The sequence below is a fragment of the Duganella callida genome, assembly GCF_004614165.1.
GTDB lineage: Bacteria > Pseudomonadota > Gammaproteobacteria > Burkholderiales > Burkholderiaceae_D > Rugamonas > Rugamonas callida.
In genome coordinates, this window is sequence record NZ_SPVG01000129.1 from 1 (window position 1) to 56,280 (window position 56,280).

The 56,280-nt window shown below is 63.8% G+C and carries 54 protein-coding genes (1 of these 54 only partly in view); 39 read left to right on the top strand and 15 right to left on the bottom strand.

Annotated features, from left to right (window positions below):
• Window positions 1-70: 70 nt before the first annotated feature.
• Window positions 71-508, bottom strand: coding sequence for a YchJ family protein (locus E4L98_RS12580; RefSeq protein WP_135201898.1), 438 nt, complete (start codon window positions 506-508; stop codon window positions 71-73).
• Between the two features lie 168 nt (window positions 509-676).
• On the opposite strand from E4L98_RS12580, the gene E4L98_RS12585 reads away from it, so the two are divergent.
• The 7 genes from E4L98_RS12585 (at window position 677) to E4L98_RS12615 (ending at window position 7,798) form a co-directional block, all read left to right on the top strand.
• Window positions 677-1,417 (top strand): GntR family transcriptional regulator, encoded by a 741-nt coding sequence (locus tag E4L98_RS12585; RefSeq protein WP_135201899.1) that lies wholly within the window; start codon window positions 677-679, stop codon window positions 1,415-1,417.
• A 7-nt stretch (window positions 1,418-1,424) separates the two neighbouring features.
• Window positions 1,425-2,315: an N-acetylmuramic acid 6-phosphate etherase gene (locus tag E4L98_RS12590; protein WP_135201900.1), complete on the top strand. Its 891-nt coding sequence runs from the start codon at window positions 1,425-1,427 to the stop codon at window positions 2,313-2,315.
• 100 nt (window positions 2,316-2,415) lie between these two features.
• Window positions 2,416-3,675, top strand: coding sequence for an MFS transporter (locus tag E4L98_RS12595; protein WP_135201901.1), 1,260 nt, complete (start codon window positions 2,416-2,418; stop codon window positions 3,673-3,675).
• A 48-nt stretch (window positions 3,676-3,723) separates the two neighbouring features.
• Window positions 3,724-5,382: a glycoside hydrolase family 10-like protein gene (locus E4L98_RS12600; protein ID WP_229257379.1), complete on the top strand. Its 1,659-nt coding sequence runs from the start codon at window positions 3,724-3,726 to the stop codon at window positions 5,380-5,382.
• 2 nt (window positions 5,383-5,384) lie between these two features.
• The gene (locus E4L98_RS12605; RefSeq protein WP_135201902.1) at window positions 5,385-6,278 is read left to right on the top strand and encodes an N-acetylglucosamine kinase; all 894 of its coding nucleotides are present in this window, start codon (window positions 5,385-5,387) and stop codon (window positions 6,276-6,278) included.
• Window positions 6,279-6,296: 18 nt separating this feature from the next.
• Window positions 6,297-7,175: an N-acetylmuramoyl-L-alanine amidase gene (locus E4L98_RS12610; RefSeq protein WP_135201903.1), complete on the top strand. Its 879-nt coding sequence runs from the start codon at window positions 6,297-6,299 to the stop codon at window positions 7,173-7,175.
• 8 nt (window positions 7,176-7,183) lie between these two features.
• Window positions 7,184-7,798: a M15 family metallopeptidase gene (locus E4L98_RS12615; RefSeq protein ID WP_135201904.1), complete on the top strand. Its 615-nt coding sequence runs from the start codon at window positions 7,184-7,186 to the stop codon at window positions 7,796-7,798.
• Here E4L98_RS12615 and ampC read toward each other — a convergent pair.
• From ampC to E4L98_RS12640, 5 genes are all read right to left on the bottom strand, one after another.
• Window positions 7,780-8,937, bottom strand: a complete 1,158-nt coding sequence (gene ampC, locus E4L98_RS12620) for a class C beta-lactamase (RefSeq protein WP_135201905.1) — start codon at window positions 8,935-8,937, stop codon at window positions 7,780-7,782. The genes E4L98_RS12615 and ampC overlap by 19 nt on opposite strands.
• Before the next feature lie 18 nt (window positions 8,938-8,955).
• Entirely contained in the window at window positions 8,956-10,707 is a 1,752-nt protein-coding gene (gene blaOXA, locus E4L98_RS12625; RefSeq protein ID WP_135201906.1) for a class D beta-lactamase, read from the bottom strand.
• 147 nt (window positions 10,708-10,854) lie between these two features.
• Window positions 10,855-11,832 (bottom strand): aldo/keto reductase, encoded by a 978-nt coding sequence (locus tag E4L98_RS12630; RefSeq protein WP_135201907.1) that lies wholly within the window; start codon window positions 11,830-11,832, stop codon window positions 10,855-10,857.
• A 12-nt stretch (window positions 11,833-11,844) separates the two neighbouring features.
• Window positions 11,845-13,326: a D-alanyl-D-alanine carboxypeptidase/D-alanyl-D-alanine endopeptidase gene (gene dacB / locus E4L98_RS12635; protein ID WP_307722119.1), complete on the bottom strand. Its 1,482-nt coding sequence runs from the start codon at window positions 13,324-13,326 to the stop codon at window positions 11,845-11,847.
• Window positions 13,310-14,548, bottom strand: a complete 1,239-nt coding sequence (locus tag E4L98_RS12640) for a spore maturation protein (protein WP_135201908.1) — start codon at window positions 14,546-14,548, stop codon at window positions 13,310-13,312. The genes dacB and E4L98_RS12640 overlap by 17 nt, the downstream gene beginning before the upstream one ends.
• Before the next feature lie 116 nt (window positions 14,549-14,664).
• Here E4L98_RS12640 and E4L98_RS12645 point away from each other — a divergent pair, with 116 nt between their 5' ends.
• The 5 genes from E4L98_RS12645 (at window position 14,665) to E4L98_RS12665 (ending at window position 18,290) form a co-directional block, all read left to right on the top strand.
• Window positions 14,665-15,579 carry a YihY/virulence factor BrkB family protein gene (locus tag E4L98_RS12645; protein ID WP_135201909.1) on the top strand — a complete coding sequence of 305 codons (915 nt, stop codon included), beginning with the start codon at window positions 14,665-14,667 and terminating at the stop codon, window positions 15,577-15,579.
• Between the two features lie 68 nt (window positions 15,580-15,647).
• Complete coding sequence (locus tag E4L98_RS12650) at window positions 15,648-15,968, top strand: ArsR/SmtB family transcription factor (protein WP_135201910.1); 321 nt, start codon at window positions 15,648-15,650, stop codon at window positions 15,966-15,968.
• Window positions 15,965-16,432, top strand: coding sequence for an arsenate reductase ArsC (locus E4L98_RS12655; protein WP_135201911.1), 468 nt, complete (start codon window positions 15,965-15,967; stop codon window positions 16,430-16,432). Before E4L98_RS12650 ends, E4L98_RS12655 begins: the two co-directional genes overlap by 4 nt.
• Window positions 16,426-17,712: an arsenic transporter gene (locus E4L98_RS12660; RefSeq protein ID WP_135201912.1), complete on the top strand. Its 1,287-nt coding sequence runs from the start codon at window positions 16,426-16,428 to the stop codon at window positions 17,710-17,712. Before E4L98_RS12655 ends, E4L98_RS12660 begins: the two co-directional genes overlap by 7 nt.
• A 2-nt stretch (window positions 17,713-17,714) precedes the next feature.
• Window positions 17,715-18,290: a flavin reductase family protein gene (locus E4L98_RS12665; RefSeq protein ID WP_135201913.1), complete on the top strand. Its 576-nt coding sequence runs from the start codon at window positions 17,715-17,717 to the stop codon at window positions 18,288-18,290.
• On the opposite strand, the gene E4L98_RS12670 is transcribed toward E4L98_RS12665, so the two are convergent.
• From E4L98_RS12670 to E4L98_RS12695, 6 genes are all read right to left on the bottom strand, one after another.
• Complete coding sequence (locus E4L98_RS12670) at window positions 18,287-19,414, bottom strand: acyl-CoA dehydrogenase family protein (RefSeq protein ID WP_135201914.1); 1,128 nt, start codon at window positions 19,412-19,414, stop codon at window positions 18,287-18,289. The two genes, E4L98_RS12665 and E4L98_RS12670, sit on opposite strands and share 4 nt — an antisense overlap.
• 20 nt (window positions 19,415-19,434) lie before the next feature.
• Window positions 19,435-20,103: an SDR family oxidoreductase gene (locus E4L98_RS12675; protein ID WP_135201915.1), complete on the bottom strand. Its 669-nt coding sequence runs from the start codon at window positions 20,101-20,103 to the stop codon at window positions 19,435-19,437.
• Entirely contained in the window at window positions 20,103-21,302 is a 1,200-nt protein-coding gene (locus tag E4L98_RS12680) for an acetyl-CoA C-acyltransferase (RefSeq protein ID WP_135201916.1), read from the bottom strand. Before E4L98_RS12680 ends, E4L98_RS12675 begins: the two co-directional genes overlap by 1 nt.
• Window positions 21,295-23,112 (bottom strand): bifunctional isocitrate dehydrogenase kinase/phosphatase, encoded by a 1,818-nt coding sequence (aceK, locus tag E4L98_RS12685; RefSeq protein ID WP_135201917.1) that lies wholly within the window; start codon window positions 23,110-23,112, stop codon window positions 21,295-21,297. The genes E4L98_RS12680 and aceK overlap by 8 nt, the downstream gene beginning before the upstream one ends.
• 15 nt (window positions 23,113-23,127) lie before the next feature.
• The gene (locus E4L98_RS12690) at window positions 23,128-24,312 is read right to left on the bottom strand and encodes an isovaleryl-CoA dehydrogenase (protein ID WP_135201918.1); all 1,185 of its coding nucleotides are present in this window, start codon (window positions 24,310-24,312) and stop codon (window positions 23,128-23,130) included.
• Between the two features lie 103 nt (window positions 24,313-24,415).
• Window positions 24,416-24,826 (bottom strand): MerR family transcriptional regulator, encoded by a 411-nt coding sequence (locus tag E4L98_RS12695; RefSeq protein ID WP_135201919.1) that lies wholly within the window; start codon window positions 24,824-24,826, stop codon window positions 24,416-24,418.
• 326 nt (window positions 24,827-25,152) lie between these two features.
• Here E4L98_RS12695 and E4L98_RS12700 point away from each other — a divergent pair, with 326 nt between their 5' ends.
• Window positions 25,153-25,560 (top strand): hypothetical protein, encoded by a 408-nt coding sequence (locus E4L98_RS12700; RefSeq protein WP_135201920.1) that lies wholly within the window; start codon window positions 25,153-25,155, stop codon window positions 25,558-25,560.
• A 218-nt stretch (window positions 25,561-25,778) separates the two neighbouring features.
• Complete coding sequence (locus tag E4L98_RS12705) at window positions 25,779-25,961, top strand: hypothetical protein (RefSeq protein WP_135201921.1); 183 nt, start codon at window positions 25,779-25,781, stop codon at window positions 25,959-25,961.
• On the opposite strand, the gene E4L98_RS12710 is transcribed toward E4L98_RS12705, so the two are convergent.
• The 3 genes from E4L98_RS12710 to E4L98_RS12720 form a co-directional block, all read right to left on the bottom strand.
• Complete coding sequence (locus tag E4L98_RS12710) at window positions 25,958-26,548, bottom strand: UbiX family flavin prenyltransferase (RefSeq protein WP_135201922.1); 591 nt, start codon at window positions 26,546-26,548, stop codon at window positions 25,958-25,960. The genes E4L98_RS12705 and E4L98_RS12710 overlap by 4 nt on opposite strands.
• Window positions 26,541-26,855, bottom strand: coding sequence for a Grx4 family monothiol glutaredoxin (gene grxD / locus E4L98_RS12715; RefSeq protein ID WP_135201923.1), 315 nt, complete (start codon window positions 26,853-26,855; stop codon window positions 26,541-26,543). Before grxD ends, E4L98_RS12710 begins: the two co-directional genes overlap by 8 nt.
• 65 nt (window positions 26,856-26,920) lie before the next feature.
• Entirely contained in the window at window positions 26,921-29,281 is a 2,361-nt protein-coding gene (locus tag E4L98_RS12720; protein WP_135201924.1) for a Tex family protein, read from the bottom strand.
• A 207-nt stretch (window positions 29,282-29,488) separates the two neighbouring features.
• Here E4L98_RS12720 and E4L98_RS12725 point away from each other — a divergent pair, with 207 nt between their 5' ends.
• The 25 genes from E4L98_RS12725 to hisI form a co-directional block, all read left to right on the top strand.
• Window positions 29,489-32,620, top strand: coding sequence for a DEAD/DEAH box helicase (locus E4L98_RS12725; RefSeq protein WP_135201925.1), 3,132 nt, complete (start codon window positions 29,489-29,491; stop codon window positions 32,618-32,620).
• 6 nt (window positions 32,621-32,626) lie between these two features.
• The gene (locus E4L98_RS12730; RefSeq protein ID WP_135201926.1) at window positions 32,627-33,763 is read left to right on the top strand and encodes a PAS domain-containing sensor histidine kinase; all 1,137 of its coding nucleotides are present in this window, start codon (window positions 32,627-32,629) and stop codon (window positions 33,761-33,763) included.
• 50 nt (window positions 33,764-33,813) lie between these two features.
• Complete coding sequence (locus E4L98_RS12735) at window positions 33,814-34,494, top strand: response regulator transcription factor (protein ID WP_135201927.1); 681 nt, start codon at window positions 33,814-33,816, stop codon at window positions 34,492-34,494.
• 105 nt (window positions 34,495-34,599) lie between these two features.
• The gene (locus E4L98_RS12740) at window positions 34,600-35,292 is read left to right on the top strand and encodes an REP-associated tyrosine transposase (RefSeq protein WP_135201928.1); all 693 of its coding nucleotides are present in this window, start codon (window positions 34,600-34,602) and stop codon (window positions 35,290-35,292) included.
• A gap of 223 nt (window positions 35,293-35,515) precedes the next feature.
• On the top strand, window positions 35,516-40,240 hold the full coding sequence (locus E4L98_RS12745; protein WP_135201929.1) for a glutamate synthase-related protein: 4,725 nt from the start codon (window positions 35,516-35,518) through the stop codon (window positions 40,238-40,240).
• A 30-nt stretch (window positions 40,241-40,270) separates the two neighbouring features.
• Window positions 40,271-41,734, top strand: coding sequence for a glutamate synthase subunit beta (locus E4L98_RS12750; RefSeq protein WP_135201930.1), 1,464 nt, complete (start codon window positions 40,271-40,273; stop codon window positions 41,732-41,734).
• 252 nt (window positions 41,735-41,986) lie between these two features.
• Window positions 41,987-42,790, top strand: a complete 804-nt coding sequence (locus E4L98_RS12755; protein ID WP_135201931.1) for an ABC transporter ATP-binding protein — start codon at window positions 41,987-41,989, stop codon at window positions 42,788-42,790.
• Complete coding sequence (mlaE, locus tag E4L98_RS12760; RefSeq protein WP_135201932.1) at window positions 42,787-43,572, top strand: lipid asymmetry maintenance ABC transporter permease subunit MlaE; 786 nt, start codon at window positions 42,787-42,789, stop codon at window positions 43,570-43,572. The genes E4L98_RS12755 and mlaE overlap by 4 nt, the downstream gene beginning before the upstream one ends.
• Before the next feature lie 26 nt (window positions 43,573-43,598).
• Entirely contained in the window at window positions 43,599-44,069 is a 471-nt protein-coding gene (gene mlaD / locus E4L98_RS12765; RefSeq protein WP_135201933.1) for an outer membrane lipid asymmetry maintenance protein MlaD, read from the top strand.
• A complete protein-coding gene (locus E4L98_RS12770) occupies window positions 44,066-44,872 on the top strand; it encodes an MlaA family lipoprotein (RefSeq protein ID WP_135201934.1) in 807 nt (268 codons plus the stop codon). Before mlaD ends, E4L98_RS12770 begins: the two co-directional genes overlap by 4 nt.
• 33 nt (window positions 44,873-44,905) lie before the next feature.
• On the top strand, window positions 44,906-45,544 hold the full coding sequence (locus tag E4L98_RS12775) for an MlaC/ttg2D family ABC transporter substrate-binding protein (protein WP_135201935.1): 639 nt from the start codon (window positions 44,906-44,908) through the stop codon (window positions 45,542-45,544).
• A gap of 9 nt (window positions 45,545-45,553) precedes the next feature.
• Complete coding sequence (locus E4L98_RS12780) at window positions 45,554-45,979, top strand: STAS domain-containing protein (protein WP_135201936.1); 426 nt, start codon at window positions 45,554-45,556, stop codon at window positions 45,977-45,979.
• Between the two features lie 154 nt (window positions 45,980-46,133).
• A complete protein-coding gene (locus E4L98_RS12785) occupies window positions 46,134-47,048 on the top strand; it encodes an ABC transporter ATP-binding protein (protein ID WP_135201937.1) in 915 nt (304 codons plus the stop codon).
• Entirely contained in the window at window positions 47,045-47,812 is a 768-nt protein-coding gene (locus E4L98_RS12790; RefSeq protein ID WP_135201938.1) for an ABC transporter permease, read from the top strand. The genes E4L98_RS12785 and E4L98_RS12790 overlap by 4 nt, the downstream gene beginning before the upstream one ends.
• A gap of 32 nt (window positions 47,813-47,844) precedes the next feature.
• On the top strand, window positions 47,845-48,081 hold the full coding sequence (locus tag E4L98_RS12795; protein ID WP_135201939.1) for a BolA family protein: 237 nt from the start codon (window positions 47,845-47,847) through the stop codon (window positions 48,079-48,081).
• Window positions 48,082-48,083: 2 nt separating this feature from the next.
• Entirely contained in the window at window positions 48,084-49,334 is a 1,251-nt protein-coding gene (gene murA, locus E4L98_RS12800) for a UDP-N-acetylglucosamine 1-carboxyvinyltransferase (RefSeq protein WP_135201940.1), read from the top strand.
• A gap of 5 nt (window positions 49,335-49,339) precedes the next feature.
• Entirely contained in the window at window positions 49,340-50,005 is a 666-nt protein-coding gene (gene hisG, locus E4L98_RS12805; RefSeq protein ID WP_135201941.1) for an ATP phosphoribosyltransferase, read from the top strand.
• A 5-nt stretch (window positions 50,006-50,010) separates the two neighbouring features.
• On the top strand, window positions 50,011-51,327 hold the full coding sequence (hisD, locus tag E4L98_RS12810; protein WP_371857214.1) for a histidinol dehydrogenase: 1,317 nt from the start codon (window positions 50,011-50,013) through the stop codon (window positions 51,325-51,327).
• Complete coding sequence (locus tag E4L98_RS12815; RefSeq protein WP_135201943.1) at window positions 51,324-52,139, top strand: DNA-methyltransferase; 816 nt, start codon at window positions 51,324-51,326, stop codon at window positions 52,137-52,139. Before hisD ends, E4L98_RS12815 begins: the two co-directional genes overlap by 4 nt.
• 12 nt (window positions 52,140-52,151) lie before the next feature.
• A complete protein-coding gene (gene hisC, locus E4L98_RS12820; protein ID WP_135201944.1) occupies window positions 52,152-53,246 on the top strand; it encodes a histidinol-phosphate transaminase in 1,095 nt (364 codons plus the stop codon).
• Between the two features lie 18 nt (window positions 53,247-53,264).
• Entirely contained in the window at window positions 53,265-53,855 is a 591-nt protein-coding gene (gene hisB / locus E4L98_RS12825) for an imidazoleglycerol-phosphate dehydratase HisB (protein ID WP_090324507.1), read from the top strand.
• Window positions 53,856-53,865: 10 nt separating this feature from the next.
• Window positions 53,866-54,504 carry an imidazole glycerol phosphate synthase subunit HisH gene (gene hisH, locus E4L98_RS12830; protein WP_135201945.1) on the top strand — a complete coding sequence of 213 codons (639 nt, stop codon included), beginning with the start codon at window positions 53,866-53,868 and terminating at the stop codon, window positions 54,502-54,504.
• Window positions 54,505-54,535: 31 nt separating this feature from the next.
• Complete coding sequence (hisA, locus tag E4L98_RS12835; RefSeq protein WP_135201946.1) at window positions 54,536-55,336, top strand: 1-(5-phosphoribosyl)-5-[(5-phosphoribosylamino)methylideneamino]imidazole-4-carboxamide isomerase; 801 nt, start codon at window positions 54,536-54,538, stop codon at window positions 55,334-55,336.
• On the top strand, window positions 55,336-56,097 hold the full coding sequence (gene hisF / locus E4L98_RS12840; RefSeq protein ID WP_135201947.1) for an imidazole glycerol phosphate synthase subunit HisF: 762 nt from the start codon (window positions 55,336-55,338) through the stop codon (window positions 56,095-56,097). Before hisA ends, hisF begins: the two co-directional genes overlap by 1 nt.
• A gap of 12 nt (window positions 56,098-56,109) precedes the next feature.
• Window positions 56,110-56,280 carry the start of a phosphoribosyl-AMP cyclohydrolase gene (gene hisI / locus E4L98_RS12845; protein WP_135201959.1) on the top strand. It continues 255 nt past the right edge of the window, so only the first 171 of its 426 coding nucleotides appear in the window; the start codon lies at window positions 56,110-56,112; its stop codon lies off the right edge, out of view.

Below are 56,280 nucleotides of genomic sequence, written 5' to 3' on the forward strand. Positions count from 1 at the left end.
GACACATTCGGACATTGCATCGCGCGCGATGCAATGTCCGAATGTCGGCTCTGACCCCGAATTGTCATGATTATTCTGGAAAACTACCGTCAACGTAAAACCAGCGCGGGTCTCCTCCTGCCGCCGGTTCGCGTACAAAATTGCTGACTTCGTGCAGACGCTGCGCCCGGCCATTGATCTTGAAGCGGGCGACAAATTCCACCACGTCCCGGTCGGGATCGGCGTCATCTGCTTTACGTTGACGTAAACGTAAAGCGGATTTTACCTCAAGTCCCAGCCATTGCAGCTTTTCGTCGTCACTCATGATGGGCTCGGTGGGACGGGTGCTGGCGTGCCAGGTGGCCAGCAGGTAGGGCTCGTTATGCTGGACGTAGGCGGTATAGCGCGAGCGCATCAGCGCTTCCGCGCTCGGCGGGATGGCCGTGCCGTCGATATACGGTCCGCAGCAGGTGGCCAGCGAGGGGCCGCCGCAGGGGCAGCCAGCGGGCGCGGTGGACTTCTTGGACATGGTGGAAACAGTCTGGGCTGGTGATGCAAACCCCGCATTATCCGCCAAATATGCGCGCTCCGCCGGGTCTCGCGTTATGCTACATGTATAAATCTTGTAATTTCACATCCCGTGCGGCGCACACGTTTACCCCATCGCTATTACACTACGGGATGTGAGGAGAAATGAATGAGCCAGACCAGTTTTGAATTCAAGGCGGATGCCAACGACAGTTCGCCGTTGTACATGCAAATTGCACGCAAGTTGAGCGACGATGTGCTCAATGGCCGCTATCAGGTGGACCAGGCGCTGCCGTCGGAACGGACCTTGTCGGAACTGTTAAACGTTTCGCGCGTGACCGCGCGCAAGGCTATCGACCAGCTGGTGGACCAGGGACTGGTGGTGCGCCGTCGCGGTTCCGGCAACTATATCGCGCCGCGCATCGAGCAGCCGCTGTCCAACCTCACCAGTTTTTCCGAGCAATTGCAGCAGCGTGGCCACATCCCCGGTTCGCGCTGGCTCAAGCGGGCGATCGTGACGCCGACGCCGGAGGAGCAACTGAGCCTGGGCCTGTCGCCGTATTCCAAGGTGGCGCGGCTGGAACGTCTGCGTCTGGCCGACGACGTGGTGATGGCGTATGAAGTGTCGGTGCTGCCGCAGACGGTGCTGAACGACCCGAACGCCGTCGGCAATTCGCTGTACCAGTATTTGGAAAGCATCAACAAGGCGCCGGCGCGCGCCTTGCAGCACATCCGCGCGATGAACGCGTCGGCCGAGCTGGCCAAGCAGCTGGGCGTGCCGGAAGGTCAGGCCGTGCTGTACATCACCCGCGTGGCGTACCTGGAATCGGGCGAAGCCATGGAGCTGACCCATTCATATTGCCACAGCGATCACTACGACTTCGTGGCGGAGATGCGCCGCGCAACATAACCCGTCTATGCTCAAGACCGAGACGCCGAGTACGCAGCACGCACAGCTGGACCTCTACCCGGTGGAGGCCTTGGTCGATGCATTGGTAGAGGACCAGGCGCAGGCAGTGGCCGCCGTGAAGGCGGCTTCGGCCAGCATCTGCGCCGCGGTGGAGGCGATGGCGCCGCGCATCGCCGCCGGCGGGCGCTTGATCTACGCCGGCGCCGGCACCTCGGGACGGCTGGGCGTGCTGGACAGCGTGGAACTGTACCCGACCTTCTCCTGGCCGCGCGAGCGCGCCAAAGCCCTGCTGGCCGGCGGCCTGGGCGCGATGTTCGAGGCGGTCGAAGGCGCCGAAGACGACCTCAACAAAGGCGCCGCCGACCTGCGCCTGCTGTATCCCACCTACAACGACGTGCTGCTGCTGGTGGCGGCCTCCGGCACCACGCCCTATGTGCTGGGCGCGATGCAGGCGGCGCGCACGGTGGGCGCCTTCACGGTAGGCATCGCCAACAATGCGCGGACACCGTTGCTGACTGGCGCCGATGTCGGCATCCTGCTCGACACCGGGGCGGAAGTGATTTCCGGCAGCACGCGGCTAAAGGCCGGCACGGCGCAGAAAATCGTGCTGAATACCCTGTCGAGTGCACTGATGGTCAGGCTGCACAAGGTCTACGGCAATCTGATGGTCGACCTCCAGGCCACCAACGCCAAGCTGGTCGAGCGCGCCGTGCGGCTGACCGTGCACGCCACCGGCGCCGACGCCGCCGCCGCGCGCGCGGCGCTGGAACAATGCCAGTACCAGGTCAAGCTGGCCATGCTCATGCTGCTGAAAAAACAGACAGCCGCAGAGGCGCAAGCCCAGCTCGATGCAACCCACGGCAATGTGCGCGCGGCGCTGACGAAGAAGGAATCGTAAATCCGGGGTCAGTTCTGCCAATCGCACACGAGCTGCGCCGTAAGACACTGTTACAGTTCAGCTTGTGTGCGATTGGCAGAACTGACCCCGGAGTGTTTTTATGCAACGACGTAGTGCCTGGGCCTGGGTGCCCAGTGTTTCTTTCAGCCAGGGTGTGCCGTATGTCGCGGCGATGATGTTGTCGACCGTGATGTACAAGAATCTCGGGATTTCGAATGCCGATCTGGCGTTTTATACGGCGTGGCTGTACCTGCCCTGGGTGGTGAAGCCGTTGTGGTCGCCTGTGCTGGAGTTGTTCGGCACCAAGCGGCGCTGGACGGTGCTGATGCAGCTGGCCGGCGCCGCCGGTCTGGCATCCGTGGCGCTGACGTTGCACCTGCCCGATTTCTTCCGCTGGACCTTGGTCATCTTCTGGCTGTTGGCGTTTGCTTCGGCCACCCACGATATCGCTTCCGATGGTTTTTATATGCTCGGCCTGCCCACCCAGCGTCAGCAGGCGGCGTTTGTCGGCGTGCGCAGCGCGTTTTACAAGCTGGCGATGATAGGCGGGCAGGGTGGTATCGTTTATGTCGCCGGGGCGTTGATCCTGTCTACCGGCGATCCGGCGCATGCCTGGTCCATCGTCTTCGGCCTGCTGGCGCTGCTGTTTCTGGGCTTGTGCGGCTGGCATCAGTGGATGCTGCCGCGGCCCGATGCGGATCATCGGCATACGGCCGGCGGCGCGCTGTGGCGCGATTTCGTGCAGACCTTCCGCAGCTTTTTCCAGAAGCCGGGCATCGTCGCCACGCTGGGATTTCTGCTGCTGTACCGCCTCGGCGAGGCGCAGCTGTTGAAGATGGCCGCGCCGTTTCTGCTCGATCCGCGCGACCGGGGCGGCCTCGGGCTCACTACCTCGGAGTTTGGCCTGGTGTACGGCACCATCGGCGTCTGCGCGCTGGTGCTGGGCGGACTGGCCGGCGGGGTGGTGGTGTCGCGTTTCGGCCTCAAGCGGGCGATCTGGCCGATGGTGTTCATCATGCACGTGCCGGACCTGGTGTTCGTGTATCTGGCCACGGCGCTGCCCAGCCATCTGACCGTGATCGCGGCCTGCCTGGCGATCGAGCAGTTCGGCTATGGCTTCGGCTTTGCCGCGTTCCTGCTGTACATGGTGCTGGTCGCCGACGGCGAGCACAAGACCGCCCACTATGCGATGTGCACCGGCTTCATGGCCCTCGGCATGATGTTGCCGGGGATGGTCAGCGGCTGGATACAGCAGCAGCTCGGTTATCAGAATTTCTTCATCTGGGCCTGCATTTCCACCCTGCCCGCGTTTGCCATGACGGCATTGGTGCGCATTCCGCTTGAATTCGGCAGGAAATAGCCGGATCGGCGCATTACAATACGGTCTCTACTGATTCGGAGAGCGGTTGTGGTTTTCAATGCGAAGAAGCGGCTGACCTTGTCGGCCGGCGTGGCGGCTGGCCTGGCGGCGCTGCTTGAGGGGTGTTCCAGTACGCCCGTGCCGCCGATGTCGCCATCGGCGCCCGCCTTGCCGCCGGCGCCGGGCGCGCCGGTGGCCTCGGTCCCGCCCGCTCCGCCCGCCGATCCGCGCGTGCCGCCACCGGCGCCGCGCGAGTTCCGCGCCGCCTGGGTATCGACCGTGGCCAATATCGACTGGCCCAGCCGCGGCAATCTGCCGGTGGCAAAACAGCAAGCGGAGGCGCTGGCGATACTGGATCGCGCCAGGCTGCTGAATCTGAATGCGATCGTGCTGCAGGTGCGCCCCAGCGCCGATGCGATTTATCCGTCCGAGCTGGAGCCGTGGTCGGAATTCCTCACCGGCCAGCAGGGCCGGCCGCCGGCGCCAGCGTGGGACCCGCTGCAGTTCTGGATCGAGCAGGCGCACGCGCGCGGGCTGGAGCTGCACGCCTGGTTCAATCCCTACCGCGCGCGTCACGCCACCGCCAGGACGCCGCTGGCCGCCAATCACATCGCGCGCCGCCGCCCGGACGTGGTGAAGCCCTACGGCCGTTATCTGTGGATGGACCCGGGCGAAGCCGCCGCGTCGCAGCACACGCTGGACGTGGTGCTGGATGTGGTGCACCGCTACGATATCGACGGCGTACACATCGACGATTACTTCTACCCCTACCCCATCGATACGGCGAATGCGGCCGGGCCGGAAGGCGTGGCGCTGGACGCCGGCGTCGGCGCGCGGCAGGAGCTGGAATTCCCGGACCAGCCGTCGTGGCAGCGCTATCTGCTCGGCGGCGGTACGCTGGACCGCGCGCACTGGCGCCGCCAGAACGTCAATGCGCTGATCGAAGCGATGTACACGGGCATCCGCAAGGAGAAGGCCTGGGTGCGTTTCGGTATCAGCCCGTTCGGCATCGGCCGCCCGGACAAGCGGCCGCCCGGCATCGTCGGTTTCAGCCAGTACGACAAGCTGTATGCGGACGCGGAGCTGTGGCTGGCCAACGGCTGGCTCGATTATCTGGCGCCGCAGCTGTATTGGCCGGTGGCGCAGGCGCCGCAGGCGTTCGATGTGCTGCTCGATTACTGGCTGGCGCAGAACACGCGCGCGCGCCACGTCTGGCCCGGCCTGTACACCAGCCGCATCGACAATAGCGCCAAGGCTTTCGCGCCGGAGGAAATCGTCAAGCAGATCGGCGTCACGCGCAGCCGCAACGGTGTGCGCGGCCATCTGCATTTCTCGATCGCGGCGCTGATGGAAAACCGCAAGGGCATCGCCGATCAGCTGCGCACGCAGGCCTATCAGACCGCCGCGCTGACGCCGCCGACGCCATGGTTGGGCGCCGAGCCGCCAGGGGCGCCGCAGGCGGCGGCGCGCCGCGAGAGCAATGGCGTGGCCCTCAAGCTGTCGCCGGGCGGCGGCAAGCCCGCCACGCATTATGCGATCTGGTCGCGCTACGGGAACGAATGGCGCTTTGCGGTGGCGCCGGCGTCGCGGCCGGTGCTGCTGCTGGCCGACGATGCCGCCGGCGGCGCGGCGCAGATGGTGGTGGTCAGCGCGGTCGACCGCCTGGGCAATGAGAGCGAACGTATCAACGTCTACGCGCGGAGTTGAGGATGCACGGTCTCGGTATCGATGCGGGCGGCACGCGGACCCGCTGGGCGCTGGTCGATGCGGCCGGCAGCATTGTCGCGGAGGGCAGCGTGGGCGGCATGTCGGCCATGCAGCTTGGCAGCGATGCCGGGCGCGATGCGGTGCGCGGCGTGTTCGCCATGCTGGCGGCGCAGGTGCTGGCGGCCGGACGGCCGGTGCGCGTTTGCGCCGGTCTGACGGGTTTCGACGGCGTCGGCACGCAGGCCGCGCAGATGCTGGCCGCGGCGCTGGCCCTCGCGCCGGCGGCCATCAGTGTGCGCAGCGATGTGGAGATCGCATATCTGGACAGCTTTGCGCCCGGCGAAGGCTATCTGGTCTACGCCGGCACCGGTTCGATCGCCGCCTGGATCGATGCGGAAGGCCAGTTCCACCGGGCCGGGGGACGCGGCGTGACGCTCGATGACGGCGGCGGCGGCTACTGGATCGCGCGCGAGGCCATGCGTCACGTCTGGCGCAACGAGGATGAGCAGCCGGGCATCTGGCAGCAGTCGGCCATGGCGCGCGCGGTGTTTGCGCAGGTCGGCGGCAGCGACTGGACCTTGTCGCGGCGCTTCTTTCACGGCCAGGAACGCGGCGCCGTCGGGCAGCTGGCGCTGGCCGTCGCCGCGGCGGCCGATGCCGATCCGGTGGCGCGCGGCATCCTCGAACAGGCCGGCCGGGAGCTGGCGCGCATCGCACTGGCGCTGGTGCGCCGCCATGGCGCACGTCCGATCGTGCTGGGCGGCCGCGCCGCGCAACTGCATCCGCTGATCGCTCAGAGCATGCGCGCCGCGCTGCCGGCGGATCTGCCGCTGACGCAGCGGAGTACGCTGGCGCACCACGCGGCGGCGCGGATTGCTCTACACTCCCATGATTGAATCGTTGCCGAGACGTTTATGAAGATAGTCCCCCTGCTCGCCCTGACCGCCCTGGTGGCCGGTTGCGCCACCGTGCCGCCGCCCGATGCGCCGCGCTTCGACCATTCGCTGACAGCACGCGCGCAGAGTGAGCGCATCAAGTATGTGATCCTGCATTACACGGTGAGCGATCTGCCACGGTCGATCAACACGCTGGCCAACGGCACGCAGGTGAGCGCGCATTATCTGCTGACCGATACCAGTCCGCCGTTCTTCTATACGCTGGTGGACGAGTCGCGCCAGGCCAATCATGCGGGTTACAGCAACTGGAAGATCTACAACCAGCTGAATGCCGCGTCGATCGGCATCGAGATCGTCAACCCGGGGTTCAGGGAGACGCCGCAGGGCCGCGTGTATGCGCCATTCCAGCAGGCGCAGATCGATCAACTGATTCCGCTGCTGAAGGATATCGTCAAGCGCCACAACATCCCGTTCGGGAACATCCTCGGACATAACGACATCGCGCCGCAGCGCAAGCAGGATCCGGGGCCGATGTTCCCGTGGAAGCAGCTGGCCGATGCGGGATTGATTCCCTGGCCGGAGCCGAGCCGCGTGACGGCGCGCATGGCGGGCTTCCAGGAACAGCTGCCGGAGGTGAGCTGGTTCCAGCGCAAGCTGGCCGAGATAGGCTATGCGGTGCCGCAGAACGGTGAGCTGGATCAGGCCACACGCAACGTGATCGCGGTATTCCAGACCAAGTACCGGCCGTCGCTGTACGACGGCACGCCGGACGCCGAGACGGCGGCCATGATGGATGTGCTGACCAGCCCCGTGCCGCAGCTGCCTCCACCGGCTGCGACGTTGCCGGTCACTCCGGCGTCTCCGGCCCAGCCGGACGTGCCGTCCGAGTCGAATTAAGTGTGCTCATGAGCGCGACGACGCTGCCTTGCGAAGCGATCCCCGGCCATGCGGATTTCCGCCGGCTCGACAGCATTGCCGGCATCGCGGTCGATCTGCGCTATGCCACGGCCGACAACTTCGTCGGCCGCGATCTGTATTCGCCGCTCGATTGCGCCTGGCTGCACAAGGACGCCGCCGCGGCGCTGGAGCGGGCCGTCGCCTGGCTGGCCGCCCGCCAGCCGGCCTGCCAGCTGCTGGTATTGGACGCCTTGCGTCCGCAGCGCGTGCAGGAGCAGTTGTGGGCCGCCCTGCAAGGCACGGAACTGTTGGGTTACATCGCCGAGCCGACACGCGGCTCCATCCATTCCTTCGGCATGGCGCTGGACCTCACGCTGCTGGACGCGCATGGCCGCGAACTGGACATGGGCACCGGCTTCGATGACCTCAGCGAACGCTCGCATCCGGCGCTGGAAGACGAATTGCTGGCGCGCGGCGAGCTGACCGCGCAACAGCTGGAGCACCGCCGCTGGCTGCGCGACGCCATGCAGCACAACGGCTGGCAGGGCATCCGCAGCGAGTGGTGGCACTTCGACTGCGGCGACCGCACCGAGGTACGCAAGCGCTACTTGCGCGTGCTCTGATCGGCCAGCTGCGACAGGATCCGATACGCCGCCTGGATACGCGCCGGGATGGGGTAGTTCCGGTTCGCCAGGATCACGATGCCGATCTTCTTCTCCGGTACAAACGCCACATAGGAACTGAAGCCGTTCGTCGCACCGGTTTTGTTGAACCAGGTGGCGGCCGGTGCCTGTACTGGCGGCGTCAGACGCGTGGCCGGGTTGAGCTGCCGGCTCATGGTGTTGGAATTGCCGTCCTGTAGCTGTTCCAGCGCGACCGGATAAGCGTATTGTTCCCAGCCCAGTCCCTGCACCATGCCGCGGATGCGGAAGTAGCCGACGTGCGTGCCTTCGATCGCCCGGCGCAGCGTAGCATCCAGTTGGCCCGGATCGATTTGCGCCTGCACGTAGCGGATCATGTCCGCACTGCTGGAGCGCACGCCGTAGGCTTCCACCGAAAACAGGTCGTCGCGCATGCGTGTCGGCTTGTTGCCGTCGTTGTAGCCCCAGGCATAATCCGGCAGCGCGCTTTGCGGCATGCGGATGTAGGTGTGCTGCATGCCCAGCCTGGGCAGGATCTGTTTTTCGATCACGTCGGCCGGGGCTTCCTTCAATGCCAGACCGGCCAGATGGCCGAACATGCCCAGGCTGGGATTGGAATACTGGCGCATCTGGCCTGGCGTCGCCTTCGGTTTGAAGTTGCGGAAGTAGGACAGCATGTGCTGCTCGTCATTGCTCACCGCCTCCGGGAATTGCAACGGCAGGCCGCCGGCGGTGTAGGTGCCGAAATTGAGCACCGTCGCCTGATCGAGCGCGCTGCCTTTCAGCTGCGGCATGTAGCGGCCCGGATGATCGTCCAGCGACAGCTTGCCCTGCACCAGCGCATATGCGGCCATGGTGGCGGTGAAGGTCTTGCTGACGGAGCCCAGCTCGAACAGCGTGTTCTCGCTGACTGGCGTGCCGTCCTGCCTGGAGGCGACGCCGTAGCTGAAGTAGGAAGGCTTGCCATCGACCGTGATGGCGACGGCGATGCCGGGAACATCGTATTTCTTCAGCAGCGGCTGGATGGCCTGGTCGACGACGGTGCGCAGGTCGGCGGCAAATGCAACGGATGTGCAGCAGCATGCTGCGATGGCGATTGCCAGGCGGCTCGGTAGGGACATGTTTTCCTCTGGTGGTGGTTAAAGCTTGTCGAGCTGTGAGGCGACGTCGCGCAGGAAGGCTTGTTTGACGCGCAGGCCGGCGTAGGTTTCCTGTCGGTGGTCGAGCATCATGCGGGCGAATACGATGGTGCGCCCGCCCTTGGTGGCCCAGCCGACGTACCAGCCGTATTGGCGGGTGCCGTCGTCACGGCCGTCGGCCAGTACCGGCGAGGCGGTGCCGGTCTTGCCGTAGATGGTCCAGCCGTTGGACAGCGTCTGCGGGTGCAGGATGCGGGCGGTCATCTCGTACGCCTTGCCGGAAACTGGCAGCTGGCGGTTGACGATACGACGCATGAATTCGACCTGCTCGGCGGCGGAAATCTGCAACGACGATTCCACCCACGATTGCGTCAGGCCATTGTGTTTGCCCGCATCGCCGGAGACGTCGCGGTTGCCGTAGCCGAAACCTTCGACGTAGCGCTGGAAGCGTTCCTCGCCCATGCGCGTCGCCACCTGTTGCGCGTACCACAGCGTGGAGTTGATGATCCAGGTCGATGGATCGGTGTCGGTGCGCCATTCCTCGTGGTTCCAGGTGGTGTAGCTGGATTTGTAGGGAATCACCGGCGCATGCTCGTCGTGCAGGATACCGCTGTCGTAGCCCATCAGCGCGACCGCGATGTTGAAGGTCGATGCCGGCGTGGCGCGTTCGTCGCACTGGCCGTCGTAACGCAGGCGCCGGCCACTGGCGGCGTCCACCAGCGCGGTGCATGACAGTTCGCTGGCCGAGGGCGTGGCCAGCGTCGGCTGGAAGGCGAAGCTGGCTGCCAGCACGGCGGACAGCCCGGCCGCCGCCGCGATGCGCGTCCAGCGGCTGCGCGGTGCGGCGGCGGGATCGCGGATCAGGGCGATCCGGCCGGCGACGGCGCCGGCGTTGTTGGCGGCGCTGAATGCCAGCGCGGTGGGCAGTGCCTGCTGCTGCAGCCTCAGTTGCGCCACCAGCGCGGCCGCATAGGCCCGGCGCTGGGCGGGCGGACGGCCTTGCAGCACGTCGCTGTCGCAGCCCAGCTCCTGCGCCCAGGACAAGCGCTTGCGCAGCAGGCGCATGAAGGGGTTGAACCAGAAGACGGTCTGCAGCAGCAGCCCGGCGCCGGCCCAGTGCAGGTCGCGGCGGCGCAGGTGGGTCAGCTCGTGTTCGAGGATCAGCTGGCGCTGGGAGGCGTCGAAGTCGCGCAGATGGCGTGGCAGCAGCAACCGCGGTTTCAGCAGGCCAAACAGCATGGGCGAGATGGGCGCGGCGACCTCGATCAGTTGCACCCCGTCGCCATGGCGCGCATCGCCGGCCGCCGCCAGACCGCGCAGCGCGCGCCCGGCTTGCAGCAGCTGTATGGCGGTATAACCCAGGCCGAGCGCGTACACCAGCAGCCAGGCTTGGGCGCCCCATGCTGGCCAGGAGCGTCCGACCGGCGGCTCCGACACGACATTCGCCGCATTGTCAGGCGCTGGCGCGGCGACGCTGGCGCCTGCGGGCGCGCCGGTGGCGCTCAAGCTTTCGACATCGATCGGCGGCAGCAGGCGCAGACGTTCGTTCTGCGGCAGCAGCACCAGCACGAAAGCGGCGGCAATGGTGCACTGGCCCGCCAGCCACACCGACCGCTGGGCGGCGACGCCGGGCAGCCAACGGCGGCACAGCGTCATCACCGCCCACACGGCCGCTCCAGCGGCGACGCAAACGCCGCTGGCCAGCACAAAGCGCAAGGCCAGCAGGTCGATCAAGGTGGGTGAAATAGCCATGGAATACTCCGCGTGCGACTGTTGCCACCATTATGCGACAGTTGTCGCAAGCAGGTCAAGCGCCCTGTCGCTGCCGTTTAAGCGTGCTTCCATTTGCTGCCCGACCGATGCCCGGCAGGGCTACCCGCTTGCGCGGGAACGACAGGCTTAGCGGTCCACGGTCACCATCCGCTCCGCGCTGTAGCGTGGGCCGGCGACCTGTTTCAGCGCGTCTTCCAGCGCGGCGATCTCGCCGTCGCTGAGCGCGATTTCGGCAGCGGCGGCGTTCTGTTCCAGATTGCCGCGGCGGCGCGTGCCCGGGATCGGCACGATGTCCTCGCCCTGGTGCAGCACCCAGGCCAGCGCCATCTGGCCCGGCGCCACGCCGCGCGCGGCGGCCAGATCGCGCACCGCCTGGGCGGCGGCCATATTGGCGTCGAAGTTAGCGCCCTGCATGCGCGGGTCCTGGTGGCGAAAATCGGTGGGCGGATACTCTTCCGCGCGTTTCGCCGTTCCGGCCAGGAAGCCGCGTCCCAGAGGGCTGAACGGCACCAGGCCGATGCCCAGCTCGCGCAGCACCGGGATGATGTCGTCTTCCAGATTGCGTTCCCACAGCGAGTATTCGCTTTGCAGGGCGCTGATCGGATGCACGGCGTGGGCGCGGCGGATGTTGCTCACGCCCGCTTCCGACAGGCCGAGGTAACGCACCTTCCCTTCCTGTACCAGTGCGCTCATCACGCCGACCACGTCCTCGATCGGCACCTTGGGATCGATGCGGTGCTGGTACAGCAGATCGATATGGTCGGTGCCGAGGCGGCGCAGCGAGGCTTCCACCTTGAGGCGGATCCGCGCCGGATCGCTGGTGACGCCCACGCTGGCGCCGTCGCGGATATCGAAGCCGAACTTGGTGGCCAGGATGACTTCACCGCGGCGGCCCTTGAAGGCGCGACCCAGCAGTTCCTCATTGGTGTACGGCCCATACACCTCGGCCGTATCGAAGAAGTTGATACCGAGGTCGATGGCGCGGTGCAGTGTGGCGATGGACTCCGCCTCGTCGGCGTCGCCATAGGCATGGCTCATGCCCATGCAGCCCAGCCCCTCGGCCGAAACGATCAATCCCTGCTTGCCTAATGCGCGTTGTTTCATGTTGGCTCCCGATTAGTTGCGCGCCACCCAGTCGATCAGCGCGTCCAGCACGGCGCGTCCGGCGCCGTTGGCCACGTGTTCGTCGTTGAGGATGCCGACCACGATCACCGGCTGATTACGGGCATCCTGCACATAGCCGGCGATGGCGATGACGCCGTTCAGGCTACCAGTTTTTATGCGCGCGCGCAGCGCGGCTGGACTGTCCTTGAGGCGGCGGCGCATGGTGCCGTCGGTGGCGGCGATGGGAAGGCTGGACAGGAATTCCGGCATCCACAAGCTGTGCAGACCGGCCTGCAGCACGCCGGCCAATTGCGCCGGCGTGGCCCGTTCGACGCGCGACAGGCCGGAGCCGTTGTCCAGCACCAGACCATTGCCGTCGATGTTGTGCTGCGCCAGCCAGGCGTGGATGGCGCTTTCGGCGCGCATGGCAGTGCTGGCGGCGTTGCCGTCCGGGGCCAGCGCGCGACTGCCCAGCGCCGCATCGGCTTCCAGGCTGCCCAGGCTGAGGAACAACATGCGGGCCAGGGTGTTGTCGGATTGCTTGTTGGTGTCGCGCAGGATTTCCGGCAGCGCGCGCGAGACGTGGTCGGCCAGCAGGCGGGTGTCGGCGGCGGGCGGCGCCTCGGGCGACGGCGGCGCGGCTTCGCGTACTTCGCCGCCGATCGAGCCGCCCAGCTTGCGCCAGCCGGCCAACAGCAGGCGCGCCAGGTAGTCATGGCTATCGAGGACGTTGACGCTGGTCGTCTTGACGCAGTCCCTGGGGAAGGTGCCATGCAAAACGACCTCGATGCGGTCGCCGGTGCGGGAGGCCTCCGGCGGGCGCCAGCCGTTTTCCCAGCTGCTGCACGGTGCGTTGATCAATTTCAGTTCCGAGCGGATGGCAACCTTGTCCAGTTCCGGTGTCATCGCCAGCGACAGCTTGTCGCCGCTGGCGCGCATTTCCACTTTCAGCAGGTTGGTGTTGGCCAGCAGCGCGTTGGGGATGACGTTGTAATAGGCCCAGGGATATTCGTCGAACGGCGGCTGGCCGACGTCCGGTCTCGCGGGTGTGAACAGCAGGCGGTCCAGCACGATGTCGCCCTTGATGCGGCGTATGCCCTGGTTGCGCAGCGCTTGCAGCATGTGGGTGATGGCGTCTTCGTTCAGGTCCGCATCGGCGCCGCCTTTCACCAGCAGATCGCCCTGCAGCACGCCGTTCACCACCTCGGCGCCGCTGCGCAACTCGGTGCGGCCGCGGAATGCGGGGCCGAGCTGCTCCAGCGCCGTCATGGTGGTGAACAGCTTCATGGTGGATGCCGGCTGCATGCTCTGGGTGGCGTTGTGCGACACCAGCAGCGTATCGCCGCGGATGACGACGATGCCGGCCGCCTGCTGCGGAATGCCGGAAGACTGCATCAGTTGCGCCACCGGTTCCGGCAGCTGCGCACGGGCCGCGCCGGTAGCCAGCAGGGCGGCAAAAATAAGACGACGTATCATGTTAGTGGAAGAAGACATAGGCCACCGCGATCGCGGCAATCACGCCGGCGAAATCGGCGATCAGGCCGCAGGAGATCGCGTAGCGCGTCTTGCGGATGCCGACCGAGCCGAAATACAGCGCGACGATGTAGAAGGTGGTGTCGGCCGAGCCCTGGAACACGCAGGCCAGCCGGCCGACGAAGGAATCGACGCCATAGGTGCGCATGGTGTCGATCATCATCGCCTTGGCGGCGCTGCCGCTCAAAGGCTTCATCAGCGCGGTCGGCAGCGCCGGCACGAAATCGGTGTTGACACCCAGATGGCCGAACAGCCAGCTGAAACCGTCGACCACGAAGCCGAATACGCCGGCGTTGCGGATCACGCTGATCGCCACCAGCATGCCGACCAGGTACGGGATCACGGTGATCGAGGTCTGGATGCCACCTTTGGCGCCTTCGATGAACGCCTCATAGACATTCACCTTCTTGCGCAGCGCACCGATGATGAAACCGGCGATCACCACGATCAGCACCAGGTTGCTGAACACCTTGGAGACGGTTTCGATTTCGGTCTTGGTCAGATGCTGGGTGAAGTACCAGATCACGCCCGCGATGCAGGCGGTGATGCCGCCCAGCCAGCCCATGACCACGCGGTCGAACAGGTTGATGCGCTGGCGGATGGCCACCGCGATGATGCCGGTGACGGTGGCGACGTAGGTGGCGATCAGGCAGGGAATGAAGATGTCCGAGGGATCGGCCGCGCCCAGGATGGAACGCTGCGCCATGATCGCCAGCGGGATCAGCGTCAGGCCGGAGGTGTGCAGCACTAGGAACATGATCTGGGCGTCGGTCGGCTCATCCTTGCTGGGGTTAAGGGTCTGCAGGCTTTCCATCGCCTTCAGGCCGAACGGGGTGGCGGCGTTGTCGAGCCCCAGCAGGTTGGCCGAAAAGTTCATCACCATGTGGCCGGTGGCCGGATGCTGCTTCGGCACGCCGGGGAAGATGCGCGAGAAGAAGGGGGAAATCACGCGCGCCAGCAGGTCGATGGCGCCGGCCTTTTCGCCGATGTTCATGATGCCCAGCCAGAGCGTCATCACGCCGGCCAGCGGCAGCGCGATGTCCATCACGCCGGATTTGGCCGAGTCGAAGGTGCCGTCGATGATGCGCTTGAAAATTTCCGTGTCGCCCAGGAAAAGGAACTGTGCCAGCGCGGCCAGGAAGCCGACCAGGAAAAAACCGGACCAGATGTAGTTGAGCGACATTGCGGATTTTTTTTCAGTGGTGACTTGCAGAGTATAGCGGATGCGCCCTCGCGCAACTGGCCCGATCTGGACGTTGACGCACACTGACCGCCGGCTTCCCGGCGTACAATGGAGGGATGAGACTATTCAATCGCAGGGCGCTCGCCTATGTGGCGATGCACCCGATGGACTTCACACTGCAATGCCTCAAGGGTTTCCGCGCCAACCAGGGTTTGCTGCTGGCGGGGGCGGTGGCGTATTACTCGCTGCTTTCCATCGTGCCCCTGCTGATGCTGGTGGTGGTGGCGCTGTCGCATGTGATCGACCAGGACGAACTGCTGCGCACCGTGGCGCGTTACCTGAACTGGCTGGTGCCGGGGCAGTCCACGCCCATCGTCGGTGAGGTCGCGCATTTCATCGAGCACCGCGATCTGGTGAGCGGAGTGCTGCTGGTGTCGATGGTGTTTTTCAGCTCACTGGCGTTCACGGTGCTGGAAAATGCGATGTGCGTGATCTTCAAGCACCGGGTGGCGATACGGCGCCGGCATTTCCTGATTTCCGCGCTGATGCCCTACTGTTACATCCTGTCGCTGGGCGCGGGCATGCTGATCGTCACGCTGGTGGCCGGCAGTCTGCAGGTGCTGGGCGAGGAGAGCGTGCAGCTGTTCGGCTACCGCTGGTCGCTGCACGGCGTGTCGGGGGCGCTGCTGTACCTGCTGGGTCTCGCCGGCGAGGTGCTGGTGCTGTCGTCGATCTACCTGGTGATGCCGGTCGGGCGGCTGTCGGTGTCGCATGCGCTGATCGGCGGCGTGACGGCGGCGTTGCTGTGGGAAGTGGCGCGCCGCATCCTGGTCTGGTATTTCACCACCTTGTCGCAGGTGAGCGTGGTGTACGGCTCCATGACCACCGCCATCATCATCATGTTCAGCCTGGAGATCGGTGCCACGCTGCTGCTGTTCGGTGCCCAGGTGATTTCCGAATTCGAGCGCGTGGGCCGTGAACGTCCGACCCGCGCGCCCCAGCCGATGACCACCGAAACCGTGCCGAAATAATCTCTTTCAGGTAGTTTACATTTCAATGTTATTTGAAATATTGAATTGTTTACGTTAGCATGAGGCCCATGGATACTCAACAGACTATCGCCGCGCTGGCGGCGTTGGCCCAGGAAAGCCGGCTGGCGGTGTTCCGCCTGCTGGTCCAGATCGGGCCGGAGGGGCTGGCGGCCAGCAAGATCGGCGAGCAGCTGGCTATTTCACCGTCTTCGCTATCCTTTCACCTGAAGGAGCTGGTGCATGCGGGTCTGATTACATCGCGCCAGGATGGCCGCTTTGTCATCTATTCGGCGGATACCGATGCGATGTATGGCCTGATCAGCTTTTTGACTGAAAACTGCTGCGGCGGCAAGCCGTGCGCACCGACCAAGATTAAACGCAAACCATGAACGTCCTTTTTCTGTGCACCGGCAATTCCTGCCGTTCCTTGTTGAGTGAAGCAGTGTTTAACCATCTGGCGCCGCCCGGATGGAAGGCATACAGCGCCGGCAGCCAGCCCATGGGCCAGCTGAATCCGCGCGCGGTGGCGCTGCTGCAGCGCAAAGGCATTTCGACCGAAGGCTATTACAGCAAGTCGTGGAATGCTCTGCCGCTGATACCGGACCTGGTGATCACGGTCTGCGGCAGCGCGGCCGGCGAGACCTGCCCGGCCTATCTGGGGCCGGTGCTGCGCGCGCACTGGGGCGTGGACGATCCGAGCCACGTGGAGGGCAGCGAGGAAGAAATCGAGGCGGCGTTCGAGCAGGCCTACCGTATTCTGCGCGCGCGCATCGAGGCTTTCTTCGCCTTGCCGCGCAACGTCGATCTCCGGCCGGAACTCGACCGCATCGGCACGCTGGGTGTCAAATGCTGAGTGCTTTTCTGATCTTTATCGCCACGCTGGTGCTGGTGATCTGGCAGCCGCGTGGCCTGGGCATAGGCTGGAGCGCCATGCTGGGCGCGGGCGCCGCGCTGCTGGCGGGCGTGATCCATGCCGGCGATATTCCGGTGGTGTGGCACATCATCTGGAACGCCACGGCGACGCTGGTGGCGATCATCGTCACCAGCCTGCTGCTGGACAAGGCCGGCTTCTTCGAATGGGCCGCGCTGCATGTGGCGCGCTGGGGCGGCGGCAGCGGCAGGCGCCTGTTCATGCTGCTGGTGCTGCTGGGGGCCGTGGTTTCCGGCCTGTTCGCGAACGACAGCGCGGCGCTGATCCTGACGCCGATCGTGATCGCCATGCTGCAAGCCTTGCGCTTTCCGGCGCGGGCGACGCTGGCCTTCGTGATGGCGGCCGGCTTCGTGGCCGATACCGCCAGCCTGCCGCTGGTGGTGTCCAACCTGGTGAATATCGTCACCGCCGACTACTTCGGCGTCAGCTTCGCGCGTTACGCGTCGGTGATGGCGCCGGTGAATATCGTCGCGGTCGTGGCGACGCTGGCAATGCTGATGTGGTTCTTCCGCCGCGATATCCCGGCCGATTACGACATTGCGCAGATCAAGGAGCCGGCATTGGCGATCCACGACCGCCCTACCTTCATCGCCGGCTGGTGGGTGCTCGGCCTGCTGCTGGTCGGCTTCTTCGTGATCGAGCCGCTGGGGGTGCCGATCTGCGTGGTGGCTGCGGCCGGATCGCTGGTGCTGCTGATCGTCGCGGCGCGCGGACACCGCATCTCCACGCGTGAAGTGCTGATCAACGCGCCATGGCAGATCGTGATCTTCTCGCTGGGGATGTATCTGGTGGTGTATGGCCTGCGCAACGCCGGGCTGACGGCGTATCTGACCTCGGCGCTGGACTGGTGCGCGCACTATGGCGTTTGGGGCGCGGCGATGGGCACCGGTTTCCTCACCGCGATCCTGTCCTCCATCATGAACAACCTGCCGACGGTGCTGATCGGCGCCCTGTCGGTGGATGCGACCACCGCACAAGGCGCGGCACGCGAGGCGATGATCTACGCGAACGTGATCGGCAGCGACCTCGGTCCCAAGATCACGCCCATCGGCAGTCTGGCCACGCTGCTCTGGCTGCACGTGCTGGCCAACAAGGGCACCCGCATCTCCTGGGGCTATTATTTCCGCGTCGGCATCTGCCTCACTTTGCCGGTATTATTCGTGACGTTGGCGGCACTGGCCGTGCGTCTCAGCGGAGGATAAGGATGAACCCGAATATCAAGGCCGTCGAGCTGGAAAAAGCGTATCGCTTGCTGAACCATGGGCCGACGGTGCTGGTGTCGGCCAGCCACGGCGGTGTGGCGAACGTGATGTCTGCGGCTTGGGCCTGTGCGCTGGATTTCGCGCCGCCCAAGGTGACGGTGGTGCTGGACAAGGCCACCGCCACGCGCAGGCTGGTCGAGGACAGCGGCTGGTTCGTGCTGCAGGTGCCGAATGTCGGCCAGCTGGATCTGACCTATCAGCTCGGCCACACCACGCTGACCGAGCTGCCGGACAAGCTGGCCAGGGCCGGCGCCAATCTGTTTCGCATGGATGGATTCGAGGCGCCGCTGGTGGAAGGTTCGTCGGCCTGGCTGATGTGCCGCTTGATACCGGAACCGCACAACCAGCAGACCTACGATCTGTTCATCGGCGAAGTGGTGGCCGCGTGGGCCGACGAACGCGTCTTCCGCGACGGCCACTGGCAGTTCGAACATGCCGACCCGCGCTGGCGCAGTTTGCATTACGTCGCCGGCGGCCACTTCTACGCCATCGGCGAGCCGGCCATCGTCAAGACTTAAAGCGCGCGGGCGATCAGCAGTTTCTGGATGTCGCTGGTGCCCTCGTAGATCTGGCATACGCGCGCGTCGCGGTAGATGCGCTCCACCGGGAAGTCGCTGACGTAGCCGTAGCCGCCGTGGATCTGGATGGCGTCGGAGCAAACCTTCTCCGCCATTTCGGAGGCGAACAGTTTGGCCATCGCCGCTTCCTTCAGGCAGGGCAGGCCGGCGTCCTTCATTGACGCCGCGTGCAGGATCAGCTGGCGCGCGGCCTCGATCTGCATCGCCATCTCGGCCAGCTTGAACTGCACCGACTGATGCTCGAAGATCGGCTTGCCGAAGCTTTCACGTTCCCTCGCATAGGACAGCGCCGCCTCGTAGGCGGAGCGCGCCATGCCCACTGACTGCGAGGCGATGCCGATGCGGCCTCCCTCCAGCCCGGACAAGGCGATCTTGTAGCCCTGGCCCTCTTCGCCGATCAGGTTCTCGGCCGGGATGCGGCAGTTTTCGAACACGATCTGCGCGGTGTCGGACGAATGCTGGCCCATCTTGTGCTCGATGCCGGCCACGATGTAGCCCGGCGTCGATGTGGGCACCCAGAAGGCGCTGATGCCCTTCTTGCCGGCGGCTTTGTCGGTCACCGCCATCACGATCGCCACATCCGCATGCTTGCCGCTGGTGATGAACTGCTTGACGCCATTCAGCACATAGCTGTCGCCGTCGCGCGTGGCGGTGGTGCGCAGCGCGGCGGCATCGCTGCCGGTGTGCGGCTCGGTGAGGCAGAAAGCGCCCAGGATCTCGCCCTGTGCCAGTGGACGCAGCCATTGTTCCTTCTGCCGCGCATTCGCATACATCATGCCGATGCTGCATACCGGGCAGTTGTTGACCGAGATGACGGTCGAGGTGCCGCCGTCGCCGGCGGCGATTTCCTCCAGGACCAGGGCCAGGGACACGTAATCCATGCCGGCGCCGCCCAGCTGCTCCGGTACGGCGACGCCGAAGGCGCCCAGCGCGGCCAGTTCCTTCAGTTCCTCTTTGGGGAAGTGATGCTCCTTGTCCCAGCGGGCCGCGTTCGGGGCCAGACGTTCCTGCGCAAAGGCGCGCAGGGCGTCGCGTATCATTTCGTGTTCCTGGCTCAGTATCATGTGTCGTCTCTTATCATTTTTTACCAACCGATGGTGGTGCCATCGTAGTTGCGGTATTGCGCCCGTTCGGAAGCGGGTAGCGTCGCCAGGGTGTGGCGGATGCCGGCCGCGCTTTGTTGCGGCGTCAGGTCGGCGGCGGCGCCGCCCATGTCGGTCTGCACCCAGCCCGGATGGAAGGCGATGCACGTGGCGCCCTGCTTGCCGTACACCAGCGCCGTATCGATCAGCACCGAATTCAGCGCCGCCTTGCTGGCGCGGTACAGCGAGCCGCTGGACGAGCTACGCTCGCTCAACGATCCCATGCGCGAGGACAGCACCGCCAGCTTGCCCTGCGCCGCGCACACCATGGGCGCGACGATGGGCAGCAGGCGCATCGCCGCCAGCACGTTGGTGTGCATGACGGCGTCGAAGTCGGGCTGGGTCGGGAAACCGTCCTGGCGCGGGCCGTAGATGCCGGCGTTGAGGATGGCGACATCCAGTTCTTCGCCATCCAGCTTCCAGCCGATGCCGGCGCAGGCCTCGACGTTGGTGACGTCAAGCCGGTGCGCCTCTGCGCCGAGGGAGGTCAGCATCTCGCAGTCCTCCTTTTTTCGCGCGGTGGCCAGTACGCGCCAGCCGTCGTTCAGGTACTGGCGCACCAGCTCCAGGCCGATGCCGCGCGAAGCGCCGATGACCAGTGCTGTCGCCATTACATCAGCTCCACTGCCACCGCGGTCGCTTCACCGCCGCCGATGCACAGCGCCGCCACGCCCTTCTTGCCGCCGGTGCGTTTCAATGCGCCCAGCAGGGTGACGATGATGCGCGCGCCGGAGGCGCCGATCGGATGGCCCAGCGCGCAGGCGCCGCCATGGATGTTGACCTTCTCGTGCGGGATGTCGAGATCGCGCATGGCGGCCATCGGCACGGCGGCGAAGGCTTCGTTGATCTCGAACAGGTCGACGTCGCTGGTGCTCCAGCCGACTTTCCTGTACAGCCTTTCGATGGCGCCGATCGGCGCGGTGGTGAACCAGTCCGGCTCCTGCGCGAAGGTGGCGTGGCCCAGCAGTTTGGCGATGGGCTGCAGGCCCAGTTCCCTGGCTTTCGATTCGCGCATCAGTACCAGCGCGGCGGCGCCGTCGTTGATCGACGACGACGAGGCGGCGGTGATGGTGCCGTCCTTCTTGAACGCGGCGCGCAGGGTCGGAATTTTTTCGACCTTGGCCTTCAGCGGACCCTCGTCCTTGTCGATCACGGTGTCGCCGGCACGGCTGGTGACGGTGACCGGCGCGATCTCCCACTTGAAGTAGCCTTCGCTGGTGGCGACCTGCGCGCGCTTGACCGATTCGATGGCGAAGGCATCCTGCGCTTCGCGGGTGAACTGGTACTTGGCCGAGCACTCTTCGGCGAAGGTGCCCATGGAGCGGCCTTCGCCGGTCTTTTCGTTGCGCGAGTAGGCGTCTTCCAGGCCGTCGTACATCATGTGATCGAACATCATGCCGTGGCCGATGCGGTAACCGCCGCGCGCTTTCGGAATCAGGTAAGGGGCATTGGTCATGGATTCCATGCCGCCGGCGACCACGATGTCGGCGCTGCCGGCCACCAGCTGGTCGTGCGCGAAGATGGTGGCCTGCATGGCCGAGCCGCACATCTTGGACAGCGTCACCGCGCCGGTGGACGTCGGCAGGCCGGCTTTCAACAGCGCCTGGCGCGCCGGCGCCTGGCCCTGGCCGGCCATCAGGCAGTTGCCGAAGTAGACGTGCTCCACCAGCTTGCCGTCGACGCCGGCGCGTTCGACTGCCGCCTGGATCGCCACGGCGCCCAGGTCGTGCGCGGATTTGCCGGAAAAGTCGCCCTGGAAGGCGCCCATGGGGGTGCGGGCCGCGCCGACGATAACGATAGGATCATTCATTTTCTAAGGTCTCCATAAAGGGTGGCGGCGTGACCGCCGGAATGTCGGATGGATGTTGCTGATAAAAGCGGATCTGCTGTGGATAAGGGAAGACGTCTTCCACCACGCCGTCCTGTATGCGCTGCTTGCGGGACTGCCAGTATTCGGGCGTCAGCAGGTCCGCGTGGTGTTTCATGAAATGCTTGCGTATCTTCGGATCGCCGAGCAGGAAGCTGCCGAATTGTTCGGGAAAGACATCGTGCCTGCCGATCGGGTACCACGGTTCGGACGCCATTTCCTCCTCCTCGTTGCGCGGCGCGGGGATGGCGCGGAAATGGCAGTCGGTGATGTATTCGATCTCGTCGTAGTCGTAGAACACCACGCGCTGGTGTCGGGTGACGCCGAAATTCTTGTACAGCATATCGCCGGGGAAGATGTTGGCGGCCACCAGTTCCTTGATGGCGTTGCCGTATTCGAGCACGCCGTGTTCCAGTTCCTGCTCGCTGCCGGCGCTGGACAGCCACATGTTCAGCGGCACCATGCGGCGCTCGATGTACAGGTGCCTGATCACGATCTGGTCGCCGTCGTATTCGATCTGCGACGGCGCGTGCTGCCGCAGTTCGGCCAGCAGCGCTTCGCTGAAGCGGCTGCGCGGGAAGGCGACATTCGAGTATTCCAGTGTGTCGGCCATGCGGCCGACCCGGTCGTGGTGCTTGACCAGCAAGTACTTCTGCTTGACCAGCGCGCGCGTGGTTTCCTTCGGCGGCGGATAGAAATCCTTGATCACCTTGAACACATACGGGAAGGAAGGCAGCGCGAACACCAGCATCACCAGGCCGCGGATGCCGGGCGCGATGTCGAACAGGTCGGACGAATGCTTCAGGTGCTGCATGTAGTCGCGGTAGAACAGCGCCTTGCCCTGCTTCTGCAGGCCGAGGATGGTGTAGATCTCGCTGCGCGGCTTGCGCGGCATCAGGCTGCGCAGGAACTGCACGTAGGCCGAGGGCACTTCCATGTCCACCAAAAAGTAGGCGCGCGTGAACGAGAACAGGATGGCGATCTGCTCGGGGTCGAACAGCACCGTGTCCAGCACCAGTTCTCCGCGGCTGTTGTGCAGGATCGGCACCACGAACGGATACACGCGGTTGCCGTTGATGCTTTTGCCGACGATGTAGGCGCCCTTGTTGCGGAAGAACAGGCTGGATAGCACCTGGAACTGGTGGTTCGGTTCCATGGACGCGTCGCCATACAGTTGGCGCAGACGTGCCTCGACCTGTTCCACGTCGCGCGTCAGGTCGGCGAATTTCGCTTCCAGCTGGAAGTTGGTGATGATGCGCTTGAGCGTGAAATGCAGGCCGTCCGTGGCCGGATAGTAGACGCGGTAGGTCGGCCGCAGCTCGGCGGTCTCGATGTAGTCGGTGGAGACCACCGGCCGCACGAAAATGAACTCGTTGTGGAAGTAGCGGCGGTGCAGGATGTTGCAGCAGACCGAGTTGAAAAAGGTCTCGGCCAGCTCCGGCTGCTTGTGGTCGGACAGCATGCCGATGTAATGCAGCTTCAGTTCGCGCCACACTTCATCGGTCAGGTCGGACGGTTCGTACTCGTCTTCCAGCGACTGCACGCATTCCTGCACGCGCTGGTCGTAGAAATCGATGCGCGCGCGCGCCGCCTGCTGCGCGTCGGCCCAGGCGCCGCGCTCGAAGTGCTGCTTGGCCTGCCGGCTGGTCTGCCGGAACAGGCGGTAGTGCTTGTCGAAGCCGTCGCGGATGGTGCGCGCGAGGTCGAACGCAATCTGCGAACGCAGCAGCTTCGGGAAGGCGGCCTGGGTCATGTCGGCCGGCCAGGCTTACATGGTTTCCGCGAACAGTTCGCGGCCGATCAGCATGCGGCGGATCTCGCTGGTGCCGGCGCCGATTTCGTACAGCTTGGCGTCGCGCCACAGGCGGCCGACCGGATACTCGTTGATGTAGCCGTTGCCGCCCAGGGTCTGGATCGCCTCGCCGGCCATCCAGGTCGCTTTCTCGGCGCTGTACAGGATGGCGCCGGCGGCGTCCTTGCGCAGCTGGCGCACCTGTTCCGGCGACGTCGCGCGGTCGCAAGCCTGGCCGACAGCGTAGACGTAGGCTTTGCTCGCCATCATGGTCGAATACATGTCGGCGATTTTGCCCTGCATCAGCTGGAACTCGCCGATGGCCTGGCCGAACTGCTTGCGGTCATGGATGTAAGGCACCACCACATCCATGCAGGCCTGCATGATGCCCAGCGGACCGCCGGACAGCACGGTGCGTTCGAAATCCAGGCCCGACATCAGCACGTTGACGCCCTTGCCGACGCCGCCCAGCACGTTCTCGACCGGCACTTCGCAGTTGTCGAACACCAGCTCGCCGGTGTGGGAGCCGCGCATGCCCAGCTTGTCCAGCTTCTGCGCGATGGAAAAGCCCTTGAAACCCTTCTCGATCAGGAAGGCGGTCATGCCGCGCGGGCCGGCGTCCAGATCGGTCTTGGCGTAGACCACCAGCGTGTCGGCGTCGGGGCCGTTGGTGATCCACATCTTGGTGCCGTTGAGGACGTAGCGGTCGCCCTTCAGGTCGGCGCGCAGCTTCATGCTGACCACGTCGGAGCCGGCGTTCGGCTCGGACATCGCCAGCGCGCCGATGTGCTCGCCGGAGATCAGCTTGGGCAGGTATTTGCGCTTTTGTTCTTCATTGCCGTTGCGCTTGATCTGGTTGACGCACAGGTTCGAATGCGCGCCGTACGACAGGCCGACCGAGGCCGAGGCGCGCGAGATTTCCTCCATCGCCACGATGTGCGCCAGGTAGCCCATGTTGGCGCCGCCGTATTCCTCGGGCGCGGTGATGCCGAGCACGCCCAGCTCGCCCAGCTTGCGCCACAGGTCCATGGGGAACTGGTCGCTGCGGTCGATCTCGGCCGCGCGCGGAGCGATCTCGGCGGCGGCGAACTGCTGCACGGCCTCGCGCAGCGCGGCGATGTCCTCGCCGTGGTCAAAGGTCAGGCCTGGGAGATGGAGCATGTCATCCTCATTCTTCTGGTGGGGTGTGGAGCGGGTATAATACGCCGCTGTTACGTTAACGTAAACGTCAATCCGGGGTCAGTTCTGCCAATCGCACACGGCCTCATGTACCAATGGCAGAACTGACCCCGGATTCGTGGCTGGCCAGCAGGCGTTTGCATTCGTCTTCGTGGGCCTGGATTTCGGCCAGCGACATTTCGATGTCTTCGCGCTGCTGTTCCAGCGTTTCGCGGTGCTGCGACAGCACGCTCAGGAAGCGGTGCATCTGCGCCACCGAGTCCTTGGGCGTTTCGTACATGTCGACCAGGCTTTTGATCTCGGCCAGCGACAGGCCCAGGCGCTTGCCGCGCAGGGTCAGTTTCAGCCGCGTGCGGTCGCGCGGGGTGTAGACGCGGTTGCGGCCGCCGGCGCCTTCGCGCGACGGACTCAGCAGTCCCTGGTCTTCATAAAAACGGATGGCGCGGGCGGTAATGTCGAACTCGCGCGCCAGTTCGGTGATGGTGTAGGTAGGCATAGGGTTCCGTTTACGTCAACGTCAATCCCATTGTAGCGCGAAACGGCGGGACGACGGCAGGTGACTGGTGGGCATGCTCAATGGTATCGTGCGACGTGACGGCGAAAGGCGGCGGCATGATACATCCGCTGGCGAAACAGGTATTGGCCATATAAGTTTATTTCACATCTGCACAAGCGCCCGAAAACCGAATAAAATTCTGTTGCCTTTGCCACAGACGCGAACTCTGACAGAGGATGAGTCGTTGATAAAAATCCGAAAAGGTCGCCCTCGCGCCTCCACACGCAGAGACTGACTTTCATGACATAACGTGAAATAGTGCAACTATGAATTCTTCTAATGAACGCGAAAGCTTTAGCCAGCGCCTGCAACAGGCACTCAAGAATGCCCACTACTCGCCCGACAGCCCGACCCGGCTGGCGCGAGAATTCAACATCCGTTTCGACGGCCGGCCGATCACTGTCCACGCAGCCCGCAAATGGCTGGTAGGAGAGGCGATTCCGACCCAGGAGAAGCTGCGCATGATCGCTCAATGGCTGGGCGTGCCGGCCGAATGGTTGCGCTTTGGCGGCCCGGAAGCCGGTGCACCGAACAGCGAAAACGCCGGCAATCTGTCGCGCTTCGAGTCGGCCGATGTCAAATTGATCGCGGATTTACAACGCCTGGACGAGCATCACCGCCAGATTGCGCGCGAATTTATTCGCATGCTGGTGCGGGTTAACTACCAAAAGTAATAAATTTGACGCGGCACAAGGCAAGGGGCCGCTAAGCTGGGCCTAATGCCTGACTTAAATTAGTTTTACTCGGCGCCAGCTTTTGTTCGGAGAGGCATTCCTGCAGGAATGCCTTTTTTTATTTGCCGCCGCGTTGCGAATTGTCATGGTGTCGACACGGATTTCAGGCACAATAGGGCCGCAGTAGTGTCGTTGTAACCTACTTTGGGAGCATGCCTTTGAGCCGTCTGATTAAAAGCAACTACAGCAATGTCGCCCAACTGAAAGACCTGATGACCGCGCCGCCGATGACGGCCGCCCAGCACGCGGAAGTGATGCGCAAGCGCATTGCCCAGCGGCGGATGGTGGAAGAAGCGCGCGAACTGAAACGCGCCAGCAGCACGTATTACGACAAGCGCTAGCGGTTGGCTGGTCCCATGCCGGCCCAGCGCGGCGCCAGCGCGTGCTCGATGCCGAACAAGTCGATGACGCGGGCCACCGTGTGATCGACCATCTCCGCGATCGTCTGCGGATTGTGATAAAAGCTGGGAAGCGGGGGGAAGACGATGCCGCCCATTTCCGTCACCGCCGTCATGTTGCGCAAGTGCGCGAGGTTGAACGGCGTTTCCCGCACCATCAGCACCAGCCGGCGGCGCTCCTTGAGCACCACGTCGGCCGCGCGCGCGATCAGGTTATCCGACAGGCCGTGCGCCACCGAGGCCAGGGTTTTCATCGAGCAGGGCGCGACGATCATGCCGTCGGTCTGGAACGAGCCGCTGGCAATCGACGCGCCGATGTCGCGCACCTTGTGCACCACGTGGGACAGGGATTCCACTTCGCGCCGCTGCAAGCCGGTTTCCTGGTGCAGGGTCAGGACCGCGGCGTCCGAAATCACCAGATGGGTTTCGACGCCGGGCGTGTGTTGCAAGTGTTGCAGCAGACGCACACCATACACGGCGCCGGTGGCGCCCGTGATGGCTATGACAATCCGCCGCAAACGATCAGACATTCTGCAGCAGGGTTTTCAGCTCGCCCGATTCGAACATTTCGCCCATGATGTCGGAGCCGCCGATGAACTCGCCCTTCACGTACAGTTGCGGAATGGTCGGCCAGTTCGAATAGTCCTTGATGCCCTGGCGCACTTCCGGATCTTCCAGCACGTTGACGGTGGCAATGTTTTCAACGCCACAAGCTTTCAGGATCTGGATGGCGCGGCCGGAAAAACCGCATTGCGGGAACTGCGCAGTGCCCTTCATGAAAAGCACGACCGGGGTGCTGTTCACGGTTTCTTTGATCCAGGTTTGTACGTCGCTCATAGCTGCCTCTAGGGTAAAAGATGTGGAATACCGGCATTTTATAAGAAAACGCCGGCGTCCGTATTCTACCCCCGCAGCTTGGCGAAGGCCGCCGCCATGCTGCCGGCCATGGCCGGTTCACGGGTTTGCTGGCGCTGCTGGTCCTTGTGCTGCTGGCCCATGGCGCGGCGGTCGTTGCGGTCGCCGCGCTGCTGCGGTTGCGAACCCGGCTGCGGCGCGCTGTCGCTCAGGCGCATGGTCAGGGCGATGCGCTTGCGCTTTTCGTCCACCTCCAGCACCTTCACCTTGACCACCTGGCCGGCCTTCACCACCGTGTGCGGATCCTTGACGAAGCTGTTGGACAGGGCCGAGATGTGCACCAGGCCGTCCTGGTGCACGCCGATGTCGACAAACGCGCCGAACGCGGCGACGTTGGTCACCACGCCTTCCAGGATCATGTCCGGGCGCAGGTCCTTGATTTCCTCCACGCCTTCCTTGAAGGTGGCGGTGGTGAATTCCGGACGCGGGTCGCGGCCCGGCTTTTCCAGTTCCTTCAGGATGTCGGTCACGGTCGGCACGCCGAACTTGTCGTCGGCGTACTTGGCCGGTTGCAGACGCTTGATCAGGGCGCTGTCGCCGATCACGCCCTTGATGTCCTTCTGGATGTCGGCCAGGATTTTTTCCACCACCGGATACGATTCCGGGTGCACCGCCGACGCGTCCAGCGGGTTGTCGCCGCCCATCACGCGCAGGAACCCGGCCGCTTGTTCGAAGGTCTTGTCGCCCAGGCGCGGCACGGATTTCAGGGCTGCGCGCGAAGTGAACGCTCCCTTCGCATCGCGGTAGGTGACGATGGCCTGGGCCACCGACGACGACAGGCCGGACACCCGCGCCAGCAACGGCGCCGAGGCGGTGTTCACATCCACGCCCACGGCGTTGACGCAATCCTCGACCACGGCGTCCAGCGTGCGCGCCAGCTGGGTCTGCGAGACGTCGTGCTGGTACTGGCCGACGCCGATCGATTTCGGATCGATCTTGACCAGCTCGGCCAGCGGGTCCTGCAGGCGGCGCGCGATCGACACGGCGCCGCGCAGCGACACGTCCATGTCCGGCAATTCCTTGGAGGCATATTCGGACGCCGAGTACACCGACGCGCCCGCCTCGGAGACCACGATCTTGCTCATTTTTTGCTCAGGGAAGCGCTTCAGCAGATCCTGCGCCAGCTTGTCGGTTTCGCGCGAAGCGGTGCCGTTGCCGATCGAGATCAGCGAGACGTTGTGCTTGGCGGCCAGCTTGCCCAGGGTGTGCAGCGACCCTTCCCAGTCGTTTTTCGGCTGGTGCGGATAGATCACGGCGGTGTCCATCACCTTGCCGGTGGCGTCCACCACCGCCACCTTGACGCCGGTGCGCAGGCCGGGGTCCAGGCCCATGGTGGCGCGCTGGCCGGCCGGCGCCGCCAGCAGCAGGGCTTTCAGGTTGGTGGCAAAGACGTTGATGGCGTCCAGCTCGGACTTTTCGCGCAGGGCACCCATCAGCTCCGTTTCGAGGTGCATGAAGCTTTTCACGCGCCAGGTCCAGCGCGCGGTGTCGGACAGCCATTTGTCGGCCGGGCGGCCGGCATTCTTGATGCCGAAGCGGGCGGCGATGCGGCTTTCGCACGGATTGTGCGGCGCGTCCCACTTCGGTTTCTCGGCTTCGGTATCGAGGCGCAGAGTGACGTCCAGTACGCCTTCGCGGCGGCCGCGCATCAGCGCCAGGGCGCGGTGCGACGGCACGCTGGCCAACGATTCGGAATAATCGAAATAATCGGCGAATTTTTCGCCCTCTTCTTGCTTACCTTCAATAACTTTCGATTCAACAATGCCATGATCCTGCACATATTCGCGCAAGGATTGCAGCAGGGTCGCATCTTCGGCGAAGCGTTCCATCAGGATCTGGCGCGCGCCGTCGAGCGCGGCCTTGGTGTCGGCCACGCCCGGATTGTTGCCGTCGGCGGTGGTAAATGCTTCGCGCAGGTAGTTGGCGGCTTCGGTTTCCGGGTGCAGTTCCGGATTGGCCAGCAGGCCGTCGGCCAGCGGCGCGAGGCCGGCTTCGATGGCGATCTGGGCCTTGGTGCGGCGTTTTTGTTTGTACGGAAGATATAAGTCTTCCAGACGGGTCTTGTCTTCTGCATGCATGACAGCATCTAACAGCTCTGGTGTCATCTTGTTCTGCTCGGTGATCGAGGCCACGATGCTGGCGCGGCGCTCTTCCAGCTCGCGCAGGTAGCGCAGGCGTTCCTCGAGCAGGCGCAGCTGGGTGTCATCCAGCCCGCCAGTGACTTCCTTGCGGTAACGCGCGATGAAGGGCACGGTGGCGCCCTCGTCCAGCAGGGTGATGGCGGCGGCAACCTGGACCGGCTTGGCGGACAGTTCCAGGGCGAGACGTTGTTCGATGGAAGGCAACATGGTGGTGATTCCTAGACAGACAAGCCCGGAATAATACGACATCGGTACGAAGTTGCCAGTCTTGACAGCTGAATTGGACTGTGAACGTGGGCCAGCCCACCTCCGGAAGAGGGGTTTATTAAAGAATCCGTCAACACGAAGGCCGTGATGGCGGATAATATTGCCTGTTGCCGTTTTTGAACCATCTTTGAACAATACATGCGACCCATGGATTTTACCCGCGACGACGCCCCTGCCGCCCCCGCTGCTCCAGCACCGGCTCCTGCACGCCCTGCGCCGCCCGCGAATCAATTGTCGTACGCCGTGGCCACCTGGCTGCAGCGCGTGGATGCGGCAGCGCACCCCAAAGCCAGGCTGACGCCACCGCCGGCAGAAGGCGATCCCAAGCAGCAGACGCAGTACAAGCTGATTTACGTGCTGGCGCCCACCAGCGGCGGCCGCCACGTGGCGCTGTGCCTGTACAAGGCACGCTTGCGGCCGAACGGCGACGTGGCCGCGGCCACCCCGGTCAGCGAAGTGTTCTCGCTGCTGTCGACCCCGCCAACCTTCCTGGCGCCCGGCGATGAAGACCTGATCCGCTTCTTCGTGGCCATGCGCAGCGGCCAGAATTCCCAGACCGGCTCGGCCACCGAGCCGCGCGGCAAGATCGGCGCGGCCCTGCTGCAAATGTTGGCAGAGCAAGATAAGTTGTTGTGGGCAAATTCCTGGTCCGACGTCGGCAACGGCCTGGTGTATCCGCTGAAAGGCGGCGTGCTGCGCGAGGCCAACCTGGCCTGGCGCGAGGAAGGCAAGGGTCTGCGGCTGGGCTGGCAGGTGCAACCGGTGCCGGGCGCCAAGCACGCCGGGCCCGACCAGGTCGACTACATGCTGCCGACCGATCCGCCGTGGTACATCGACAACCTGTCCTGCGGCGTGCTGCAACTGAACCAGGGCGGCACCGAGATTCCGCTGGCCGATTTGCAGGCGCTGGTGGCGCAGGCGCCGCTGCTGACCAATAACGACAAGCTGCGTGTGTCGCAGCTGCTGCTGGCGCACGGTTTGCAGGGGCTGATGCCGCTGCCGCAGGCGCTGCCGCAGCGGGTGCGCGACGACGTCAAGCCGCGTCCGGTGCTGACGCTGGATGCCGCCATGCTGGCCGACGGTTCGTTGCAGCGCTGGAACGACTTTGCCGTGCTGTCCTTCGATTACGACGGCGAGCGCGTCTCGTTCGACCCGTCGCAACGCGTGGTGCGCCAGAAGGGCGACGTCACCGAAATCATCCAGCGCAACGAGAGCGCCGAGGCGGACGCGCTGACGCTGCTGAGCGAACGCCATTTCGCGGCGCCCACCACGCTGCCGCTGAGCAGCGTCAAGGGCGGCCTGCTGCTGCCGAGCCAGGCAGAGTGGATACGCTTTGCCCGCGACGGCATTCCGGCGCTGAAGGAAGCCGGCTGGAAAATCGAAAAAACCGTCAAATACCGCTACGACACGGTGGACGTCGGCGACTGGTACGCCGAGGTGGTGGAAGACGAGGCCGATGGCGGCCGCGCCTGGTTCGACCTGGAGCTGGGCATCGTGGTCAATCAGCAGCGCGTGCCGCTGCTGCCGGTGCTGGTGCAACTGATCCGCAACGCACCCAACGATTTCAATCCGAAAGTCATCGCCCACCACGGCGAGGAAGACCAGATGCTGGCCAACCTGCCGGACGGCACCCGCGTCACCCTGCCCTGGGGCCGCGTGCGTCCCATCCTGGCCACGCTGGGCGAGCTGTACTTCAGCGACAAGATCAGGAACTCGCTGCACATGGCCACCCTGGATGCCGCGCGTCTGGACGAGCTGGCCCGCAACGTGGACATGGAATGGACTGGCGGCGAAGAATTGCGCGAGATGGGCGCCCGTCTGAACCAGTTCGGCTCGGTCAAGCGTGTCGCCACCCCGGCCGGCCTGCAGGCGACACTGCGCGATTATCAGACCGACGGCCTGTCGTGGATGCAGTTCCTGCGCGAATACGGCTTTGCCGGCATCCTGGCCGACGACATGGGCCTGGGCAAGACGGTGCAGACCCTGGCGCACATCCTGGTCGAGAAGGAAGCCGGCCGCCTGACCGCGCCGGCGCTGGTGATCGCGCCGACCAGCCTGATGGGCAACTGGCAGGAGGAAGCCGCGCACTTCGCGCCGGGTCTGAAGGTGCTGCTGCTGCAGGGCAAGGACCGCATGGCGCAGTTCGACCAGATCGACGAGGCCGACCTGGTGCTGACCACCTACGCCCTGCTGCCGCGCGACGAGGAAAAACTGCGCGAGCACGATTTCCACCTGGTGATCCTGGACGAATCGCACTACATCAAGAACACCCGCTCCAAGGCGGCGCAGAGCGCCAGCCTGCTGCGCGCCCGTCATCGGCTGTGCCTGTCCGGCACGCCGCTGGAAAACCACCTGGGCGAGCTGTGGTCGCAATTCCACTTCCTGCTGCCCGGCCTGCTGGGCGACGAGAAGAACTTCAACACCGTGTTCCGTCATCCGATCGAGCGCCAGGACGACCCGCTGCGCCGCGCGCTGCTGAACCGCCGCATCAAGCCTTTCCTGCTGCGCCGGACCAAGGACAGCGTGGCCAAGGAGCTGCCGCCGAAGACCGAGATGGTGCGCAAGGTCGAGCTGACCGGCCCGCAGCGCGACCTGTACGAAACCGTGCGCCTGGCCATGGACCAGAAAGTGCGCGAGGAGATCGACCGCAAGGGCGTGGCGCGCAGCCAGATCGTGATCCTGGAAGCGTTGCTCAAGCTGCGCCAGGTCTGCTGCGATCCGCGGCTGGTGAAGTCCGGCACCAAGAAGCAGCAGGCCGCCGGCTCGGCCAAGCTGACCGACCTGATGCAGATGATCGAGGACTTGCTGGAAGAAAAACGCAAGATCCTGGTGTTCTCGCAATTCACCAGCATGCTGGAGTTGATCGAGGAAGAACTGGAGTCGCGCGACATCCCGTACGCGCTGCTGACCGGCGACACCAAGGACCGCAGCGCGCAGGTGGCGGCGTTCCAGCAGGGCGCCGTGCCTATCTTCCTGATATCGCTGAAGGCGGGCGGCGTCGGCCTCAACCTGACCGCCGCCGACACCGTGATCCACTATGATCCGTGGTGGAATCCGGCGGCGGAAAACCAGGCCACCGACCGCGCCTGGCGTATCGGCCAGGACAAGCCCGTGTTTGTGTATAAACTGATTGCCAAGGGCACGCTGGAAGAAAAGATTCAGATCTTGCAGCAGAAAAAGTCCGATCTGGCGCAGTCCATCCTGGCGGAAGGCGAGTCGCAGAAAATGGCGCTCACCCAGGAAGACCTGCAGCAAATCTTCGCACCCTTGGTGGAGTAGAACGGCATGCAGACAGTGGCGGAACTCCAGGCAGCACTGCAACAATCCCATGCCAACGAGGCCCGCTACCGGCTGCTGCTGGAACACAGCAGCGAGATCAGCTGGATGGCCGACGTGGTCAGCGGCCGGCTGACCTGGCTGAGTCCGGCGGCCGAACGCCAGTTCGGCTACACACTGGACACCGCGCAAAGCCTGGCGTCCGGCCTGCTCAGGGACTTGCCGACGCGGCTGGCGCGCTATGCCGAGGGCGACCTCAGCCGACGGCGCCTGCTGCGCGAGACCGAGCTGCCGCACAGCGACGGCCGCATGGTGCCGGTCGAAATCGAATCCACCCTGATCCTCGACGCCGGCGGCGTGCCGGTCACGGTGCTCGGCTTCGTGCGCGACCTGAGCGCCCGGCGCGAGCTGGCGGCGCAGCAGAAAAAGTTCGCGTCCATGCTGTCGCACGAATTCCGCACCCCGCTGTCGACCATCGACGGCGCCGTGCAGCGGCTGGAAATGACCGGCGCCCACCACGACGAAGGCACGCGCAAGCGCTACCGCAAGATCCAGACCGCGGTCGACCGCATGCTGGCCATGCTGGACGAGTACCTGTCGCCGGAGCGCATGGCCAGCATCGGCCGCGAGCGCCAGCCCAACGAAATCAACCCCGCCCACCTGCTGCAGAGCGCCGCCGAGCAGGCGCAGCGGCGGCGCAAATCCGTCACCGCCCACACCCAGGGCTTGCCGCAATGGCTGCGCTGCGATCCGGCCGGCATGCGTTTATGCCTTGAAATTTTGCTCGACAATGCAATAAAGTACACACAAGATAATATTCCGATAGAATTGATAGGAAGAATTGCAACGGAAGGTGGCGTCGAGTTGTTGGTGCGCGATCACGGCGCCGGGATCGCGGAGGCGGAATTGCCGCACATCTTCGACAAGGCCTACCGGGGCAGTAATGCGGCTGGCGTGCCCGGTTCGGGCCTGGGCTTATATATGGCGCGTTCGATTGTGGACGTGCACGGCGGAACGGTTACTGCTCGAAATGTTTCTGAAAGCGGCACGGAATTTCGGATTTGGCTGCCGGTGGCGGCCAATGCCGGTAAAAACCTTGCGCGAGAGGATGGCAGCAGTGATAATTCCTCGGACGCAAGCTCATAGCAGGGCGGGCCTGAGCACGCTTGCGCACTAACCGATGGAATGGCGCATCAATGACGCAAATACTCATCGTGGAAGACAATCTGGACTACGCCGAGGAAATGGCCGAGTTCCTGACTGAGCTTGAGCACGAGGTGCATATCACCAACAACGCCAGCGACATGTGGTCGGCCCTGAGCCAAGGCAACGTCGGCGTGGTCGTACTGGACCTGGGCCTGCCGGACGAGGATGGCTTCAATGTCATCCCGCGCATGCGCCAGCTGTACCCGCAGATTGGACTATTGGTACTCACTGGCCGCGTCGCGTTCGACAACCGCATCCTTGGCTTGCGCCTGGGGGCGGATCACTACCTGACCAAGCCTATCAAATTTCCGGAACTGGCGGCGCACATCGAGGCGCTGGACCGCCGCGTCGGTCCGCAGGAAACGATCCCGGCGCCGAGCAAGTGGACCTTGCGCGTCAGCGCGCGCCAGCTGGAGTTGCAGGGCATGGCCATCACGCTGACCGAAAAGGAATGCAACTTTCTGCATCTGCTGACGATCAACACCCGGCCGGTGCCGCGCCAGGTGATCGTGGCCGGCATCGGCGGCGACGATCCGGACGCCGGACGCCGCGTGGACATGCTGGTCTACCGCCTGCGCAAAAAGGCGCGCACCGGCCTGGGCCAGGATCTGCCGCTGCGCAGCGCTTATGGCGAGGGCTACAGCCTGTCCGCCAGCTTCAACCTGTCTTGAAGGGACAGAGTCAGGCGCAATTTTTATTTCCCGAAATTAATTAGGGACATAGTCATGCGGCGAGGGGTAGAATCGGTGCTTCTCCGATCTACCCTTTGTTATTGTATGGCACGCTTGCCCCGATTAATCGTTCCCCACCAGCCGCACCATGTCATCCAGACCGGCGCCAACAACCAGGACGTCTTCCTGGACGCCAACGACTACCAATCCTTCCTCGGCTGGCTGCGCGCTGCCGCCAAAACCTACAAAGTGGCGGTGCATGCCTACGTGCTGATGCCGAATCACCTGCATCTGCTGGTCACCCCGTCTGACGACAACGGCCTGGCGCAGATGATGCAGCTGATCGGGCGCTACTACGTCCCCTATTTCAATCAGAAATACAGCCGCAGCGGCACCCTGTGGAACGGCCGCTACAAAACCTCCCTGATCGATGCTGACGAATACTTCATGTTGTGCAGCCGCTACATCGAATCCAACCCCGTGCGGGCCGGATTGGTGAGCAGGATGGAAGATTACCCTTGGTCCAGCTACTGCCATCATGCCGGCATCCGGCCGGATGGCCTGGTGATCGACCACGCCAAGTTCTGGGAACTTGGCAACACCCCTTTCCAGCGCGAGGCAGCCTACGTAGCCCTGGCCCAGCCGCTGAGCCAGGATGAAATCACCGTCATCAGCAAAGCGCTGCTGAAAGGCTGGCCACTGGGTTCCGAACAATTCCAGACCGCTTTGCAGCACAAAGTCAAACGTCAAGTCTTGCCCGCCAAGCGCGGCCGCCCCTTCAAAACCAAGCCAGCTTAACAGTCGGGGTCAGAGCCGACATTCGGACAGGAGCTCAGCCGTAACGGCCTCACGGCAGGGTTCGTGTCCGAATGTCGGCTCTGAGCACGACTCTGTCCCTATTTAAAAAAATCAGCGACTTTGGGGGAATTAATTCGACTCCGACCCTAATTGTTATTGTTGAAGTTTACGCTGCATTGCACTAACCTTGGTTCTCAGCCAATAAGTTCTGGAGTTCACCGCCATGAAAGCGCAAGGTCTTTACGATCCGTCCAATGAACACGACGCCTGTGGTGTCGGTTTCGTCGCCCATATCAAGGGCAACAAGAGTCACTCGATTGTGGAACAGGGTCTGCTGATCTTGAAGAATCTGGACCACCGCGGCGCGGTAGGCGCGGACCCGCTGATGGGCGACGGCGCCGGTATCCTGATCCAGATCCCGGACCAGTATTACCGCGATGAGATGGCCAAGCAGGGCGTGGAACTGCCGCCGCCAGGCGAATACGGCGTCGGTATGGTGTTCTTGCCGAAGGAAAACGCTTCGCGCATCGCCTGTGAACAGGAAATCGAGCGCGCCGTGCGCGCCGAAGGCCAGGTGGTGCTGGGCTGGCGTAACGTGCCGGTCGATTGCGAGATGCCGATGTCGCCGACCGTGCGCGCCAAGGAGCCGGTGATCCGCCAGATCTTCATCGGCCGCGGCGCCGATATCATGGTGACCGATGCGCTGGAACGTAAGCTGTATGTGATCCGCAAGTCGTCCGGCCACGCCATCCAGGCGCTGAAGCTGATCCACGGTAAAGAATTCTTCGTGGCCTCGATGTCGGCCCGTACCATCGTCTACAAGGGTCTGCTGCTGGCCGACCAGGTCGGCGTCTACTATAAAGACCTGCAGGATGCGCGCTGCATTTCGGCGCTGGCGCTGGTGCACCAGCGTTTCTCGACCAACACCTTCCCTGAGTGGCCGCTGGCCCACCCTTACCGCCTGATCGCCCACAACGGCGAGATCAACACGGTCAAGGGCAATTTCAACTGGATGCGCGCGCGCGAAGGGGTGATGAAGTCGGCCGTGCTGGGCGAAGACCTCGGCAAGCTGTTCCCGCTGATTTATGAAGGTCAGTCGGATACCGCCTGCTTCGACAACGCGCTGGAACTGCTGCTGATGGCAGGCTATCCGCTGGCCCAGGCGATGATGATGATGATCCCGGAAGCCTGGGAAAATCACGGCACGATGGACGACAATCGCCGCGCGTTCTACGAATATCACGCCGCCATGATGGAACCGTGGGACGGCCCGGCGGCCATGGCCTTCACCGACGGCCGCTACATCGGCGGCACGCTGGACCGCAACGGTCTGCGTCCGGCCCGCTACATCGTCACCGACGACGATCTGGTGGTGATGGCCTCGGAATCGGGCGTGCTGCCGATCCCGGAATCGAAAATCATCCAGAAGTGGCGTCTGCAGCCAGGCAAGATGTTCCTGATCGACCTGGAAGCCGGCCGCATCGTCGATGACAAGGAACTGAAGGACACCTACGCCAACGCCAAGCCATACAAGGCGTGGATCAACGCGGTGCGCATCAAGCTGAACGAAATCAAGCTGAGCGAAAGCCAGCTGGCGCACAACCGCGCCAAGGACAAGCCGGCCCAGGGCGAGAAGGCCGTGCCCTCGCTGCTGGACCGTCAGCAAGCCTTCGGCTACACCCAGGAAGACCTGAAGTTCCTGATGGCGCCAATGGCCGCCGCCGGCGAGGAAGCCACCGGCTCGATGGGCAATGACTCGCCGCTGGCCGTCATGTCCAACAAGCTGAAGCCGCTGTACAACTATTTCAAGCAGCTGTTCGCCCAGGTGACCAACCCGCCGATCGATCCGATCCGCGAGGCGATGGTGATGTCGCTGGTGTCGTTCATCGGCCCGAAGCCGAACCTGCTGGATACCAACAACGTCAACCCGCCGATGCGCCTGGAAGTGTCGCAGCCGGTGCTGGGCTTCGACGACATGGAGCGTCTGCGCAACATCAGCCTGCATACCGGCGGCAAGTTCAAGTCGTACGAGCTGGGTATCTGCTATCCGCTGGCCTGGGGCAAGGAAGGCGTGGAAGCCTGCCTGGCCTCGCTGTGCGCGGAAGCGGTCGATGCGGTCAAGTCCGGCCACAACATCCTGATCGTGTCCGACCGTTCGATCGGCCCGGACCGCGTGGCGATCCCGGCCCTGCTGGCGACCTCGACCATCCACCAGCATCTGGTCAGCAAGGGCCTGCGCGCCTCGACCGGCCTGGTGGTGGAAACCGGCTCGGCCCGCGAAACCCACCATTTCGCGCTGCTGGCCGGCTACGGCGCGGAAGCGATCCACCCGTACCTGGCGATGGAAACCCTGGCCGAAATGGCGCAGGGCATGCCGGGCGACATGTCGGCGGAAAAGGCCATCTACAACTTCACCAAGGCGGTCGGCAAGGGCCTGATGAAGGTGATGTCCAAGATGGGTATCTCGACCTATATGTCGTACTGCGGCGCGCAGATCTTCGAGGCGGTCGGCCTGAACAAGTCGCTGGTGGACAAGTATTTCAAGGGCACCTCGTCGAAAGTGGAGGGCATCGGCCTGTTCGAAGTGGCCGAAGAGGGCCTGCGCCTGCATAATCTGGCCTTCGGCAACGATCCGGTGCTGGCCAACCACCTGGACGCGGGCGGCGAGTATGCCTTCCGTATCCGCGGCGAAGACCACCTGTGGACCCCGGACGCGATCGCCAAGCTGCAGCATTCGACCCGCGCCAACAATTACTCCAGCTATAAGGAGTACGCGCAGATCATCAACGATCAGAGCAAGCGCCACCTGACCCTGCGCGGCCTGTTCGAGTTCAAGATCGATCCGAGCAAGGCGATTCCGCTGGATGAAGTGGAACCGGCCAAGGAAATCGTCAAGCGTTTCGCCACCGGCGCGATGTCGATGGGCTCGATCTCGACCGAGGCGCACGCGACCCTGGCGGTGGCCATGAACCGCATCGGCGGCAAGTCCAACACCGGCGAAGGCGGCGAGGATCCATCGCGCTACACCATGGAGTTGAAGGGCATCAAGATCAAGCAGGGCGAGACCATGGGTTCCGTCATGGGCAAGGACCAGATGGTGGTCGATATCCCGCTGCAGGAGGGCGACTCGCTGCGTTCGCGCATCAAGCAGGTGGCGTCGGGCCGTTTCGGCGTGACCGCGGCTTACCTGAACTCGGCCGACCAGATCCAGATCAAGATGGCGCAGGGCGCCAAGCCGGGCGAAGGCGGCCAGCTGCCGGGCCACAAGGTGTCGGAATACATCGCCACGTTGCGCTTCTCGGTGCCGGGCGTGGGCCTGATCTCGCCGCCGCCGCACCACGATATCTATTCGATCGAAGACCTGGCGCAGCTGATCCACGATCTGAAGAACGCCAATCCGCGCGCGTCGATCTCGGTCAAGCTGGTGTCGGAAGTGGGTATCGGCACCGTGGCCGCCGGCGTCACCAAGGCCAAGGCCGACCACGTGGTGGTGGCCGGCCATGACGGCGGCACCGGCGCCTCGCCGCTGTCCTCGGTCAAGCACGCCGGCACGCCGTGGGAACTGGGTCTGGCGGAAACGCAGCAGACCTTGGTGCTGAACGGCCTGCGCAGCCGCATCCGCGTCCAGGCCGACGGCCAGATGCGTACCGGCCGCGACGTGGTGATCGCCGCCCTGCTGGGCGCCGACGAGATCGGCTTCGCCACCGCGCCGCTGGTGGTGGAAGGCTGCATCATGATGCGCAAGTGCCACCTGAACACCTGCCCGGTCGGCGTCGCGACGCAAGATCCGGTGCTGCGTGCCAAGTTCTCGGGCAAGCCTGAATATGTGGTCAATTACTTCTTCTTCGTCGCCGAGGAAGCGCGCCAGATCATGGCGCAGCTGGGTATCCGCACCTACGACGAGCTGATCGGCCGCGTCGACCTGCTGGACAAGTCGAAGGCGATCACCCACTGGAAAGCCCAGGGTCTGGACTTCAGCAACATCTTCTACCAGCCGGAGGTGCCGGCCGGCGACGCGGTGTATCACACCATGGAGCAGGATCACGGTCTGGACAAGGCGCTCGATCACAAGCTGATCGCACAGGCCAAGGCGGCGCTGGAAAAAGGCGAGCGCGTGTCGTTCATCTCGCCGGTGAAGAACCTGAACCGCACCGTCGGCACCATGCTGTCGGGCGAGGTGGCCAAGCGCTACGGCCACGCCGGTCTGCCGGACGATACCATCCACATCCAGCTGCAGGGCACCGCCGGCCAGTCGGCCTGCGCTTTCCTGGCGCACGGCATCACCATCGACCTGGTCGGCGAGGGTAACGACTATGTCGGCAAGGGCTTGTCCGGCGGCCGCATCATCGTGCGTCCGAACACCGAGTTCCGCGGCTGGGCGGTGAACAACATCATCATCGGCAACACCGTGCTGTACGGCGCGATTGCCGGTGAAGCGTTCTTCAACGGCGTCGCCGGCGAGCGTTTCGCGGTGCGCAACTCGGGCGCCACCGCCATCGTCGAAGGTACCGGCGACCACGGTTGCGAGTACATGACCGGCGGCACCGTGGTGGTGCTGGGCCATACCGGCCGTAACTTCGCGGCCGGCATGTCGGGCGGCATCGCCTACGTCTACGATCCGGACGGCGATTTCGAATCGCGCTGCAATACGTCCATGGTGACGCTGGAGCCGGTGCTGACCGCCAAGGAGCAGGCGGCGCAGAGCGACACCTGGCACATCCAGCACAAGGACCATGGCCGCGAGGCGGACGAGGTGATCCTCAAGCGTCTGATCGAGCGCCACTTCAAGCACACCGGCAGCACCCGTGCGCGCCTGTTGCTGGACAGCTGGGCCGAGGCGCGCGGCAAGTTCGTGAAAGTCTTCCCGAGCGAGTACAAGCGCGCACTGGCCGAAATGGCCGAAGACGTGGCGAACGAAGCCGCATCCGCTCAACCGATCGCTGCCTGATGGCCGCCGTACAGAATTAAAGGAACTATTGTGGGTAAAATCACCGGCTTCATGGAATTCCAGCGTCAGGAAGAAAGCTATCTGCCGCCAGCGACGCGTCTGAAAAACTATGCGGAATTCGTCATTCCGCTGACCAACGAGCAAGCCAAGATCCAGGGCGCGCGCTGCATGGATTGCGGCATCCCGTTCTGCAACAACGGCTGCCCGGTCAACAACATCATCCCGGACTGGAACGACCTGGTGTATCGCGGCAACTATCGCGAGGCGCTGGACACCCTGCACTCGACCAACAACTTCCCGGAATTCACCGGCCGCATCTGCCCGGCGCCGTGCGAAGCCGCCTGTACCCTGGGCATCAGCGAAGATCCGGTCGGCATCAAGTCGATCGAACACAAGATCATCGATGAAGGCTGGGAACACGGCTGGGTGGTGCCGCAGCCGGCGGCCAAACAGACCGGCAAGAAGGTCGCCGTGGTCGGTTCCGGCCCCGCCGGCCTGGCCGCGGCCCAGCAGCTGGCACGCGCCGGCCATGCCGTGACGGTGTTCGAGAAAGCCGACCGCGTCGGCGGCCTGCTGCGTTACGGCATCCCTGACTTCAAGATGGAAAAGTCGCACATCGACCGCCGCGTCAAGCAGATGGAGGCGGAAGGCGTGGTGTTCCGCACCTCGGTTTTGATCGGCAAGGACTTCCCGGCCAACGTCAACAACTGGGCCAAGGAAACCATCTTCCCCGAAGACTTGCAGAAGGACTTCGACGCGGTGGTGCTGGCCGGAGGCGCGGAAGCCCCGCGCGATCTGCCGGTGCCGGGCCGCGAGCTGAAGGGCGTGCACTTCGCCATGGACTTCCTGCCGCAGCAAAACAAGGTCAACGCCGGCGACAAGCTGAAGGACCAGATCAAGGCCGCCGGCAAGAACGTGATCGTGATCGGCGGCGGCGACACCGGTTCCGACTGCGTGGGCACCTCCAACCGTCAGGGTGCCGCCTCGGTGACCCAGTTCGAACTGATGCCGATGCCGCCCGAGCAGGAAAACAAGCCGCTGGTCTGGCCATACTGGCCGACCAAGCTGCGCACCTCGTCGTCGCACGAGGAAGGCTGCGAGCGCGACTGGGCCGTCGCCACCAAGCGCCTGGAAGGCAAGGGCGGCAAGGTCGAAAAGCTGGTCGCCTGCCGCGTCGAGTGGAAGGACGGCAAGATGAGCGAAGTGCCGAACTCGGAATTCGAAATGAAGGCCGACCTGGTATTCCTGGCCATGGGCTTCGTCGCGCCGGTGGCCAACATCCTGGATGCCTTCGGTGTCGACAAGGATGCACGCGGCAACGCCAAGGCCAGCACCGACGGCGAAGGCTGCTACAAGACTTCCGTCCCCAACGTCTTTGCCGCCGGCGACATGCGCCGCGGCCAGTCGCTGGTGGTCTGGGCGATCCGCGAAGGCCGCCAGTGCGCGCGCGCGGTCGATGAGTTCCTGATGGGTAGTTCCGAACTGCCGCGCTAATTACTGGCACGGCATTCAGGTCCAACCTGACTCCGCCGGGCGCAGATGGGCGATCCCCACCTGCCCCGGTTTTTTTTATTCCAGAGCATGTTGCGATGCAACAATGTAACATTTCGTTCCCGGTGTAAATTGCTGACTCGGGGTTCAGTAGTGTTGTATTATCTACTACGTTATCGTGCCTGCCAGTGTGCCTTCTGCAGAGATTGACCTTTCTGCACTACAATACGGCATTAAAAAATAATGAGCTCAGTCGTGCCTAATCTCGTCGAAATCCGCGATCTACACTTCACATATGGCAAGCGGGCTATCCTGACCGGCCTGAATATGGACTTTCCGAAAGGAAAGGTGGTGGCCATCATGGGTGGTTCGGGCAGCGGCAAGACCACGGTATTGCGCCTGATCGGCGGCCAGCTGCGTCCGCAGAAGGGCCACGTCAAGGTGCAGGGCCAGGTGGTCCACAAGCTGAATACCGCCGGCCTGTACCTGCTGCGCCGCAAGATGGGCATGCTGTTCCAGCATGGCGCGCTGTTCACCGATCTGACGGTGTTCGAGAATGTCGCCTTCCCGCTGCGCGAGCATACCGATCTGACGGAAGAACTGATCCGCAACCTGGTGCTGATGAAGCTGCAGGCGGTGGGCCTGCGCAACGCCGCCAGGCTGAAGCCGGCCGAAATCTCGGGCGGCATGGCGCGCCGCGTGGCGCTGGCGCGTTCGATCGCGCTGGACCCGGAACTGATCATGTACGACGAGCCGTTCGCCGGCCTCGACCCGATCTCGATGGGCGTCACCGCCAACCTGATCCGTAACCTCAACACGGCGCTGGGTTCGACCACCATCCTGGTGTCGCACGACGTCAAGGAAAGCTTCGCCATCGCCGACTATGTTTATTTCCTGTCGCAGGGCAAAATCGTCGCGCACGGCACGCCGGCCGAGATGATGGTGTCCACCGACCCGTATGTGAAGCAGTTCGTCAACGCGGAAGCGGACGGCCCGGTGCCGTTCCACTATCCAGGCAAGTCCCTGGCCGACGATCTGGGCCTGGGAGTACAAGTATGACTGTCAAGAACTGGTTGTCGCGGCTGGGCGCAGGCCTGCGCGATTATGTGGAAAGCACCGGCTACGGCGCGCGCACCTTCGCCACCATGCTGGGGCTGTCGCCGGGCCTGCTGAAGCGGCCGCGCCTGCTGGTCGAGCAGCTGCATTTCATCGGCAATTACTCGATGCTGATCATCACCCTGTCCGGCCTGTTCGTCGGTATGGTGCTGGGCCTGCAGGGTTATTACACGCTCAACAAATACGGCGCCGAGCAGTCGCTGGGTCTGCTGGTGGCCCTGGGCCTGACGCGCGAACTGGGACCGGTGATCACCGCCCTGCTGTTCGCCGGTCGCGCCGGCACTTCGTTGACCGCGGAAATCGGCCTGATGAAGGCCGGCGAGCAGTTGTCGGCGATGGAAATGATGGCGGTCAACCCGATCCAGCGCGTGCTGGCGCCGCGTTTCTGGGCCGGCGTGATCGCGGTGCCGCTGCTGGCCTCGGTGTTCAGCGCCGTGGGCGTGCTGGGCGGCTGGCTGGTCGGCGTCAAGCTGATCGGTGTCGATGACGGCGCCTTCTGGTCGCAGATGCAGGCGGGTGTGGATATCTGGAAAGATATCTACAACGGCTTCGCCAAGAGCGTGGTGTTCGGCATCGCCATCACCTTCATCGCCCTGTACCAGGGCTACGAGGCGCAGCCGACGCCGGAGGACGTGGCGCGCGCCACCACGCGCACGGTCGTGATTTCATCGCTGATGATCTGGTGGCTGGACTTCATGATGACGGCGCTGATGTTCAGCAAATAAAAGATTAAGAATTGAGGAATAAGAATATGCAACGCAAATCTCTGGATGTCTGGGTCGGTCTGTTCATCGTCGTCGGCGTGGCCGCGCTGATGTTCCTGGCGCTCAAGGCCGGCAACATGGGCTCGCTGTCGTTCGCCAAGACCTACACCATCACCGCCAAGTTCGACAATATCGGCAGCCTGCGTCCGCAGGCGCCGGTGAAGGCCGCCGGCGTGGTGGTAGGCCGTGTGGGAGAGATCAAGTTTGATGACAAGAGTTATCAGGCGCTGGTAACCTTGAACATGGAAGAAGGTTACAAATTCCCAAAAGACAGCTCGGCCAAGATTCTCACCGCTGGCCTGCTGGGCGAACAATACGTCGGCATCGAAGCCGGCGGCGATACCATCAATCTGGCTGAGGGCGGCAAGATCGCCCGCACCCAATCGGCTGCCGTTCTGGAAGACCTGATCAATCAGTTTATCTACAGCAAGGCTGCAGAAGGAAAGGACAATAAATGACCCGTACCCTGAAACACCTCCGTCAAGCCGCGCTGGCGCTGGGCGTCACTGCCATGCTGGCCGGCTGCGCCGGTCCGAATCCGCGCGATCCGTACGAAAGCTACAACCGCGCCATGTTCAGTTTCAACGATACGGTCGATACCTATGCCCTGAAACCGGTGGCCACCGTCTACAAGGACGTGCTGCCGTCGTTCGTGCAGACCGGCGTGAACAACTTCTTCGGCAACCTGGCCGATGCCTGGACCGCCGTGAATAACCTGCTGCAAGGCAAGGGCGAGGAAGGCATGTCGGACGTCAGCCGCTTCGCGCTGAACTCGACGCTGGGTATCCTCGGCCTGTTCGACATCGCCTCCGAAGCCGGCCTGCAGAAGCACAAGGAAGACTTCGGCCAGACCCTGGGCGTGTGGGGCGTGGAATCCGGCCCCTACCTGGTGCTGCCGCTGCTGGGGCCGTCGACCGTGCGCGACACCGTGGCGCTGCCGGCCGACATCGTCGGCGACATCTGGCGCTACAAGGACCCGACCAATGTGCGCAACATCGGCACCGGTATCCGCGTGATCGATACCCGCGCCAATCTGCTGGACGCCTCCAGCCTGCTGGAAGACGCCGCCCTGGACCGCTACGAATTCCTGCGCGACGGCTATCTGCAGCGCCGCGAAAGCCAGATCCATCCGGACGGCGACGGCGCTGCCGCCAAGCCTAAAAAAGATGACGGCGCGGAAACTTCCGCACCGGTGTCATCCGAATCGGCCCCAAAAGAGTTAAACTCCGGCACACCGGCTGCTAAACCAGACAGCCAGTAAGATCCGAAGAACAACTCCGAGAGGCAGATACTGATGAACTTCATTAAAAAATTTATTGCTTTGGCAACTGTTTCGCTGGCTTTCACCGGCGTCGCATCGGCGCAGGAAGCGCCTGACGTGCTGGTCAAGCGCATCAGCGACGATGTGATCAATACCGCCAAGAATGACAAGGCGATCCAGGCCGGCGACACCAAGAAAGTCATGGACCTGGTGGAAAACAAGATCCTGCCGTATGTCGATTTCCAGCGCATGACTTCGCTGGCGGCCGGCCGTTTCTGGCGTGATGCCTCGTCCGATCAGCAAAAACAGCTGACCGAGCAGTTCCGTACGCTGCTGGTGTTCACCTATTCGGGCGCGCTGTCGCAGGTGAAGGACCAGACCATCGACTTCAAGCCGCTGCGCGCCGATCCGAGCGATACCGAAGTGGAAGTGCGTTCGATGGTCAACATGCCGCGCGGCGAGCCGGTGCCGCTGAACTACCGCGTCGAAAAGACCGCGCAGGGCTGGAAGATCTACGACATTAACGTGCTGGGCGCGTGGCTGGTCGAGACCTACAAGGGCACCTTTGCGTCGGAAATCTCGAAGGGCGGCATGGACGGTCTGATCAAGGCCCTGGCTGAGAAAAACAAAAAACTGGCCAGCAAACCGCTGAACACCAATCCGAAGAAGTAAAATAGCGCCATGAACGCCGTTACCGAACCCATCGACAACCTGCAGTCGCTCACGTCCCTGACCGTGCTCAACGCCTCCGCGGCGCTGGAGCGCGGTTATGCCGCCCTCAAGGCCGGCCAGACCGTGTTCGACCTGCGCCATGTGTTGACGGTGGATTCGGTGGCGGTGTCGGTGATGCTGTCGTGGCAGCGCGCCGCGCAGGAAGCCGGCGTCAAGCTGGAACTGAAAAACCTGCCGCCGGCGCTGCAGAGCCTGACCCGTCTGTACGGCGTGTGCTCGCTGCTGTTCCCCACCGACGTCAAGCTGGACCAGGGTTGCGGCGCCCCCGCCGCCAACCCGGCGCACGAAGAATTCTCGCCGGTGAAAGCGCCGGAATCGGTCTTCAGCAGGAAGACCCAGGTGGAAGGCGACACGGCCTCCCACCATCATCATTGACCTCCGCCCTCTCCTCCGCCTGCAGTAAATCCCGGTCCGGCTCAGCCGGATCAAAATTCCAATATAATTGAACGTTGCCGCAGCCTCAGAGCCGTGGCGCCCCGCATCCTCCCATGCGACGGCGCAGCCGCCGCAACTTACAGATAAGTCAATAATGACAGCAATCCAAATTAGCAATGTAGAGAAGCGCTACAAATCGCTGCAGGCGCTAGGCGGCGTATCGCTCTCGATCGAAGAGGGCGAATTCTTCGGTCTGCTCGGCCCCAACGGCGCTGGCAAGACCACCCTGATTTCCATCATCGCCGGCCTGAACCGCCCGGACGCCGGCTCGGTCAAGATCCACGGCCACGACGTGGTCAGCGAATTCCGCGCCGCGCGCAAGAAGCTGGGCGTGGTGCCGCAGGAACTGGTGTTCGACCCGTTCTTCACGGTGCGCGAGACGCTGCGCCTGCAGTCGGGCTACTTCGGCCTGAAGAACAACGACGCCTGGATCGACGAGGTGATGCACAACCTCGACCTGACCAACAAGGCCGACACCAACATGCGCGCCCTGTCCGGCGGCATGAAGCGCCGCGTGCTGGTGGCGCAGGCGCTGGTGCACAAGCCGCCCGTGATCGTGCTCGACGAGCCGACCGCCGGCGTCGACGTCGAACTGCGCCAGACGCTGTGGAAATTCATCTCGCGCCTGAACCGCGAAGGCCACACCGTGGTGCTGACCACCCACTATCTGGAAGAAGCGCAGGCCATGTGCAAGCGCGTGGCCATGCTCAGGACCGGCAAGATCGTCGCGCTGGACAGCATGGCCTCGCTGCTGCGCCGCATCTCCGGTTCGCAGCTGATCGTCAACCTGACCCACGGCGATTTGCCGGACGATCTGCGCCACCTGATCACGCACCCGGAAACTTCCGAGCACGGCAAGAAGTACAGCCTGCGCATCAACGAATACGCTGAAGTCGAACAGATCCTGGCGCGCCTGCGTCTGTCGGGCGCCGTGGTCGACGAAATGCAATTGCAACAAGCGGATCTGGAAGACATCTTCATCCAGATCATGGAAAAAGGTACCGTATGAACTTCCTCTCCGCCGGCTTCCGCACCCTGGTCTACAAGGAGACCCTGCGTTTCTGGAAAGTCGCCACCCAGACCATCGGCGCGCCGATCCTGACCGCCATGCTGTATCTGCTGATCTTCGGCCACGTGCTGGAAGGCCGCGTCACCGTCTACCAGGACGTCAACTACACCTCGTTCCTGATCCCGGGCCTGGTGATGATGAGCGTGCTGCAGAATTCCTTCGCCAATTCCTCGTCCTCGCTGATCCAGTCCAAGATCACCGGCAACCTGGTGTTCGTGCTGCTGACCCCTTTGTCGCACTGGGAAATCTTCTCGGCCTACGTGATCGCCGCCATGGTGCGCGGCATCGTGGTCGGTTTCGGCGTGTTCGTGGTGACGGCGTGGTTCGCCCACCTGTCGTTCGCGGCGCCGCTGTGGATCGTCGTGTTCGCGCTGCTGGGCGCCGCCATCCTCGGCACCATGGGCCTGATCGCCGGCATCTGGGCCGAGAAATTCGACCAGCTGGCCGCGTTCCAGAACTTCCTGATCGTGCCGCTGACCTTCCTGGCCGGCGTGTTCTACTCGATCCACTCGCTGCCGCCGGTATGGCAGGCGGTATCGCATCTGAACCCGTTCTTCTACATGATCGACGGCTTCCGTTACGGCTTCTTCGGCCAGTCCGACGTCAATCCGCTGCTGAGCGTGGCCATTGTGCTGGCCTTCCTCGTCGTGCTGGCGTTCCTGGCGATTCGTCTGCTGCGCAGCGGCTATCGTTTACGTCACTAAGGTCTGCGTCATTAATTCTAAGGATTTACACCATGGTCACCACCCCTGAACTCATCTACGGCTATATCAAGGCCGGTCTCGAATGCACCCACCTCGAGGTGGAAGGCGACGGCCAGCACTTCCAGGCCGTCATCGTCTCGCCGGCGTTCGCCGGCAAGCGCCCGATCCAGCGCCACCAGCTGGTGTACGCCGCGCTGGGCGACCGTATGCGCGAAGAAATCCACGCCCTGTCGATGAAAACCCTCACCCCTGACGAATACCAAGGATAAGCATGGACAAGCTTCTGATCCAGGGCGGCAACCGCCTGAACGGCGACATCACCATCTCCGGCGCCAAGAACGCCGCCCTGCCCATCCTGTGCGCCGGTCTGCTGACTTCCAGCGACGTCGAACTGAGCAACGTGCCCAATCTGCACGACGTGAAAACCATCCTCAAGCTGTTGGGCCAGACCGGTCTGAAAGTGCTGCAGGACGGCGACAAGGTCACGCTGAACGGCAGCGCCATCGACAAGACCGAGGCGCCGTATGAGCTGGTGAAAACCATGCGCGCGTCGATCCTGGTGCTCGGCCCCCTGCTGGCGCGCTTCGGCACCGCCAAGGTTTCGCTGCCGGGCGGCTGCAATATCGGTTCGCGTCCGGTGGACCAGCACATCAAGGGTCTGCAGGCGATGGGCGCCGAGATCACCATCGAAGCCGGCTACATCTACGCCAAGTGCGCCAAGCTGAAAGGCGCGCGCATCGTCACCGACATGATCACCGTGACCGGCACCGAAAACCTGCTGATGGCCGCCACCCTGGCCGAAGGCGAGACCGTGCTGGAAAACGCCGCCTGCGAGCCGGAAGTGACCGACCTGGCCAACCTGCTGGTGGCCATGGGCGCGAAAATCACCGGCATCGGCACCAACCGCCTGGTGATCCAGGGCGTGAGCGAGCTGCATGGCGCCAAGCACGCCGTGATCTCGGACCGCATTGAAGCGGCGACCTTCCTGTGCGCGGTGGCCGCCGCCGGTGGCGACATCACCATCCGCAATACCCGCACCGACATCATGGATGCGGCGCTGGACAAGCTGCGCGAGATCGGCGTCGAGCTGACCATCGGCGACAACTGGATCCGCGCGCAGATGAACAAGCGTCCGGCGCCGGTCACCTTCCGCACCACCGAATACCCGGGCTTCCCGACCGACATGCAGGCGCAGTTCATGGCGGTGAACACCATCGCCGACGGCGCCAGCCGCGTGACGGAAACCATTTTTGAAAACCGCTTCATGCACGTCCAGGAGATGAACCGCCTGGGCGCGCAAATCGAAACCGATGGCAACACCGCCTTTATCAAAGGCGTGGAACAGCTGGTCGGTGCGCCCGTGATGGCCACCGACCTGCGTGCATCCGCTTCGCTGGTGATCGCCGGCCTGGCTGCGCGCGGTGAAACGCTGGTCGACCGCATCTATCACCTGGACCGCGGCTACGATCAGATGGAAGTCAAACTCTCCGCCGTAGGCGCCAACATCCAGCGTATCAAGTAACCATCATGAGTGCATTCCAAGCCGACTCCCAGCAGCTGATTCTTGCGCTGTCGAAGGGCCGCATTTTCGAAGACACCCTGCCGCTGCTGGAAGCAGCCGGCATCACCGTCACCGAAAACCCCGAGACCTCGCGCAAGCTGATCCTGCCGACCAACGACCCCAACGTGCGCGTGCTGATCGTGCGCGCCACCGACGTGCCGACCTATGTGCAGCATGGCGCGGCGGACTTCGGCGTGGCCGGCAAGGATGTGCTGCTGGAGCACGGCGGCGAAGGCCTGTACCAGCCGATCGACCTGCACATCGCCGAGTGCCGCATGTCGGTGGCGGTGCGCAACGGCTTCGATTACGAGACCGCGGTGCGCCAGGGCGCGCGCCTGCGCGTGGCCACCAAGTTCGTGCAGACCGCGCGCGAGCACTTCGCCGAGAAGGGCGTGCACGTCGATCTGATCAAGCTGTACGGCTCGATGGAGCTGGCGCCGCTGGTCGGCCTGTCGGACGCCATCGTCGACGTGGTCAGCACCGGCGGCACGCTGCGCGCCAACGACCTGAAAGAGGTCGAGGCCATCATGGATATTTCGTCGCGCCTGATCGTGAATCAGGCCGCGCTGAAGCTGAAACGCGAGCGCCTGCAACCGATCATCGAAGCATTCGAACGCGCCTCCAACAAGTGAACACCATGATCACCAAGCTCGATTCCAGCCAGGCCGATTTCAAGCAGCGCCTGGACACCCTGCTGGCGTTCGAAGCCAGCACCGACGACGCCATCGAAAGCGCCGTCTCCGCCATCCTGGCCGACGTCAGGAAACGCGGCGACGCCGCGGTCCTCGAATACACCAACAAGTTCGACCGCCTGCAGAACGGACCGAGCGGCGCCGCCGCCAGCATGGCCGCGCTGGAAGTCTCGCAGGATGAACTGCGGGCCGCGCTGGCCGCGATCCCGGAAAAGCAGCGCGCCGCGCTGGAAGTGGCGGCGCAGCGCATCCGCGCCTTCCACGAACGCCAGAAGCAGGAGTTGAACGGCTTCAGCTACACCGAGCCTGACGGTACGGTGCTGGGCCAGCGCGTGACGCCGCTCGACCGCGTCGGCATCTACGTCCCGGGCGGCAAGGCCGCCTATCCGTCGTCGGTGCTGATGAACGCGATTCCGGCCCACGTGGCCGGCGTCGGCGAAATCATCATGGTGGTGCCGACCCCGGACGGCGTGAAGAACCAGATGGTGCTGGCCGCCGCCGCGATTGCCGGCGTGACGCGCGTGATCACCATCGGCGGCGCGCAGGCCGTGGCCGCGCTGGCCTACGGCACCGCAACCATCCAGCCGGTCGACAAGATCGTCGGCCCCGGCAACGCCTACGTGGCGGCCGCCAAGCGCCGCGTGTTCGGCGTGGTCGGCATCGACATGATCGCCGGTCCGTCGGAAATCCTGATCGTCTGCGACGGCAGCACCGATCCTGACTGGGTGGCGATGGACCTGTTCTCGCAGGCCGAGCACGACGAACTGGCGCAAGCCATCCTGCTGTGCCCCGACGCCGACTACATCGCCAGGGTGGAGGCCAGCATCGAAAAGCTGCTGCCGACCATGCCGCGCCAGGAAGTCATCAAGATCTCGCTGGGCGACCGCGGTGCGCTGATCAAGGTGCGCGACATGGACGAAGCCTGCGCCATCGCCAACAGCATCGCCGCCGAGCACCTGGAAATCTCCGCCGTCGAGCCGCAGCAATGGGCCGACAAGATCCGCCACGCCGGCGCCATGTTCCTCGGCCGCTTCTCGTCCGAGTCGCTGGGCGATTACTGCTGCGGTCCCAATCACGTCCTGCCGACCTCGCGCACGGCGCGCTTCTCGTCGCCGCTGGGCGTCTACGACTTCCAGAAACGCTCGTCGGTGATCATGGTCAGCGAAGCCGGCGCGCAAACGCTGGGCAAGGTGGCGGCCGAACTGGCCTACGGCGAAGGTCTGCAGGCGCACGCCCGCAGCGCGGAGCTGCGCCTGAAATGACGGCGTGGCTCAATCAGGTCTTCTGTGAGGATGCGCTGGCCGGCCTGGCGCGCATCCCGGATGGTTCCATCGACCTGATACTCACCGATCCGCCCTACAACCTGGGCAAGGACTACGGCAATGCCTCTGACCAGCAGACGGTGGATGCCTACCTGCGCTGGACCGAGCAGTGGATCGACGCCGCCCTGCCCAAGCTGAAACCCAACGGCAGCCTGTACATCTTCCTGACCTGGCGTTTTTCGCCGGAGATCTTCGTCATGCTGAAACAGCGCATGACCATGATGAACGAGATCATCTGGGACCGCCGCGTGCCATCCATGGGCGGCAGCGTGCGCAGTTACTCGTCGGTGCACGACACCATCGGTTTCTTCGTGCGCCGCAAGGATTACTATTTCGACCTGGACGCGGTGCGCATACCGTATGACGCCGAGACCAAGAAGGCCCGCTCGCGCTCGATCTTCGTCGGCGCCAAGTGGCTGGAAGTGGGCTACAACCCGAAAGACCTGTGGAGCGTGTCGCGCCTGCACCGCGAGCATCCGGAACGCGCCGACCATCCTACCCAGAAGCCGCTGGAGATCATCGAACGCATGGTCAAGGCATCCTGCCCGCCGGACGGCGTGGTACTCGATTTGTTCATGGGCAGCGGCACCACCGCCATCGCCGCCAAACGGCATGGCCGCAACTATGTCGGCTTCGAGCTGAATCCGGAATACTGCGCCATCATCAACGCGCGCCTGGCGGCGCTGGAGGCGCCCGAGCCGCCGCCGCCCGTCAAAAAACCCAAGAAACCCCGAAGTTTAGTCAACTCATAGGAGCCCCGTAAGATGTCCCCCATCGACCTGCTGGTAAACAGCACCATCCGTCCCGACGTACGAGCCGTAGCAAGCTATCACGTTGCCGATGCGAGTGGTTTTATCAAACTGGATGCGATGGAGAACCCTTACCACCTGCCGCATCATCTGCGGGAGGACCTGGCGCAGCGGCTGGCCGACGTGGCGCTGAACCGCTATCCGGTGGCTTCCTATGCCAGCATCAAGCGGCGCATCCAGGACAAGCTGGGCGTGCCGGCCGGTTACGAGGTCATTCTCGGCAACGGCTCGGACGAGCTGATTTCGATCCTGTGCATGGCCTGCGCCATGCAGGACCGCCGCGCGGTGGTGGTGGCGCCGACGCCGTCGTTCGTGATGTACCAGCGCTCGGCGCAATTCGCCGGCATGGATTACGTCGGCGTACCGCTGAAGGCCGACCTGACGCTCGATCTGCCGGCCATGCTGGCCGCGATCCAGGAACACAAGCCGGCGCTGGTGTTCCTTTCGTATCCCAACAACCCGACCGGCAACCTGTTCGCGGAAGACGATATCGTCGCCATCATCCGCGCGCTGGATGGTTTCGGCCTGGCCGTCGTGGACGAGGCCTACGAGCCGTTCGCCCAGCAGACGTTTATGCATCGCCTGCCTGAATTTCCGAATCTGGTGGTGATGCGCACCGTGTCCAAGCTCGGCCTGGCCGGCATCCGGCTCGGCTACATGTCGGCGGCGCCGCAATTGCTGGCGGAATTCGACAAAGTGCGGCCTCCTTACAACATCAACGTATTGACGCAGGTGGCGGCCGAATTCGCGCTCGACCACGTGGAGGTGCTGAACCAGCAGGCCGCCGCGTTGCGCGCCGCACGCGCCGATCTGATGGCTGCATTGGCCCGTATGCCGGGCGTGGAAGTCTTCCCGTCGGCGGCGAATTTTATCCTGATTCGGGTGCCGAATTCCGACGATGCCCACGCGAAACTCCTTTCTCACAAGGTTTTAATTAAAAATGTGAGTAAAATGCACAGTGTACTGGCCAATTGTTTACGCATCACCGTCAGCACCCCGGAAGAAAATTCCGCCTTCCTCGATGCTTTCGCCGCATCGCTGGCAGCCTGAGACCATCGCGAGCTTTTCATGAACCGCACCGCAGAAATCATCCGCAATACCAACGAGACGCAAGTCCGCGTTTCCATCAACCTGGACGGCACCGGCAAGCAGAAACTGAACACCGGCGTGCCTTTCCTCGACCATATGCTGGACCAGATCGCCCGCCACGGCTTGTTCGACCTCGATGTCGAAGCCACCGGCGACATCCACATCGACAATCACCACACGGTGGAAGACGTCGGCATCACGCTCGGCATGGCGGTGGCCAAGGCCATCGGCGACCGCAAGGGCATCGTCCGTTACGGCCATTCCTACGTGCCGCTGGACGAGGCGCTGTCGCGCGTGGTGCTGGACTTTTCCGGTCGTCCGGGCATCGAGTACCACATCCCGTTCACCCGCGCCATGATCGGCACCTTCGACGTCGACCTGACGCTGGAATTCTTCCGCGGCTTCGTCAACCACGCGCTGGTGACGCTGCACATCGATAACCTGCGCGGCACCAACGCCCACCACCAGTGCGAAACCGTGTTCAAGGCCTTCGGCCGCGCGCTGCGCATGGCGTCCGAGCTGGACCCGCGCGCCGCCGGCACCATTCCGTCGACCAAGGGTAGCCTGTAAAACATCCATCATGAAAAAAATCGTAGTAGTTGATTACGGCATGGGTAATCTGCGCTCGGTCGCGCAGGCGCTGCGCGCCGTGGCGCCGGAAGCCGAGGTGCTGATTTCCGGCGTAGTGGCCGATATCGACAGTGCCGACCGCATCGTGCTGCCGGGCCAGGGCGCCATGCCGGACTGCATGCGCAGCCTGCGCGAGTCGGGCGTGCAGGACGCGCTGATCGCGGCGTCGAAAAACAAACCCCTTATGGGAGTGTGCATCGGCGAGCAAATGCTGTTTGATGTCAGCGAGGAAGGCAATGCCGCCGGCCTGGGCCTGTTGCCCGGCAAGGTGGTGCGCTTCCAGCTGGATGGTCAAACGCAGGAAGACGGCTCGCGCTTCAAAGTCCCGCAGATGGGCTGGAACCAAGTCCGGCAAACGGCGTCTCATCCGATGTGGCAGGAGATTCCGGACAACGCCTATTTCTACTTCGTGCACAGTTATTTCGCCCAGCCTGAGCAATCGGCCCATACCGTTGGGCAGACTGTGTATGGCGCACCGTTCGCCTGTGCCGTGGCGCGTGATAATATTTTCGCGACCCAGTTCCACCCGGAGAAAAGCGCCGCGGCCGGACTGCAGTTGTACAAGAATTTCGTCCACTGGAATCCCTGATTTTCTTTTTTAATTTTTAACTCAAACCATCATGCTGCTCATTCCTGCCATCGACCTCAAAGACGGTCATTGTGTTCGCCTCAAACAGGGCGATATGGAACTCGCTACCGTATTTTCCGAAGATCCGGCCGAGATGGCCCTGCATTGGCTGAAACAGGGCGCGCGCCGCCTGCACCTGGTGGACTTGAACGGCGCCTTTGCCGGCAAGCCGAAGAATGAGGCGGCCATCCGCGCGATTCTGCAGACGGTGCAGGATTACGCCGAAGAGAACGATCTGGACGAGATTCCGGTGCAGCTGGGCGGCGGTATCCGCGACCTCGACACCATCGAACGTTACCTGGACGCCGGCATCACCTACGTGATCATCGGCACCGCCGCGGTCAAGGAGCCGGGCTTCCTGCACGACGCCTGCGGCGCCTTCCCCGGCCACATCATCGTCGGCCTGGACGCCAAGGACGGCAAGGTGGCCACCGATGGCTGGAGCAAGATGTCCGGCCACGAGGTGATCGACCTGGCCAAGAAATTCGAGGCCTATGGCGTGGAAGCTATCATCTACACCGACATCGGCCGCGACGGCATGATGGGCGGCGTGAATATCGACGCCACCGTCAAGCTGGCGCAGGCGGTGAAGATTCCGGTGATCGCCTCGGGCGGCCTGCACAACCTGGCCGACGTGGAAGCGCTGTGCGCGGTGCAGGACGAGGGCATCGAGGGTGTGATCTGCGGCCGTTCGATCTACGAAGGCACCATCGACCTGGCCTCGGCGCAGGAACGCGCCGATGAACTCAGCGGCGAATTTGTCAACGGCGTGATCGAGGAAGAAGACGAATAATGCTCGCCAAACGCATCATCCCCTGCCTGGACGTGACCGATGGCCGCGTCGTCAAAGGCGTCAACTTCACCGAGCTGCGCGATGCCGGCGACCCGGTGGAAATCGCGCGCCGCTACGATGAGCAGGGCGCCGACGAGCTGACCTTCCTCGACATCACCGCCACCAGCGACAACCGCGGCCTGATCCTCGACATCATCGAGGCGGTGGCCTCGCAGGTGTTCATTCCGCTGACCGTGGGCGGCGGCGTGCGCGAAGTGGCCGACGTGCGCCGCCTGCTGAACGCCGGCGCCGACAAGGTCAGCATGAACTCGTCCGCCGTGTCGAATCCGCAGCTGGTGTACGACGCCTCGCAGAAGCACGGCTCGCAGTGCATCGTGGTGGCGATCGACGCCAAGCAGACGTCGCCCGGCAAGTGGGAAGTGTTCACCCACGGCGGCCGCAAGGCGACCGGCATCGACGCCATCGAATGGGCGAAGAAAATGGAACAGCTGGGCGCCGGCGAAATCCTGCTGACCAGCATGGACAAGGACGGCACCAAGTCCGGCTTCGACCTCGGCCTGACGCGCGGCGTGTCGGATGCCGTCAACATCCCGGTGATCGCTTCCGGCGGCGTCGGCGGCCTGCAGGACCTGGCCGACGGCGTCAAGCTGGGCAAGGCCGATGCGGTGCTGGCGGCCAGCATCTTCCATTATGGTCAACACACGGTACAGGAAGCCAAGCGCTTCATGGCGCAGCAGGGCATCCCGATGCGCCTGGTTTAAGAGAACAGCATGATGAATACCCCTATCCAGCCCAAGGCAGCGTGGCTGAAGAAAATCAAGTGGGACGAGCACGGCTTGGTGCCGGTGATCGCCCAGGAAGCGGGCAGCAACGATGTGCTGATGTTTGCCTGGATGAACCGCGAGGCGCTGGCCAAGACGGTCGAGCTGGGCGAAGCCGTGTAT

Excerpts from the sequence above, each read along its gene's own strand:
- hisB (WP_090324507.1), top strand. The coding sequence starts at position 53,265 with ATGAACCGCACCGCAGAAATCATCCGCAATACCAACGAGACGCAAGTC.
- E4L98_RS12660 (WP_135201912.1), top strand. The coding sequence starts at position 16,426 with ATGCTGAGTGCTTTTCTGATCTTTATCGCCACGCTGGTGCTGGTGATC.
- E4L98_RS12645 (WP_135201909.1), top strand. The coding sequence starts at position 14,665 with ATGAGACTATTCAATCGCAGGGCGCTCGCCTATGTGGCGATGCACCCG.
- E4L98_RS12605 (WP_135201902.1), top strand. The coding sequence starts at position 5,385 with ATGCACGGTCTCGGTATCGATGCGGGCGGCACGCGGACCCGCTGGGCG.
- E4L98_RS12735 (WP_135201927.1), top strand. The coding sequence starts at position 33,814 with ATGACGCAAATACTCATCGTGGAAGACAATCTGGACTACGCCGAGGAA.
- blaOXA (WP_135201906.1), bottom strand. The coding sequence starts at position 10,707 with ATGGCTATTTCACCCACCTTGATCGACCTGCTGGCCTTGCGCTTTGTG.
- E4L98_RS12590 (WP_135201900.1), top strand. The coding sequence starts at position 1,425 with ATGCTCAAGACCGAGACGCCGAGTACGCAGCACGCACAGCTGGACCTC.
- E4L98_RS12665 (WP_135201913.1), top strand. The coding sequence starts at position 17,715 with ATGAACCCGAATATCAAGGCCGTCGAGCTGGAAAAAGCGTATCGCTTG.
- E4L98_RS12580 (WP_135201898.1), bottom strand. The coding sequence starts at position 508 with ATGTCCAAGAAGTCCACCGCGCCCGCTGGCTGCCCCTGCGGCGGCCCC.
- E4L98_RS12790 (WP_135201938.1), top strand. The coding sequence starts at position 47,045 with ATGAACTTCCTCTCCGCCGGCTTCCGCACCCTGGTCTACAAGGAGACC.
- E4L98_RS12700 (WP_135201920.1), top strand. The coding sequence starts at position 25,153 with ATGAATTCTTCTAATGAACGCGAAAGCTTTAGCCAGCGCCTGCAACAG.
- E4L98_RS12630 (WP_135201907.1), bottom strand. The coding sequence starts at position 11,832 with ATGAAACAACGCGCATTAGGCAAGCAGGGATTGATCGTTTCGGCCGAG.
- mlaE (WP_135201932.1), top strand. The coding sequence starts at position 42,787 with ATGACTGTCAAGAACTGGTTGTCGCGGCTGGGCGCAGGCCTGCGCGAT.
- hisA (WP_135201946.1), top strand. The coding sequence starts at position 54,536 with ATGCTGCTCATTCCTGCCATCGACCTCAAAGACGGTCATTGTGTTCGC.
- E4L98_RS12680 (WP_135201916.1), bottom strand. The coding sequence starts at position 21,302 with ATGAATGATCCTATCGTTATCGTCGGCGCGGCCCGCACCCCCATGGGC.
- E4L98_RS12770 (WP_135201934.1), top strand. The coding sequence starts at position 44,066 with ATGACCCGTACCCTGAAACACCTCCGTCAAGCCGCGCTGGCGCTGGGC.
- E4L98_RS12795 (WP_135201939.1), top strand. The coding sequence starts at position 47,845 with ATGGTCACCACCCCTGAACTCATCTACGGCTATATCAAGGCCGGTCTC.
- E4L98_RS12675 (WP_135201915.1), bottom strand. The coding sequence starts at position 20,103 with ATGGCGACAGCACTGGTCATCGGCGCTTCGCGCGGCATCGGCCTGGAG.
- E4L98_RS12585 (WP_135201899.1), top strand. The coding sequence starts at position 677 with ATGAGCCAGACCAGTTTTGAATTCAAGGCGGATGCCAACGACAGTTCG.
- dacB (WP_307722119.1), bottom strand. The coding sequence starts at position 13,326 with ATGTCTTCTTCCACTAACATGATACGTCGTCTTATTTTTGCCGCCCTG.
- mlaD (WP_135201933.1), top strand. The coding sequence starts at position 43,599 with ATGCAACGCAAATCTCTGGATGTCTGGGTCGGTCTGTTCATCGTCGTC.
- hisD (WP_371857214.1), top strand. The coding sequence starts at position 50,011 with ATGATCACCAAGCTCGATTCCAGCCAGGCCGATTTCAAGCAGCGCCTG.
- E4L98_RS12775 (WP_135201935.1), top strand. The coding sequence starts at position 44,906 with ATGAACTTCATTAAAAAATTTATTGCTTTGGCAACTGTTTCGCTGGCT.
- E4L98_RS12730 (WP_135201926.1), top strand. The coding sequence starts at position 32,627 with ATGCAGACAGTGGCGGAACTCCAGGCAGCACTGCAACAATCCCATGCC.
- E4L98_RS12670 (WP_135201914.1), bottom strand. The coding sequence starts at position 19,414 with ATGATACTGAGCCAGGAACACGAAATGATACGCGACGCCCTGCGCGCC.
- E4L98_RS12815 (WP_135201943.1), top strand. The coding sequence starts at position 51,324 with ATGACGGCGTGGCTCAATCAGGTCTTCTGTGAGGATGCGCTGGCCGGC.
- E4L98_RS12690 (WP_135201918.1), bottom strand. The coding sequence starts at position 24,312 with ATGCTCCATCTCCCAGGCCTGACCTTTGACCACGGCGAGGACATCGCC.
- hisH (WP_135201945.1), top strand. The coding sequence starts at position 53,866 with ATGAAAAAAATCGTAGTAGTTGATTACGGCATGGGTAATCTGCGCTCG.
- aceK (WP_135201917.1), bottom strand. The coding sequence starts at position 23,112 with ATGACCCAGGCCGCCTTCCCGAAGCTGCTGCGTTCGCAGATTGCGTTC.
- E4L98_RS12650 (WP_135201910.1), top strand. The coding sequence starts at position 15,648 with ATGGATACTCAACAGACTATCGCCGCGCTGGCGGCGTTGGCCCAGGAA.
- E4L98_RS12720 (WP_135201924.1), bottom strand. The coding sequence starts at position 29,281 with ATGTTGCCTTCCATCGAACAACGTCTCGCCCTGGAACTGTCCGCCAAG.
- hisG (WP_135201941.1), top strand. The coding sequence starts at position 49,340 with ATGAGTGCATTCCAAGCCGACTCCCAGCAGCTGATTCTTGCGCTGTCG.
- E4L98_RS12695 (WP_135201919.1), bottom strand. The coding sequence starts at position 24,826 with ATGCCTACCTACACCATCACCGAACTGGCGCGCGAGTTCGACATTACC.
- E4L98_RS12615 (WP_135201904.1), top strand. The coding sequence starts at position 7,184 with ATGAGCGCGACGACGCTGCCTTGCGAAGCGATCCCCGGCCATGCGGAT.
- hisC (WP_135201944.1), top strand. The coding sequence starts at position 52,152 with ATGTCCCCCATCGACCTGCTGGTAAACAGCACCATCCGTCCCGACGTA.
- E4L98_RS12780 (WP_135201936.1), top strand. The coding sequence starts at position 45,554 with ATGAACGCCGTTACCGAACCCATCGACAACCTGCAGTCGCTCACGTCC.
- E4L98_RS12740 (WP_135201928.1), top strand. The coding sequence starts at position 34,600 with ATGGCACGCTTGCCCCGATTAATCGTTCCCCACCAGCCGCACCATGTC.
- E4L98_RS12640 (WP_135201908.1), bottom strand. The coding sequence starts at position 14,548 with ATGTCGCTCAACTACATCTGGTCCGGTTTTTTCCTGGTCGGCTTCCTG.
- E4L98_RS12595 (WP_135201901.1), top strand. The coding sequence starts at position 2,416 with ATGCAACGACGTAGTGCCTGGGCCTGGGTGCCCAGTGTTTCTTTCAGC.
- E4L98_RS12655 (WP_135201911.1), top strand. The coding sequence starts at position 15,965 with ATGAACGTCCTTTTTCTGTGCACCGGCAATTCCTGCCGTTCCTTGTTG.
- E4L98_RS12610 (WP_135201903.1), top strand. The coding sequence starts at position 6,297 with ATGAAGATAGTCCCCCTGCTCGCCCTGACCGCCCTGGTGGCCGGTTGC.
- E4L98_RS12710 (WP_135201922.1), bottom strand. The coding sequence starts at position 26,548 with ATGTCTGATCGTTTGCGGCGGATTGTCATAGCCATCACGGGCGCCACC.
- grxD (WP_135201923.1), bottom strand. The coding sequence starts at position 26,855 with ATGAGCGACGTACAAACCTGGATCAAAGAAACCGTGAACAGCACCCCG.
- E4L98_RS12745 (WP_135201929.1), top strand. The coding sequence starts at position 35,516 with ATGAAAGCGCAAGGTCTTTACGATCCGTCCAATGAACACGACGCCTGT.
- ampC (WP_135201905.1), bottom strand. The coding sequence starts at position 8,937 with ATGTCCCTACCGAGCCGCCTGGCAATCGCCATCGCAGCATGCTGCTGC.
- hisF (WP_135201947.1), top strand. The coding sequence starts at position 55,336 with ATGCTCGCCAAACGCATCATCCCCTGCCTGGACGTGACCGATGGCCGC.
- E4L98_RS12725 (WP_135201925.1), top strand. The coding sequence starts at position 29,489 with ATGGATTTTACCCGCGACGACGCCCCTGCCGCCCCCGCTGCTCCAGCA.
- murA (WP_135201940.1), top strand. The coding sequence starts at position 48,084 with ATGGACAAGCTTCTGATCCAGGGCGGCAACCGCCTGAACGGCGACATC.
- E4L98_RS12785 (WP_135201937.1), top strand. The coding sequence starts at position 46,134 with ATGACAGCAATCCAAATTAGCAATGTAGAGAAGCGCTACAAATCGCTG.